This is a genomic window from Pedobacter sp. GW822-FHT03F06, assembly GCF_058801365.1.
In genome coordinates, this window is the sequence record NZ_JBXANE010000005.1 from 1 (window position 1) to 57,671 (window position 57,671).

Below are 57,671 nucleotides of genomic sequence, written 5' to 3' on the forward strand. Positions count from 1 at the left end.
AAAAGCTAAGAAAAACTCCAAAAAAAGAGTTTTTCTTAAAATAAATTTGCAATTGTGGTAAACCTAGAATACGACCGGAGCAACGCGTAGTGGAGAGATCTGCCTCGATAGATCTCTCGGCTACATTGCACTCCGCTCGAGATGACGGCTCTTGGGTAATGACAATCCAGGAGTTGTTAATTAAAATTAAATTCAGATCTTAACTGACCAAATGACAAGAATATCCTACTTCAAGCTGATCACGCTACTCCTCTTCAATATATCCTTTCTTTATCTCCGTGCCCAGGATCCCAAATATCCTTCTGAAATAACCGTTGCACAAGATGGCAGCGGAAATTACAAAACCATTCAGGAAGCCATCAATTCAGTGAGGGATTTAGGCGAAAAAGAAATTAAAATTCACGTTAAAAATGGCACATATAAGGAGAAACTGATTATTCCATCATGGAAAATCAGGATTTCGATTATCGGAGAAGATGTCGAAAAAACCATTATTACCTTTGGTGATTATTCAGGAAAGCCAAATCCTCTGGGTAATGATGCTTTTGGCAATCCCAAGTTCAGCACCTATACCTCATTTACCGTACTGGTTCAGGGAAATGATATCCAGCTTGAAAATTTAACTATTATCAATTCATCTGGAAGAGTTGGGCAGGCTGTAGCCTTACATGTAGAAGGTGATCGTTTTTTAGCAAAAAACTGCAGGTTTTTGGGTAATCAGGATACGCTTTATGCCGCAATCGAAAATAGCCGTCAATATTATCAGGACTGTTATATCGAAGGCACAACCGATTTTATTTTCGGTAAAGCGACAGTAGTATTTCAAAATTGTACCATCAAAAATCTAAGCGATTCTTATGTTACCGCTGCCTCAACTTCGGCGCAGCAAAAATTCGGATTTGTTTTTATAAATTGTAAGCTCATTGCAGATGAAACTGTAACAAAAGCTTATCTCGGCAGGCCTTGGCGACCTTATGCAAAAACGGTATTCATTAGCTGCAATCTGGGCAAACATATTTTACCCGAAGGTTGGAATCCCTGGAAAGGCGACCTGATGTTCCCAAATAAGGAATTGACCGTTTTTTATGCAGAATATAAAAGTAAGGGCGATGGCGCGTCGCCTAAAACGAGGTTGCCCTGGACAAAACAATTAACAGATAAAGAGGCAAAAAATTATACTTTAAAAAATATATTAGGTGGAACGGATCAATGGAATCCAGCTAAATAAAATAACTGATAAAAACATGAACAAAAATTTCTTTAAAATTTTGGCGGCAGGAACAATAGCCGTTTTATTTTCTTTTACATTCATTCAAAAGAAAACAAAACTCTATATCATTGGCGACTCTACCGCAGCAAATAAAGAAGAAAAGGCCTATCCGGAAACAGGCTGGGGCATGGCATTACAGTCTTATTTCAAGGCTGATGTTACCGTTGATAACCGGGCTTTGAACGGACGGAGTACAAAATCTTTCAGGGCAGAGAAGCGCTGGGACCCAATATTGGCTCAGTTAAACCCGGGCGATTATGTTTTCATCGAATTCGGACATAACGATGAGAAAGTTGATAAACCAGCTGTCGGTGTATCCTTAGCCGATTTTAAGATCAACCTGGTTAACTACGTAAAAGAAACCAGAAGCAAAAAAGCATTCCCTGTTTTACTTACACCAATTTCGCGCAGAAGTTTTAAAAATGGGGTTCTAATGGATTCACATGGTGATTATCCGCGTATAACCCGCCAAGTAGCTGATTCGTTAAATGTACCACTGATTGATATGCTGGTGAAAACCGAAAGTCTGTTAAACCGCCTGGGTGAAGAACCATCCATCAAATTATTCAATTATGTTGATTCGGGAAATGTGAACTACCCAAATGGCAAGAAAGACAATACACATTTAAGCCCGGAGGGAGCCAAACAGATTGCCGGTTTAGTGGTGAAAGGGATTAAAGAGTTAAAGTTGAGTTTGGTAAAGAGTTTGAAGTAAAATACGGCAGGAATCGTCCTCGTTTGCAACGAGGATGTATGAGAATAGCGATTAGATCGCCGAGATGTAATTACAATACCTCGCATTACAAATGCGGCACTCACTAATCCTCGTTACAAACGAGGACTATAACACATGATAAAAGCCGCAAATTCAGAGATTTTTAATCTATGAATCTGCGGCTTAGTTTTTGTAAAACTTCTAATTAGAAAATATACTTCGTACTTAAGAAGTTCGAATCATCACCTTTAACAATTTCGTTCAATAACTTTTTATTGTCATCTGTAAATTTGGTTGCTACCAACGAACGGATCGAGAACGAACGCAATGCATCCACTACAGAAAGCGTTCCTTCAGCACTGTCTTTACGACCAGTAAAAGGGAAAGCATCTGGTCCTCGCTGACATTGGCAGTTGATATTTACACGACTTACCTGGTTAACCAAGGGATCGATCAATGAAGAAATTACCGCAGCGTTATTGCTAAAAATACTCACCTGCTGGCCGTGTGGCGAACCAATTAGATATTCGATAGGTTCTTCCAGATCATCAAACGGAACAACAGGAACAATAGGACCAAACTGCTCTTCGCGGTATAGTTTCATATTGCTGTTTACCGGATACATAATGGCTGGATAAACGAAAGTTTCTAAGGTTTGTCCGCCATTCTTATTGATCACTTTAGCGCCGTGCGAAACTGCATCATCAATACATTCTTTTAAATATTCAGGCTTGTTCAGCTCAGGCAGCGGTGTAAGGTTTACGCCTTTCTCCCATGGCATACCAAATTTCAGTTTCTCTACCTCGGCAGATAACCGTTTTAAAAACTCCTGTGCCAAACTGCGGTGAACATAAACGATTTTAATCGCAGTACAACGCTGTCCGTTAAAAGAAAGCGAACCTAAAACAGTTTCAGAAACCGCTAAATCAAGATTGGCATCTTTAGTAATGATTGCAGCATTTTTAGCATCCAAACCTAAAATTGCCCTTAAGCGGTTTACTTTAGGATGCAGTTTTTTCAGTTCGTTGGCTACTTTACTCGATCCGATTAAAGTAAGTACATTAATTTTTCCCGATTTCATTAGTCCAGGCACAATGGTATTGCCGCGGCCATAAATGGTATTTACAACACCTTTAGGGAAGCTGGAACGGAAAGCCTCTAATAAAGGATAATGTAATAAGGTACCGTGTTTAGGTGGTTTGAATAAAAGCGTATTGCCCATAATCAAAGCGGGGATAAGCGTAGTAAAAGTCTCGTTTAAGGGATAATTGAACGGCCCCATACAAAGCACCACACCTAAGGGAGAACGGCGCACCTGGGCAACAATTCCCTGCTCAATTTCAAAACGCGACGATTGCCTGTCGATATCTTTCAGTGCATCGATAGTCGCGTAGATATACTCAACTGTCCGGTCGAATTCTTTAACCGAATCGGCATACGATTTCCCGATTTCCCACATAATCAATTTCGCAACAATTTCTTTTTGCTCAATCATTTTATGGGTGAAGTTTTCTACGCAGCTAATCCGATCGGCAACGCTCATGGTTGGCCATTGGCCGCGGCCGTTATCATATGCAGCTACGGCTGCATCTAAAGCTTCTGTCGACTCTTTTTCTGTACAAACAGGGAAACTACCGATACGTTTTCGTTTTAAGCCTTCAGGGGTTTTTACGCATACAGGAGAAAACACTTCATTAAATGGTCCATTCCATGGTTTCATCTCTCCATTTGAAAGAAACTCTTTTTGATTGATTTCTTCCTTGAGCCTAAATTCATCTGGAATCTGGCTCTCTTCAACGAAAATACTTTCGAGGTTTAGCGATGTACTCAATTTGGGGTTGTTGTTAGGGTTAAATTAATGTTAAGTCTATAGTTTAAGTATAGATTTACTGTTATAAAAAGGCCGGGTATCAGGATTGTTTATGCTCCTTAAGCCTCGGCCTTTAAATTATTTTAGTTCGATAACTTTATATTTTGGCACTAAGGTTTTCATTACTGTCCAGCCGATGAGGTAACATACCGCACAGATAGAGAAGATAATAAAATAACCTGCTTCTTCACCTTTAAAACCCATAAAAACAATCTCGTTTTTGCCTGTATAATCAAACAATAAACCAGAGCCTTTATTGATAATGAAAGAGCCTAAGCCGCCTGCCATACCACCAATACCCGTAATGGTGGCAATTGCCTTTTTGGGAAACATATCGCCTACGGTTGAAAATATATTTGCCGACCATGCCTGGTGAGCGGCACCTGCAATACCGATAATGATTACCGGAATCCAATAGGTAATGTGTCCCAAAGGTTGCGCTGCTAAGGCTAAAAGCGGGAAAAACGCAAAGATCAACATCGCTCTCATTCTACCCTCATACGGATTCATACCTTTTTTATCAACAAAATAGGTTGGCAACCACCCACCAATAATAGACAGTAAGGTTATCATGTAGAGTACAAATAAGGGAAGGGCACTTTGCGTAGAATCCATTCCATAAACCGATTTCAGATATGCTGGTGTCCAGAATAAAAAGAACCACCAAACCCCATCAGTCATAAATTTACCAAAAGCAAAAGCCCAAGTTTGTTTATATTTAAAACAGTCTATAAAAGAAACTTTTTCTTTAGTCTCTTCTACATAATCAGCCAATTTACGGTCGTTGATCACATCCTGCTGAATATAAGCCAATTCTTCAGGACTAACCCTTTTATGCAATTCTGGTTTATTGTACACAAATACCCATAATCCCATCCATACAAAACCCAGTGCACCGATAATGATGAACGACATTTCCCATCCATAGGCTTTTGCAATAAAAGGAATGGTAATCGGTGCAGCTAGTGCACCTACAGTAGCGCCTGCATTGAAAATACTGGTTGCAAATGCCCTGTCTTTTTTAGGGAAGTACTCGGCCGTGGCTTTAATCGCGGCGGGAAAATTTCCTGCCTCTCCAACAGCCAATACAAAACGGGCAAAAATAAACAGGGTAACACTTACCGAAACGATTAATCCGGTATCGTTAACACGGGCAATAACTTCTTTAGCCCCTTCGAATCCTACAAACCAGTTTCCATTGATAATCCCAGCTGTAGCGATACCACAGAAAGCATGTAAACAGGCGCCAACAGACCACACGCCTATTGCCCACAAAAAGCCTTTTTTGGTATCGAGTTTATCAACTAAACGACCCGCAAAAAGCATCGATATTGCATAGAAAATAGAGAACAGGGCCGTAATATTTCCATAATCATTATTATCCCAATGAAATTCTGGTTTAATAAAATCTGTCCAGGTTAACGAAAGTACCTGTCTATCTAAATAATTTATGGTCGTAGCTAGAAATAACAGCAAACATATGGTCCATCTGTATTTGCTTGTTTTGGGTTGGTTCATTTGGTTAGGGTGTGTTAAATTTTTATTTGCTCTGCTGAATTAACTCAAGCGCTAATTTTGTATTGTCGAATAACTCCTCGTAAAGACCTTTGGTCATCACCTCTTTACTGATTAATTTGCTGCCCATACCTACGGCACAAACGCCTGATTTAAACCAGGTTTTTAGGTTGTCGGCATTAATTTCTACACCACCGGTTGGCATAAATAACTGTCCGGCAAAAAGATCTTTAATTGATGAAATAAATTCAGGGCCTAAAATATTGGCGGGGAAAATTTTGATCAGCATGGCTTTGTGCTCTTGTGCAACGCTGATTTCGGTCGGCGTCATACAACCCGGGATCCAAAGCATGCCAATTTTGTTTGCAATTTCGGCAACTGCCGGATTTATAATCGGTGCCACAATAAAATCTGTTCCAGCTTCGATAAATGCATGTGCATCTGCAGGCGTTTTAATGGTTCCGATACCCAAATAAAGATCTGGCATCTCTGCATCACGGATTTCTTTCAACTTTTTAAAGTTCGGAAGGGCCGATTTGCCCCGGTTGGTATATTCGAAAACACGAACACCGGCTTTATACAAAGTACGTAATATTTCTACGCTACCCGATTCGCTATCCTGGTAAAAAAGGGGTAACATGCCCTGCTCTAAAATGGCATCTAAAATTTTGTGCTTGTTGCTAATCATTGCGTATTATTCTTTTTTCTATATCGGCTACGGTACTGGTTGTAGCATCGCTTGGAATGTATAATTTATCGTATGCTGCTGCGGTGGCAAAATTCAAGGTTTCTTTGGCCGACAACTGGTTGTAAAAGCCATAAATTAGGCCAGCCATAAAACAATCGCCACTACCCACCTTATCTAAAATTTCTTCAGAAACATATTCTTCAGAAACTGTTAATTCATCGGCAGTATAAATGGCAGTATAATACCTTATACCTTTACCATGATCGAACCTGAAAGTATTTGCAACCGCCTTGCAAGACGGAAACAAACTTAATATTTCTTTAGAAGTATCTGTTGCCTGTTGCAGTAACGTTTCCTTTGCATAACCCTCAGTTGGTATTAAATCTTCGTGAAGTGCAGTACCCAACATTTTATTGGCGGCCCACACATTGCCCATAATCAGCGTGCAATATTGAGCCAGTTGAGGCAAAACATCAATCGGATCTTTACCATACTTCCAAAGCTTGGCGCGATAATTTAAATCGAGCGAAATGGTAATATTTTTCGCACTTGCCACTTTTAAAGCTTCTAAGCAAACATCAGCAATAGATTGATTTATTGCCGGGCATATGGCACTAAAATGAAACCAGCCCACACCATCGAAAACTTCATCCCAGTTAATCTGTCCAACCTTTAAATCTGCATAGGCCGAATTTGCCCTATCGTAAATTACGCCTGCATTTTTTAGGTCTTTCCCTTTCGGAAGATAGTATAAACCCAAACGCTCGCCATGATAAACCATTGGTGTGGTATCGATGTTCCTTGCATCCAGATAATCTACAATTTCACGGGTTACCGAATTATCCGGCACAGCCGATAAGTAAGTTGAAGGAACATTCCAAAGTGCCAGTGCCGTTGCTACATTCAGCTCTGCACCGCCAACATAAAATGGCAGTTTATTTTCTTTTAACCACTGGCCATCCATATCTGGACAGATGCGCAAAAGTATTTCACCAAAGCTTAAAACTTTTTCTCCTTTTTTTGATGAAGCGAATATTTGGATGCTCATTTTTGTATCTAATCGGCGTATTTCATGCTGTTTTCTGCAACGGTATGAAAATGGAAGGAAAACGATTGAAATGATTTGATTCCAACGAAATACCTCTTTAAAGCCCTATTTTGGTTAAAATTTAAAGTAATTTTTTGCGTTAAAGTACGAAATATCCTGAACAATTTTACCAACCCACTCCAAGTCGTTAGGTAATTCGCCGTTCTCAATGTCTTCTCCAAAGAGGTTACAAACGATCCTTCTGAAATATTCGTGACGGGGAAAAGAAAGGAAGCTGCGCGAATCGGTAAGCATACCCACCAAACGGCTTAACAGCCCCATGTTTGATAATGCATTTAATTGTTTGATCATACCATCTTTTTGGTCTAAAAACCACCATGCCGAACCGAATTGCACTTTACCCGCAACCGAACCATCGTTAAAGTTTCCGATCATGGTTGCAATTAATTCATTATCGGCTGGGTTAAGGTTATAAATAATGGTTTTTGCCAGTTTATCTTGATTATCCAAACGGTTTAAGAATTTAGAAAGCATTCGGGCCTGGCTAAAATCGCCGATCGAATCCCAACCGGTATCTGGGCCTAATTGCCTTAACATCCGGGCATTGTTGTTACGCAATGCGCCTAAATGATATTGTTGTACCCAACCTTTTTCATGATCCCATTCTGCAAAATAAACCAGCATAGCCGATTTAAATTTCAGGTTTTCCTCGTAAGAAATATGTTGTTTACTGCGAATTTTATCAAAAATTGATGCAATTTCTGCTTCTGTATAGTCTTCTGCGTAAATCTGTTCTAAACCATGATCAGAAACTGAACATCCATTTGCCGCAAAGTAATCGTGACGGCTTTTTAAAGCATCGATGTAATCCTGGAAGCTGCTGATTGTTTTATCTACAACGCTTTCTAATTTGTTGATATACTCGTTTAAACCTTCAATATCGTCACTATTCATCGCTTTATCCGGGCGGAAAGCCGGTAACATTTTAAGGTTTGCACCCTCTCTCGCCAATTGTTGGTGATAGTTTAAGCTATCCAAAGGATCATCGGTAGTACAAACAGCTTCCACATTCATTTTAGCTAACAGACCGCGTACGGAGTACTCAGGTGTTTGCAGTTTTGCAGAACATTCATCGAAAATTTTCTGCGCCGTTTTACCCGAAAGCAGGTCGTTTATGCCGAAATAACGCTGAAGCTCTAAATGTGTCCAGTGGTATAAGGGATTGCGAAGGGTGTAAGGAACAGTTTCTGCCCATTTTTCAAATTTTTCATAATCTGATCCGATACCGGTAATGTATTTTTCATCAACACCGTTGGCACGCATGGCTCTCCATTTGTAATGATCGCCCGCAAGCCAAACCTGACTGATGTTGGCAAACTGCGTATTATTGGCAATCTGCTCTGGAATAAGGTGATTATGGTAGTCGATAATCGGCAATGATTTTGCAAAATTGTGATAAAGCTTTTCAGCAGTTTTGCTTTGCAAAAGAAAATTTTCGTCTAAAAAAGGTTTCATGCGATGTGATTTGAGACATTAGATAATGGATTTGAGATGATCTAAATGTCCTTCTATTAATTTTTTATTTATATAATAATATTTGTCCCGTCCCCGGTCTGTGTCCCCGCAAACCGGAACTCAATTTACGTTTTACTCGCTTGGTGGTCTTTGGGGACACAGACCACGGCGAAAGACTTGAGACTTATGACTCACGACTAAAGGCTCACCCCCCGTTTCCATGGAATAAAATCATCCTGATTAAGCAACACCGCTTTAGGAATTACTTCGCCACTGGCTGCTTTAATGCAATATTCCAAAATGTCTTCTCCCATTTGCTCGATGGTTTTTTCGCCTTCGATTACCGGCCCGCAATTGATATCGATAATATCGCCCATACGTTTGGTTAATGCATTATTGGTTGAAACCTTAATGGTTGGGCAAACCGGGTTTCCGGTAGGTGTACCCAAACCTGTAGTAAACAAGATTAAGGTTGCTCCAGACGCTGCTTTTCCTGTCGTGGCTTCCACATCGTTTCCAGGAGTACAAACCAAGTTCAATCCTGGTTTTGTAGCGGGCTCAGTATAATCCAAAACATCTTCAACCGGCGATGTTCCGCCTTTTTTGGCTGCACCAGTACTCTTAATCGCATCGGTAATTAAACCATCTTTTATATTTCCAGGCGATGGATTCATGAAAAACCCAGAGCCTACATTTTCTGCAGATTGATTGTAAGCAGTCATCAATTGGATAAATTTACGTGCTGCGGTTTCATCTTTGGTACGGTCGATTAACTGTTGTTCTGCGCCGCAAAGCTCAGGGAACTCGGCAAGAAGTACAGTACCGCCTAAAGCCACCAATAAATCAGACGTATAGCCGACTGCCGGATTAGCACTAATTCCACTAAAACCATCGCTACCACCACATTTAACACCTAAAACCAGTTTGCTTAACGGAGCAGGCTGACGTTCGATATTATTGATTTCAGTTAAACCGATAAAAGTTTTTCGAATCGCTTCTTTCACCAATTGCTCTTCGCTTTGCGATTGTTGCTGCTCAAAAATAAATAAAGGTTTATCGAAATTCGGACTGCGGTGTTTTAAATCGTCCATAAAATCTTTAACCTGTAGGTTCTGGCAGCCTAAACTCAATACGGTTACACCAGCAACGTTAGGGTGATCGGCATATGCGGCCAATAACTTACTTAATACAGCAGCATCCTGGCGGGTACCACCGCAACCACCCTGATGGTTTAAGAATTTAATACCGTCAACATTTTTAAAAACACGGTTGGCCGTTGGATTTGCCTGTCCGATAGAACTTGGATCGGCCTCAGCTAAAATTTCACCATTTTTATAAGCCTCAACCAGTTGGTGGGCATAAGATTTGTATTTATCGGTTACTGCATAGCCCAATTCATTGTGCAAAGCCTCACGGATCACATCCAGATTGCGGTTTTCGCAGAAAACGGTCGGAATAAACAACCAATAATTTGCAGTTCCCACACGGCCATCACTACGGATATAACCGTTAAAGGTTCTGCCTTCAAATTTAGAAACATCAGGTGCATGCCATTCGTAATGATACGGGCGGAACTCGTATGGATCAGAGGCATGTTTAGTATTTTCGGTATCCATTAAACCACCTTTTAGGATGAAATGCTGCGCTTTCCCCACCAGCACGCCATACATAATAATGTGATCACCTGCGTTCATATCCTGCATAAAAAACTTATGCTTAGCCTGGATATCATCCTGTAAAATATATTCCTGCCCATCGTAAATAACGGTTTCGCCTTTTGCCAGGTTTTGCAGGGCAACAAGCACATTATCGTTAGGATGGATTTTTAAAATTCTAGTAACCATTTTAAATTGTTCTTTCTGAATGCAAGTTACTTAAAGTTTCTTTTGCACCCTTGTTCTGTAATAAATCAACGTAAGATTTTACGGCCGCGTTAAAGCCGGGATAGTTATTCAGGTTTTTATCCCAAAGACGTCTGTCGCCAAGGGTATTATCTACAACCGTTTCAGGGTTTTTCCAGTATCCGTATAAAATTTCTGCGAATTCATCCTGTATCGGAAAGGTTTTTCCGTTTGCGCTGGCCGTGTAAGTATCACCATCTTTATTCACATTCATGAAAAGGATATAAGCTGCCACACCTAAAGCGGTAAGTTGAGGAACTTCGTTTTTTAAAGCGTAATACCTTCTAATTAATGGCATGTTACGCATCTGCATTTTTGAGGTGAAGTTTAGCGTGATGGCCTGCCACTGGTGCTCTAAGGATGGATTGCTAAAACGGTCGATTACGCTTTCTGCAAAGGCAATTGCTTCATCATAGGTAATATCTTCGTTTACCACAACAGGCGCAATTTCATCTTTCATCAGTTTTAACACATGGGCTGAGAAATCTTCATTCGCCATAGCTTCTTTTACAGTATTAAAGCCCGCTAAAATGGCCAATCCGCAGCTGATGGTGTGCGTACCATTAAGTAAACGAAGTTTTAGCTCTTTAAATTTATCGATCGATGGAACGATAAAAACCCCTTTATCGGCCTTTGCAAAAGATAAAATCTCCTTCACTTTTTCGCTTGACGATTCGATGGCCCAAAGTCTGAAGGGTTCTGCCATAATCATGAGTTCATCTTCGTAACCCAGTTCACTTTCAATCACTTTTTGTTCGGCCTCGGGAAGTTTTCCCGGAACAATCCTATCAACCAGAGTCTTGCAGAAATGATTAGCCGTTTTTAACCAGTTTTCGAAATCCCAGCCCAATTTGTTCTGGATAGCCAGATCCAATAAAATTTCTTTCAATTTATCAGCATTGTCACTGATTAATTCCGTTGGAACAATCACCATTCCGCTTTCGGCCGAACCATTAAACGCAGTATATCTTTCGTGCAAAAACGCCAGTAATTTCCCAGGGTAAGATTGCGGTGGGTTATCGGTTATTTTATCTTCGCTTTTAACAATTCCAACTTCCGTTGTATTCGATATTACAACCTGCATTTCTGGCTGGTGGGCAGCTTTTAAAATTTCGGCCCAATCTTGCGAAGCAGATAAAACACGGCTAATAGAAGAGTTAATTGAATTTTCTTCCACATTAACGCCATCTTCGATACCCTTTACACAAAGCGTATATAAATTATCCTGTTTCGAAAATGCATCAGCACCACCTTTTGATGTAGATTTAACCACTAAAACACGACCATTAAAAATCCCTTTCTGGTTAGCCTTATCAATAAAATAATCGGGTAGACCACGTAATAAAACACCTGTTCCAAACTGGATTACTTTTTCTGGTAAAGCCAAAATCTCAGCGCTTGGTTTGGTAACCTTGTCGCCGTTAATGTTTGCTAAATTCTCTTTGTTTAAAATCATTGCCTTTTCTAATTTCTGTCATTGCGCGCTGCTGGTAATGACGGGTTATAATTATCTATTTTCCGGTTGTGGCTAACCACTTCGGGTATTCCTTTTCAATTAATTTCTGTCCCCAATTGCCATACCAGGCATAACCATTTCGGCGCTCAGGACTTAACTCTTCCAATTTTGTTTTAATCGTATTGTCGCGATCGCCGAAAATAGGCGTGTTTTTATCCATATCGTAAAAACGCGCCCAGGTATTGGCTGTGTCATCAGCAACCAAGGCCGCGGTTTTAATATTGGTTTTAGGATCGCTCGGTCTATCGAAACGATAACCGGCAATTTTATAGGTATCGAACCATTTTACCGCTGCGGCAATTGCACTTTTTACTTCCGGTGATGGATTTTTCAGCCTCATCAGGAAACGGACAATACCTGCCGATTCACTTGTGCTTAACGAAGCCGGCTCAAATGCTCTTGCTTTTGCTGGCAACATCGAGTCTTTATCGTATTGCGCAGCCCAGATGGTTAAAGTTCCATTCTGTTTTACCTGTGTTTTGATAATACAATCGATACCTTTTGCGATGGCTTTCTCTGCTTTTTTGATATAAGCTGGATTTACGACCTCAAAATCGTTTTTCTGCGTAACAATATCCTGTAAGATATTAAGCACATTAATCATTGCATCATCATTGTAAGTAATTTCTGAACGGTACAAAGCTTTATCAGGATAATATTGTGGCCAGCCACCATTGGCATATTGAGCAGCTAAAATATAATCCAATCCTTTTTCAGCTGCAGCTAAATAAGCCTTATTCTGTGTCTTTTTATAGGCTTGAACCAGGTATACCACTTCTCTGCTGGTGGCTTTATTGTCGAATGTGGCGTGTAAATCTTTAGTTGCTTTTATCCTGGCTAAAAGCTCAGGCGTTAATGTTGCACCATAGTTAACCACACTTTTATCTTCCAACTGCTTCGGCCAGCCACCATTGCCCAGTTGATAGACAAGCATTTTTTCTGCGGTAGAATCAGTAGGCTGCTGCGCATAACACGATAGCATTAAGCTTACACAGATCAGGGTGAACAATATTTTTATTTTCATCATTTTGTTTGTTCTTTGTTTGCCACGGAAGCACGGATTACACGGAGAACTTTTTTATTCCATGGTCTGTGTCCCCACAGACCATTAATTTTCATTTCCTTGTCCATGCGCCATGGTTCGTGTCCCCACTAACCATTTAGGCTTTTTCCGTGGCTAATATTTAATTTATCTGTGGTTAAATCCTACTTTTTACCCGGAACCTGTTTAATCAACCAGTTTACCAGATCGTTCGTTGCCTTAAAGTTTTCAAAATCTGCGGGCAATTTTCTGCCATCGATATATTCGTTGTAAAACCAAGGATCTCCCACCGCGAAAACGGTTCCTTTGCCATATTTTGCTGTTGCAATAAGCACATCACCATTATCAGTTAAGGCCGAAACGGCAGGGCTTTTTGTCACAATAGTGGAAATCTCTTTGATATAAACTTTCTTAGCTGTTTTAAAAATTGAGTTTCCGGCAGGGATTTTTACCGCTCCCTGCTCAAAGTTCGAACCTTGAACCTTATTGCGGCTATCTTCATTAAAATGGATACCAAAAGTTTCTGGCAGCACATTGAATTTTGAAATTTCACAATTACCAGCATCATTTAATAAGAGTACCAATACACCGCCAGCTTTAACCCATTCGCTAACCTGTTTGGCGTGTGCAGCATTCATGAAATTTGGGTTTGCCGTTTCTTTCTCCGTATCAGGGTCTACAATAATGTAAATGTTACTGCCTTTTAAATTTGCTGCTGTTGGTGCCGTTTTAAGGGTCGTGGTTTTTACGCCAGCATCATTAAATACTTTACCGAATAACGAAAAGCCATTGTTATCATCTTCTTCCCATACGTAATGAAAGGGGATTTTATCTCCGGTTGGGCCAGTCATATACTCGTTATTGAAGAAATTATCAACCGTAACGGTTAAACCTTTACCTGTTTTAGGCAGTGCGGCAATTTCCATTTCTGAAGCGGCGCAGATAAACGAACCTACACCTTTCGGATCGTTGGTAATTACTTTTTCGCTGATGTAATAGTCGAAACTTCCATCGCGGTATTTAGGTTTCCCGCCCAATCCCGATACTGAAACGGTTTTGGTCAGGTTAATTCTTTCTGCACCTGCCTGCTCAACAAATTCTTTCTTTAAGCCTGCATAGCCTTTATTTGCTGCAGCCATAAATGATGGTGCCAACCAACCTTTACGCACCCCTTTGGCCAGGCCATAAACAAACATGCTCGAAGCTGAACTTTCCAGATAATTCCCTTTTCTGGTTGGCATATCCAGAATATCGAACCAAACACCCGATTTTGAATCCTGGTATTTTACTGCAGCGGTTGCCGTACGGTTTAAAATGGCAATCAATTCTTTCCGTTGTGGATGATTGGCCGGAAAATTATCCAACACATCTACCAAAGCCATAATGTACCAGCCCATTGCCCTTCCCCAGAAATTTGCTGAGCGGCCTGTTTTTTTATCGGCCCATTGCTCTGCTCTACTTTCATCGTATCCATGATAAAGTAATCCTGTTTTAGCATCGCGGGCATTTTTCTCCATCAGGATAAACTGCTTGGCAATATCGTCGAAAGCTGCATCTTTTTTCATCAGCTTGGCGTATTCTGCGTAAAACGGTTCGCCCATGTATAAGCCATCCAGCCACATTTGATTGGGATAAATTTTCTTGTGCCAAAAGCCACCTTCCTGTGTACGTGGCTGTTTTTGCAGCTGATCGTATAATTTAGTTGCTGCTAACAGGTATTTCTGTTGTCCGGTAACTTTATATAACAATAATAACGAACGGCCATTTTTAATGTTGTCGATATTAAAATCGTCAGGTTTATATGTATTGATATTTCCTTCCTTATCCAAATAGGCATCCATTGAACTTTGGATGTACTTGAAATATTTCCCATCACCGGTATTCCGCCAAACCGTTGCAGCACCTTCCAATACCACGCCCATGTCGTAGGTCCATTTAGGGCCTTTGGCCCCTTTTAATAGTGTAGTATCCTGAAACAGTTTTTCCATTGCTGTTAAGGTTAACTGTTCTGACAATTTCTTTTGCGCAAATCCACTTTGTGTTAAAATAGAAAAACCGATGAGCGCAGCTGCTGTATATAGAATTGATCTCTTCATGTTTGTTATTTTGAAATTTCCAGTGCTTTTTTATCTACCTCTAAACCTAAAAGCGTAGCCATTTTTGCTTTAGAAACATCTGTTCCGCTAATTTTTACACTTTTTGTTTTTTCGCCCGATACGTCAAACAAAACCTTGCTGTTATCAGGGTATTTTAAGTTATTGATATTGATGTTCGAACTGTTCTGGATCAATACAACCGGACTGGTATCTTCGGTAATTACATTTATGTTTTTAAGGAAAATTCCAGCGGCCTCAATAATTTCAATGCCTTTCTTTGCTTTTATGGTTACGTTTTCCAGGTGAATATCTTTGATATTCATTTCTGGCAATCCCCTGAAAAATATAGCTTTTTCAGCGCCATTGGCTACCACATCTTTAATATAAAAATTTCTGAACTGAGGGGTAGCTTCGGTTACCGGAACGGTAACCGTTTTAATGGCTTCGCGTTTTTCGCCTGCCAAAGGAACCGGATCAACCGCAGCGTAATACATATCAAACAAAATTGCTTCACCTGGAATATCGATCATGTTGATGTTGTTGATGTAAATATTTTCTACCACACCACCACGTCCGCGGGTAGTTTTAAAACGCAGGCCAATATCGGTGCCGATAAAAGAACAGTCGTACACCCAGATATTTTTCGCACCACCGCTCATCTCACTTCCGATTACAAAACCGCCATGGGCATGGTAAACCACATTATTCCGAACAATTACATTTTCTGTAGGTACGCCACGTTTGCGGCCTGCTTCATCTCTTCCCGATTTAATACAGATCCCATCATCACCCACATCGAAAGTGCTACCTTCAATTAATACGTTTTTGCACGATTCTACATCAACACCATCGCCATTCTGCGCAAACCAGGGATTTTTTACTTGTAGGTTTCTTAAGGTCAAATCCTCGCAAAGTAAGGGATGTAAATTCCATGCAGGTGAATTTTGAAAGGTAACACCCTCTAAAAGAATTTTTTTGCAACCTGTTAAAACCAGCAAATTCGGACGGAGAAAATCTTTGATATCTTCATAATCAGCTGCTGTTTTACCAGCTTCAATTACACCTGCATTTTTAGTATTCGAACCTTTAACGGTTTTCTCAGATGGGTACCACATTTTTCCATCAGCCCTCACTACGCCACCAGATGCCACCAAGGTTTTCCACTGTGTTTCGGTAAGTTTATCTTTTTTAACCATACGCCAGGCACCACCGTTACCGTCGATAATTCCCGTACCGGTAATGGCTATATTTTCGAGGTTAACACCCGAAATCGGACTCTGGTTTCTCCACGCGGGCTGGCCTTCCCAATTTCCCTGTACCAATTTGTATTGGTTAAAGTCGTCGGTAAACTGAAGGATTGCATCGCGTTTAAGGTGTAGGTTTACATTACTTTTTAACTCAATAGGACCAGTTAACCATAAGCCTGAGGGAATTAAAACCACACCACCACCTTTTTGGCTTACACTGGCTATGGTTTTATTGATACTTTGCGTGTTTAAGGTAATCCCATCACCCTTTGCTCCAAAGCTGGTAATACTAGTGGTATCTTTTTTAAATTTAACCTGCTGGATAACGGGTAAGGCTTGCTTTTGTTGCGCGATAGCAGCACTTGCAGAAGATAAAATTAAGCATGCCAGAGCTACCTTAATATGGCATAAACGACCAGAAATATGTTTCATTATTTGCGCTGTTAAATTATACTTGGTTATTGTAATAACAAGTGTACGTTGTTTGCACTTAAAACAGAAGAGAAATCTATGCAATCGTTACCGGAAAACGAGGCAAAAAGGCAGTCACAATAACGCGCTTAATAGCTGTATATCAGCAACTTAATACTCCTATTTCATCTCTGGATCCCATCCACGGAAAACGTTTTCCAAAATGTAGTCCTTATACTCCTCATCGGTTAATTGATGCGCCCAATTTACCCTGCTTTTTGGATCGGCGCCTTTTCCAGTACTTTTATATTCAGCGTAATAGGCCGTTTTCTCATTGCTCTCTTTGCCCCAGTTGTTCCAGCCCTCAGGGCGGATTAAATCTGGCAGCTCGCAGTTGAGGTAAGCAACTTTTGCATAAGGCCTCCACGGTCTGCCCAGGTAAAAACTATTGGCTGGTGCATCTCCTTTGATTTTGCATTTGTTTAATACATAACCAAATTTTGTAGTATCGGCAGTTGATGCCGCGGTGATATAACCCGCCTTTTTACAAAAAATAGTACAGCTTTCGAACCAGGCTGTAGAAGCTCCGAAAATAAAATCTACCGTTCCTTCGATGTAACAGTTTTTATAATATTGGCGATTGTTGCCACCATAGGTATAAAGTGTATCCTGAAAGCCTAAAAACCTGCAGTTGGTAAAAATTAATTTATCACCCCCAGCCCAAACCGCAACGGCTTGCCCCACCGGACCCGATGAATTTTCGAAAGTGATGTTTTCTGCAGAAAAACCTTCGCCGTAAATATAAAAGCTAGAAGAGCCCGAAGTACCTTTTTCTTCGCCAAAAGCATTCTTCTTCTGTGCATAATCGTCATAAGTTAAAATGGTTTCGTTAAGGTTCTCCCCAATAAATTTCACATTCTTTTTAGAGGCGGCCAAGATTAGCTTTTCTTTATAAATACCTTTTTTGATAAAGATTATGGTTGTTTTGTTCCTGAAATCGGGTACCGCATGTATCGCTTCCTGTACCGTTTTAAAGTTTCCGCTTCCATCGGCGGCTACCACAAAATCGGATTTAACGTCAAATGCATTTGCAACAAAGGAAATCGTTGCAAGAAAGAATAGAATGATTGCTTTCATATCAATTTGGTTAGGCTTAAATTAAAATCGGCCACGTAAAAGTATAAACTTTGTAACGCAGCCGTGTTTTTAAAATATATGATGAACAATTTTAAACATTAATATTCATCAGAAAGAAGTTTTTTAAAGATTAAACATTGCAAACGATGTCGGGAACGATTGCACAATAACAACTTGCCTAAAAATAAAAAAAAACTTAATCTTGTTATTACCCAAGGCGTCATGCTGAACTTGTTCAGCATCTTGTTTGTGAGCTATTACTGACCAAATATTAATAACATCATTGTATAATGAAACATCTATTTAGTTTAATCCTCGTTTTAAGCTTTAGCATAAATACCTTTGCCCAACCCACTCCAAAAAGTGGGTTCACATCTAAAGTTTGGGTTTCTGACTTAGGTAATGGAACCTATAAAAATCCCGTTATCAACGCCGATTATTCTGACCCTGACGCTATCCGGGTGGGAGATGATTTTTATATGATCGCCTCCAGTTTTGATGCTATCCCAGGCTCGCCGATCCTGCATTCGAGAGATTTGGTGAATTGGAAAATAATCGGCCATGCCTTAAAACGCCAGCCTCCGTTTGAGCATTTCGAAAAAACACAACATGGTAATGGCGTTTGGGCACCTTCTATCCGCTACCGCAATGGCGAATTCTATATCTATTATCCCGACCCTGACTTTGGGATTTATTTGACAAAGGCTAAAACCATAACAGGGACGTGGTCTGCGCCAAAATTGGTTGCCGCAGGTAAAGGACTGATTGATCCTTGTCCATTTTGGGATGAAGACGGCAAGGCTTACCTCGCTTACGCCTACGCAGGCAGCCGTGCGGGCATAAAAAGTGTTTTGGCCATTATGCCATTAAGCAGCGATGGATCAGAAGCTACAGAAACCGGCAGAATTGTGTACGATGGCCACGAACTCGATCCAACCATTGAAGGGCCAAAAGTTTATAAACGCAACGGCTATTACTATTTGTTCGCACCAGCCGGGGGCGTTTCTACAGGCTGGCAATTGATTCTGAGAAGTAAAAATATCTACGGACCATATGAAAGAAAGATAGCCATGGATCAAGGGAAATCTTCGGTAAATGGCCCTCATCAGGGCGCCTGGGTAAATACGCAAACAGGCGAAGATTGGTTTCTTCATTTTCAGGATAAAGATGCTTATGGCCGCGTGGTTCACCTGCAGCCGATGAAATGGGTCAATAACTGGCCTGTTATCGGGCTCGATGCAGATGGCGACGGTAAAGGCGAACCGGTTATCACCTATAAAAAACCAAATGTGGGCAAGGTTTATCCGATTGAAACGCCGATAGAGAGTGATGAGTTTGAAACTTCAAAACTAGGCTTGCAATGGCAATGGCAGGCCAATCCGCAGCCTACCTGGTTATTTACTGATGCAGGCAGGGGGTTATTAAAGTTATACACTTCGAAAATTCCTGACGATGCCAAAAACCTTTGGGAGGTTCCGAACTTGTTGATGCAGAAATTCCCTGCAGATGAATTTATGGCAACAACAAAACTCTTGTTTAAACCTAACCCAAAATTGGAAAACGAAAAAACGGGTTTAGCGGTGATGGGGAGAAGTTACGCGCAGATTAGCATTAAAAGCAAAAAAGACGGATTGTACCTTACGCACGGTGTTTGCCAAAGTGCCGACAAGGGAAAAACCGAAAATGAAAAGGAAATTGCCAAGCTAAAATCGGGTTCGGTATATTTCAGGGTTAAAGTTACTGCTGGTGCAAAATGCCAGTTTAGTTACAGTGAAGATGGTAACCGTTTTACGGATGTAGGAGATGAGTTCCAGGCCACCGCAGGCCAATGGATCGGCGCAAAAATGGGAATATTTGCCACCAGAGATACCCAAACCAATGATTCAGGAATTGCCGAATATGATTGGTTCCGTGTACAAGCATTAAAATAACAAGATGAAAAAACATAAATACCTTATCGCAGCCCTTGGCACCGTTTTACTGATGTCTTTCATTGTAAAACCCAAACCTGTTAAAATTTATTTAATCGGCGATTCTACCGTAGCAGACTATACTTTAGATGAAGGTTATCTACAGAAAAAGTATCCGATTACAGGTTGGGGGCAGGTTTTTCAACAATTCTTAACAAAAGACAGCTTAAAAAAATTAAACAGGCTGATTAAAAGCGATAGCGCTTTGGTTATTGATAAAGCAAAGGGGGGAAGAAGTACCAGAACTTTTTTTGAAGAGGGAAGGTGGAAAGAAGTTTTATCAACCTTGGAAAAGAACGACCTGGTATTGATCCAGTTTGGGCACAACGATGCCGCGAAAGATAAACCTGAACGTTATGTTGATATTCCGGGCTATAAAGATTTTTTAAGAATGTACGTGAAAGAAACAAGAGCAAAAGGTGCTGTACCGATCCTGATCACCCCGGTTACCCGCAATTACCCATGGAAAGATGGCAAATTGGGAAGCGCACATGGCGAATATCCACAGGCAGTGAAAGATGTAGCCAAAGAATTAAATGCGCCGGTAATCGATCTTACTTCAATCTCAGCAACATTTTTCACGACAAAAGGCAGTGAATTTGTAAGCAAACATTACTTTATGAATTTAGATTCAGCCAAATACGAGGCTTATCCAAAAGGGCAAAAAGATAATACCCACTTCCAGCCAGAAGGTGCCAAAGCAGTTGCGCAGTTGGTTTACAATGAATTAAAAAACATCAACCGCAATACTCACTAAGAAAAAGATATTACCCTACTAATTATAAATTACAATTCCTCCGAACTTTCGGGCAGGCGATCGTACTCTCCTTTCCAGGCATAAAAGCCAAATATCATCAATCCTAAACTGATCGGGAGGAAAATAAACAGGATAATTGCCCATTGCAATATGGTATTGGTACGTTCGATATCCGAATGGGTCAGGCCCACTTTATCTATCGCCTGAATAAACAAAAAAGTCATTGTTAATGGCCCTAAAACCATCCAAACCAATCCTAAAAATTTCTTTAACGTATTCATCTTCTTCGTATCTAGTCGTTAATATTTTCGTCTCTTTTATTCGATAAATAAATTGTGCCAATAACCAGGCTCAACGCAGCTATACCTATCGGATACCATAGACCTGATAGTGGTGTAGAGCCTGAAAAGCTTGCAATTAGTGTTGCAATAAAAGGCACAAGCCCTCCAAAAACACCATTGCCGATATGATAAGGCAAAGACATAGAGGTATACCTGATTTTAGTCGGAAACAGCTCAACAAGGAAAGCTGCAATAGGTCCGTAAACCATCGTTACCAGCAAAATCTGGAAGAAGATTAAGCCAACAAATTTCCAGAATACCGGCGTAGGCAAAACTTTATCTTTTATAACTTCTTTGCCTAAGAGAATTCCCTTGGTCGCAGAAACCGTATCGGTTTGCACCTTGTTAAAGGATGCACCGTTTCTAAGCATTATTTTAGTAGAAACTGTTCGCAAGCTATCGGTTGAATTCGCAATTAAAACAGAAGTTACGGGAGCTGGGCTAGCCGATAAAACATCAGTCTGTTCAATTTTTGTATAATCGGTATCATCTAAAAATGTTTGATAGATTGGACGATAAAAAATGATGCCCAAAAGCATACCGCTCAGCATAATCCATTTCCGGCCAACTTTATCACTCCAGGCACCAAAAACCACAAAAAATGGCGTGGCAAAAGCGATTCCCCAAAGTAAAATATACCTCGAGTCGTTAAAATCCAATTTACAGGTATTTTCTAAAAATGATTGCGCATAAAACTGCCCCGTATACCAGATTACCCCTTGCCCCATGGTCGCACCAAATAATGCCAGAAGTACCATCTTAAAATTCGCTTTGTTATTGAAACTCTCTTTTAGCGGATTTTTCGATACATTTCCCTCAGCCTTTAATTTAGAAAACATGGGCGATTCGTGCATTTTCATCCGGATATAAATCGAAACCACTACCAGTACAATCGATAACAGAAATGGGATTCTCCAGCCCCAATCGCCAAAAGTTTCAGCACCTAAAATATTCTTTGTAATTACGATAATCCCCAGCGAAAGGAACAAACCCAAAGTTGCGGTAGTTTGGATCCAGCTGGTAAAAAAGCCCCGTTTATCTTTAGGTGCGTGCTCTGCCACATAAGTTGCAGCTCCACCATACTCACCGCCAAGGGCTAATCCCTGAATCAGCCTTAGTATTAAAACCAAAATAGGTGCAGCATAACCAATGCTTTTATAAGAGGGAATTAAACCGATAAAAAATGTCGATCCACCCATCAGCACCAAAGTGAGCAAAAAAGTATATTTCCTGCCGATTAAATCGCCAAGCCTGCCAAAAACCAATGCGCCAAATGGACGAACAATAAAACCTGCTGCGAAAATAGCCAAAGTGTTGATCAGGGCGGATGCCCCTGCATCTTCTGGAAACAATTGATGACCAATGATAACTGCAAGGCTACCAAAAATGTAAAAATCATACCATTCAATCAGCGTGCCTAACGATGATGCACCGATTACTTTAAAGATATTGTTCTTGGGTAAAGTGTCGCTCATAAGAAATAAGAATATTTGGTTTCCCAAGATAAACATTTGCATGACAATCGGCAACCTGTACTGTCTGTCAATTAATTTGTTACATTATCAAACATTTTGGCTTTAGTTTTGTATTTTCATCCGTAACGAATTTATTTACCATTCAAATTATATGCTTTTAATACAAAACATCAGGTTAAGTAGAATTTTAAGAAATACATGGCATGTTGATCTGATCATGATTGCCTCTTGTACCGCGGCTTACTTTGTACGCGAGTATTTAATTGCACATCATTTCTCCATTCCATCCATTATTCCAACCGTTTTAGGTACAGCTATCGCCTTTTTTATCGGTTTTAACAATAACCAGGCTTACGATAGGTGGTGGGAAGCCCGAAAAATATGGGGCGCTTTGGTAAACGATTCCCGTTCTTTTGCAAGGGCATTGATCAATTATGTTGATGAAGACGATGAAAGTGTAAAACGGATGATTTACAGGCACATTGCCTTTTTGTATGCACTAAAGGCCAACTTAAGAAACACTGTAGACGAAATTTACACCAAATATTTATCTGAAGCAGATTTAAAAGAAATAAAAAAACATAACAATGCGCATAATGCGATTTTAAATATACAATCAAGAGATTTACAGAAATTATCTAAAGCTAATGCCATTGATGGTTTTCGCTTTATCGAAATTAACGAGATGTTAACCCGGTTCTCTGATTCGATGGGCATGAACGAGCGTATTAAAAATACCATATTCCCTACCACCTATACCTATTTAACTAAAGTGTTTATCTGGTTATTTGTGGTCACATTTACCCTGGTAATCAGTCAGGATGCAGGGCCAGCAGCCATTTTTTTGGGCTGGTTAATCGGTTTCGTATTTGTATCTACGCAGATTAATGGAATGAGCCTCGTTAATCCGTTCGAAAACAATTCAGCAGGTGTTCCGCTTAACCAGATTACGAGGACGATAGAGATCAATCTTTTGCAAATGCTCGAAGAAGACGAGATTCCAGAGCCCGTTAAGCCGATTAATGACGAATATGTCCTTTAAACTTTAACGGTTTTCTTACCTATAAGTATGAACAAAAGAGATAAAAGCTAGAAGATAAACAGGATCACAATCGCATTCAGAATGGCTTTTGGATAACCCAGTTGTACGACATCAATAAATGGATATGGGTATTTATTAATCAGATAACCCCTAACCACAATAAATACGACATAAAGCAATGGATAAGCTAGCCAGGTGATGGCCTGCCTGTATTGCAATGTTGATTTTTTAACGAAGAAAATCCAGAAAAATAAAAAGATCAAAGGGCTTAGCACATGCAAAAGCTCATCGGCCAATCTGGCCCAACCCACAGGCGATGCCAAACCACGCAGGGCCATATTGTAAATTAGCCCTACCACTACAATGTAGATCGTTATTGTGGTTAAAGTAGATGCCTGAGTAAATAAATTCCCTGATTCAGCTCGTTTAACAAAAGATAAGCGGGTAAAGCAAATGGCTACGATAATATTGGTTATTACCGTAAAATATGATAAAAATACCTTGAGTGTTGCAGGATAATCATTATTCAAAAGCTGTAAACTTACATGGAATTGAAGTGCCAGGGAAAACCATACAACAATAGCAGCACAAACAACAAAAGGCCTGAAATTTTCTTTTAAATCCATAAGCTAACACTGAGTGTGATAGAAAAGTAGGAAATTAATGTGGATGAATAAAATTTAATGCCCTTTATTACTAAGGCTTAATTTTTCAACCTTTGATTTCAGGGCTGTTAATTACTTTTTAATGCAAATTTTAAATTCTCCTCAAAAAGTACCGATTTAGTTTTAAACTGTGGGTCAGAAAAGGAAATATTAGCAGTAGCGTAAATGATCTTTCCATCCTTTCCAACCAATACATTCGACGGAAAACCGTGATTAATATTTAGTTTTCTGATCTCGTCTTTGCTCAACGATACAATTTCGTATTTATAGCCATTTCGTTTCTGAAAACGCCTGGCGCTGGCGGGACTATCATGGGTAATCCCGATAAACCGTACAGCCTTTTTGCCATATTTAGCTACCAGGTTATTTAATTCGGGCATTTCGGCTATGCAGGGCGGGCATTTTTCGAACCAAAAGTTAATTACCACTACCTGATTTTTTAAATCAGCATTGGAGAGTTGTTGTTTATTGATGGTTAAACCGTTAAAAGGAGGTAAATCTTTACCGGTTAAATCTTCAAAAAAAGTTTCCTGTGTAGCCCATTTAACAGGGCCATCTTGAGCCAATGAGGTGAAAGAAAAAACAGAGAACAATAGAATAAGGTAAATTTTCATCAGTGCTAAATATAAAAAAGAGGGCGTATCACAAAGGCATTTCACCTCAAATACTGTCATGTTGTCCAAAGGACTCCTATGGAGAGCCTATCGAAACACCTTAAAACGTATTTAAATAGGTCGTTCGACAGGCTCAGATAACAAACCTATCTTTATTAAGGGAAGTTAAATGCATTTGCTTATTTAAGCTTTTTATTGAGGTAATCAATTGCAGTATTCAGGGTTGCATCCTTATTGGCTATAAAATCCTTTACCGTTGGAATCACCTCAATATCAGGTTTTACACCCTTGCCTACAAATTCACGCCCATCGGGATAAGTATCCTTTTTGGTACATACTCTTGCACTTCCTCCGCCAGGAAGATCAAACAAGTAAGGTTGTCCTGTACTGCCAAAAGAATTTCTGCCGATTTTCGTCATGTGTTTTTGGTTATCAGCATAAATCAAAAAGTCTTCAGCTGCTGAAGCAGTATTATGGCCAATTAACAGTACCGTTGGGACTACAATACGCTTTGCCGAAAGCCTATTTTTCAGTGGATAGTAATCTAAATTGTAAAAATAATTATCCTGATAGGTTAAGAGTGCCTTTTTGTTCCATTCGCTGTTTACCGTATCCTTGGCAGAAGTATATTTCCCCCAGGCCTTAAAAGCCGAGGTTAATTGCCTGGTAGAATAACGGGATCCATAAAGCAGGCTATCATTGGTAAGGTATTTCAATATGTAACTTCCAATCCCGGTACTCCCCCCTCCATTATTCCTTAAATCAATTATTATTGCCTTGGCTTCATATAATTCCGGGAGCTTAGTGATAAAAAGAGAATCTATTTTCTCATCTCCAAAAGAGTTCAGCGCAACATAAGCGACTTTATTAGGATACCATTTAAAATCCAACAGCGACGATGCTGCAGGAAATGCAGGAAAAACTTCCTTTTCCTCGGTGCGTTTATGCGTCAATTTTAAAACTAAAATTTGTCCCCTTGGTTTTTTGATTTTGATTTCGAACTCACTTCCTTCAGGTCCCTGAAGCAGTTTACTTATACTCCAGTCTTGTAAAACATAATCGGTAGAGGAAGAAATATAAGGTGCAACATCTTCAGCTATGTATTTAGCGGTTGGTTTTCCATTCACCTCTATTACTTCACTTCCAACAGGAATTTCGTCCTTTTTGCTTAAATTAACATGTGTAATAATCGCTTTATTCTCCACGTTTTCGATAAAGAGGCGATAATCACCAAACATGGTATTCATTGGCTCAAAATCTTTACCATTTGGCATATAAATATTGGTATGCCCATCCTTAAGCATTGCACAAAACCGCTGCATTTCGTGATAGTACTCGTAATCCGTTTTGGTTTCGGGAATCGAAGTAATCAATGCTTTATAGGTGCTATCCCATTTAATACGATCTACTTTGTTTAAATAAACGAAGTTATAATTTACTTCCTGCCAAAATTTTGATAACCCGTAAATTTTGTCGGCTTTTGTTAATTTATTCGACTGGGCAAAAACAGCCATAGGAAAGAGCATCAATAAAAGAATTTTCTTCATATCATTTGTTTTATCTAAAAGATTTTGTTTCAATTTTTATACCACTTGACAAATCCTCCCTGACATTAAAATTATGGGCTTTTGAAAAAACAGGGTGTTCGTAAACGGACACTGCATATCCGATATCGAACAAAAAAAGTCCTACCAATTTGGCAGGACTTTATAGTTTGTTTGGTTTTGAAAATTTTATTTAAAGGTAACTGAACCATATTCGGTTTTAATAGATACGTTTGCAGCACCGCCACTACCAATTTTACCCGTATATTTTTTGGTTTCATCATCTTTACTTACCAGATTTGAAGTTACGTTTGAGCCATATTTAAAGCCGGCATACGAAGTAGAAACATTAAAATTGGCATTATAACGGTCTGCAAAGCCCAGCCCAATGCTTACATATTCGCCACCGAAGGTGAAGTTTTTACAAGCTGGGGTAATTTCGTTTACGCTAAGGCGGTTGTAATCCATATTGATGTTGGCATCACCATTTAATGTACCCAAGGTAACATTCGAATATTCAGCATTTACCGCAATTTTACCCGCTGATGCAATATTTAGATCGCCATAGGCCTGTTTAACAACCGTATTTCCTTTAACCGTGTTGATGTTTACTTTGGCATATTCTGCATTTAAAAGTAGATTGCCGCCAATAGTGCCGATAGTTAAACCTTTACCATATTGCACTTTAATATCAGCCGATCTCCTGATGGTGTTGATGTTTACCGCAACATACTCGGCATCAAGCTGTAAAGTACCCACAGCGCCAATGGTTACAGGGCCATTATATTCATGTTTTACCACTGCAGCATTCAGATCCTGGATATCGCATTTACCATATTGAACATTGATGTAGTTATTTACATTGCTTAAATTGCCAGCAACCAGATTGCCATATTCTACCTTTAAAGAAGTTGGACCGGAAAAATTACCTAATTCTACGTTGCCATATTCTTGTGAAACCGTTAATGGGTTTACCGCTGGCATATACACCACGTAATTTACTTTCACTTCCCTCCGCCAGGTGGTTACTCCATTTTTCACCCCACGGCCATAACGTCCGTTTCTATCGCCCATGTTCGTTCTGAAAGTAACTACATCACCGTTTTTATTCGCATCAATGCTTATCCCATCAATCAGTTTTTGCGCATCATTATCCGAACTGCTATAAGCTTTAATATCTACATCAACACGTACTTCTTTTTTATCCCAGGTTTTAATCGTGATCGATCCGTATTGGTTGTTTAAATTAATTTTGTCGTTATTGTCTACACCAAAACTCTTGCTAAAAGATTTAGAACGTTCGGCATCACTGCCTGTTTGATTGTATGTTACGTGATTTACGACCATCGCCAGTGTTGAAGATTTTGCTGCACTTTCGACAATTACCTTATCTGATGGACTATTTACCGCAACTTCTTGTGCATAGGTTTTTACGGCGATTAAAGCCATAAAGGCTAAAAATATTTTTATTGTTTTCATGTTGTTAATTGTTAAACATTAATGGCTTAAAACCTGCCGGCTGGCAATAAGCAATTTAATGTGGTGAGCGTATCTACCAGTAATAAGTATCTGGAATCAAGTATCGAGACAGACCTGGCTACTGTTTCAACTTGGTTTAAATCTGGTTAACCCTTTTATAGTCGTCAACCTGGTTAATAATTAATAATTGTTGTTTCAATAACTGCAGTTGTATTTCGCGGTTTTTAACCATGGCCTTTACCACAAAAGTTTGGTTGGGCGAGGTTGGCAGCTCTGCTTTTAATCTTTCGTAATCTTCATCAAGCTTTTTCAGATCGGCCGTAAATTTTTTGTACAATTCTGGATTCGCAGAAGCGAAAATGGCCAAACTATCTCTTTTTTCGGTAATTAAACCTGCGAAGTGGACTTCTTTTTTGGCATATGAAGCGCTAACGTCGGCTATTTCTAAATCTTTGTTTTGTAATTTTCCTACGTATAACCAGGCTAAACCGAAAACCACCACGATAGCTGCTGCTGCACTCATCCATAAATACAGCTTTACCGGCTTTTTTTTCTTTTTGTTGTCTAATTCCTGTTCAATCTTTGCCCAAAGTCCTGCAGATGGCTCCATTACATCGAAAGCTCTACGGTTTTCCTTTACAAAGGTTTCTAATCTATTATTCATCTCTCATCCCTTTCTGTTCTAAAATACTTTTTAACTTCTTTTTCGCCCTCATGTACTGTGTTCGGCTTGTATTTTCACTTATTTTTAAAATGTGTGCAATTTCCTCATGGTCGTAACCTTCTAAAAGGTATAAACTCAATACTACTCTATAGCCATCTGGCAATTCGGTAATGGCTGTTCTAATTTCATCAGCTTGCAACCGTACTTCACTGTCGTCAAAACTATCCTCATCAGGCACTTCCGATAGCTCATCGGTACTTACAAACTCCATCTTACGTTTACGTAAATAATTGATGGATTTATTAATCACAATCTGCTTTAACCAAAGTCCGAAAGTGGTTTCCTGCCTAAAATCTACAATTCTGGTAAAAGCATCTAAAAATGCTTCCTGCAAAACATCTTCTGCCTCTTCTTCGTAATTTAAAATGCGCAGCGCCACATTATACATGGCCTTTGCATACAGCTTGTACAATTCAAACTGTGCTGCGCGGCTGCCCTGCATGCATTTTTTTACTAGCTCTAGGTTTTTATCGATGTATACGGCTTCCAAAATTTCGAATATTCTGATTATAAGACATAAGGGATTTTAAAACGTTGCATCAAGGTAGAAAAAAGTTTAGAAATATGTTAATACAGTGTTAAGATTAGAAATCAAATGTGCTGTTATGCTCAGGAGCGAAGCATAAAATAACTTCTTCATCCCGTAAAAAGTGTTTTTACATTGACTAGGAAATGAGTGGTTCTATGCTCTTGGCAATTTCAGCCCTGCTTTTGGTACGAGTTCCGATGAACGATCGGAAACTCTTCCCGACAATCAGGTTTATTTAACAAAGTTTGGCGCCCTGAAGCAAACCACTGTACCTAAACCCGACAGCAGCGAACATCCCGATTTCTTCAATCGGGATAAAGCGAATGGCGGGACTACAGTACCTATGAAATATTGTCCTTTCATTTCCTAAAAACATTTTATTATTAATAGGAAATGAGTGGTTCTGTGTTTTTGGCTTTTTCAGCCCTGCTTTTTGGTACGAGTTCCGATGAAGAATCGGAAGCTCTTCCCGACAATCAGGTTTATTTGACAAAGTTTGGTGCCCTGAAGCAAACCGCTGTCGGGACTATAATACCTATTGTCATTTCCTAAAAACATTTTATTATTAATAGGAAATGAGTGGTTCCATCCTTTTGGCAATTTCAGCCCTGCTTTTTGGTACGAGTTCCGATGCTAATTTAGTGCCGATTTATCGGTAAAGGATCGGAAGCTCTTCCCGACAATCAGGTTTATTTAACAAAGTTTGGTGCCCTGAAGCAAGCCGCTGTTAACTAAACCCGACAGCAGCGAACATCCCGATTTCTTCAATCGGGATAAAGCGAATGGCGGGACTACAGTATCTATGAAATACTAACCTTTCGTTTCAAAAACCTAAAAATAATTTATACTCAATACAAAACAAGCATTTTCGTGTTTTGATATTTGTGGAAAATCAACTACCTGACCATCATAAATTTGAAATCCCTGAAACAAACAATTAACTTCATGCCATGGAAACCGATTTAATCATTTCAGCAATAAACGAATTACACAAAAAAGCAGATCAGGCTTTAGAAAGTAAGGATGTAACGGCCTATACGGCTATGTTTGATGACAGCATAACTTATACTCCTGCAGAAGGTATAGCGCTTAATAAACGCGATTATACAATCGATTTAAAAAAGTATTTTGGCCATATTAAGGAAATCCACACCAGCTATTATCGCATTAAATCTTCTTTTGAAAACGAAGTTTTTACCGAAAAAATAGCCCGGAAATCAGTCATTTTAAAACCTAATCTGCTTATTTTCTCTAAAAAACAAACCATCCAGACAGAAGAAATCTACCACTGGAAAAATATTAAAGGCGAATGGAAAGTAATCGCTATTGAAATTACCTTAGAGGAAAAGTATTAACGCTCATTTTGAATGATAAAAATATTAAAGTTATATAGTTTAGTACTTGTAGTCTTCTTAACAAGTTGCAATAATAAATCTTCTTCAACAAAGATCGAACTTTTGGATACGGTTTCATTTGAAGAGCTTTCTAAAATTTCATGTGAATATCTTAAAAACCAACAAGCCTACTGCCAAGACAAATATAAGATTGGCGAATATGAACGATGGGATTATGATCAATCAACCGGTAAGCTCATATTTAGCAATAAGGGTGTACAGAAAGTTATTATTGACTATGAGGAAGTTGGATCTGTATCATTAAGATCAAATACCTGGCTATGGGCATGGGGTAATTCCTCGATAGAAGAAAATGTAAAAAAAGAAATATCAAGAGTTAGAGCTTATGGTATTAAAAGAGGTTTTGAAAATCTTTTAACGGCAAAATGGTCTGCTGATATAGTGGATGGTTGGGATATGGCCGCAATTTCAGCATATATTTTAAAATCTAAAGGTGTTTATCGCGTTCCTAGCGATGATAATAAACTGTTTTCATTTATGCTTTTCAAAAAGATTACTGTCGTAGATTCTTTACCCAAAAAGAAATAGCAGTTTTAGATGTTTTCATTTGATAGAAAAAACATAAAATCTTCTACTCTAAAGTTTAAAACAAAATCGGTATTTTTGCCGCTCAATTTAGATTACAATATATGTTAAGAACAGTAACTTGTGGTGCATTAAACCTAAATAACTTAGGCGAAAGTGTTACGCTATGTGGTTGGGTACAAAAATCAAGAGATTTAGGCGGTATGACTTTTATCGATATCCGCGATCGTTATGGCATTACTCAGTTGGTTTTTAACATGGACGATAATCGCGAACTTTGCGAAGCAGCACGTTCATTAGGTCGCGAATTTGTAATTAAAGCAATTGGTACCGTTGTAGAAAGAAGCAACAAAAACCCAAAAATGCCAACCGGTGATGTGGAGATTAAAATTTCTGCTTTGGAGATTTTAAATGCAGCAAAATTACCGCCATTCATGATCGATGATGAAACTGATGGTGGTGATGAGTTGCGCATGAAATACCGTTATTTAGATTTACGCCGTAATCCGGTTCGTAATAACCTGGTTTTACGTCATAAAATGGCACAGTCGGTTCGCCGTTATTTAGATGCTTTGGATTTTATCGAAGTAGAAACCCCTGTTTTAATTAAATCTACGCCAGAAGGAGCGAGAGATTTCGTGGTGCCTAGCCGCATGAACGAAGGGGAGTTTTATGCTTTGCCTCAGTCGCCGCAAACCTTCAAACAATTGTTAATGGTTTCGGGTTTCGACCGTTATTTCCAGATTGTAAAATGTTTTAGAGATGAAGATTTAAGAGCCGACCGTCAGCCTGAATTTACCCAGATTGATTGCGAAATGTCTTTCATCGAACAAGAAGATATATTAAACACTTTCGAAGGTCTGATCCGTACTTTATTTAAAGAAGTACGCAACTACGACTTACCGGAAGTACCGCGTATGCAATATGCAGATGCGATGCGTTTATACGGCTCTGATAAACCTGATACCCGTTTTGCAATGCAGTTTGTAGAGCTTAACAATTTGGTAAAAGGTAAGGGCTTCCCGGTTTTCGACAATGCAGAATTGGTAGTGGGTATCAATGCTAAAGGCGCTGCAAGCTATACACGTAAGCAATTAGATGAATTAACCGATTTTATCAAACGCCCGCAAATTGGTGCTACAGGTTTGATTTATGCCCGTCATAATGAAGACGGAACCATTAAATCTTCAGTAGATAAATTCTTTAACGAAGAAGATCTTAAACAGTGGAGCGAAGCTTTCGGTACAGAAAAAGGCGATTTATTATTGATTTTAGCCGGTTCTACCGATAAAGTACGTAAACAGTTAAATGAGCTTCGTTTAGAAATGGGCAACCGCTTAGGTTTACGTGATAAAAACACATTCTCTGCCCTTTGGGTATTGGATTTCCCGCTTTTAGAGTGGGATGAGGAAACAGAACGTTACCATGCGATGCATCACCCCTTCACTTCGCCAAAACCCGAAGATATTGCCTTATTGGATACCGACCCTAAAAACGTCCGTGCCAATGCTTACGATATGGTAATCAACGGAACCGAAGTTGGTGGCGGATCGATCCGTATCCACGACAGCGCATTACAGGCCTTAATGTTTAAACATTTAGGTTTCAGTGCAGAAGAAGCTCAAAAACAATTTGGTTTCTTAATGGATGCCTTCGAGTTTGGGGCACCTCCACATGGCGGTATTGCCTTTGGTTTCGATCGTTTAACCTCAATTTTCGCAGGTTTAGATTCCATACGCGATGTGATTGCTTTTCCTAAAAATAACTCAGGCAGAGATGTAATGATCGATAGCCCGAGCACTATTGACGAGAAGCAATTGAAAGAATTGAAGATTAAAACGGATTTATAGATTCATTAGTTCACTGGTCATTGGTTCATTGGGCTGCGAGCAGAAATAGCACAGTCATAAAACAAGGTTTACAAAGGCTAAGTTTTTAATCAAAAAAGCCTCAGGATTCTAAATTCTGAGGCTTTTTAATGATATCATTTTACGCTACGCTAACGAATGAACCAATGGCTAATGAACCATTGAACTAATATGTTTCACTATCAGGCGGAATGCCGTAATCTATAAATTTTTTATCTTTTTTCTCTTTCTTTTTCCCCAACCAACTCTTCACAGAATTAAAAATTGCCGATAAATGTTCCGCATCAAGCGATTTACCAATTTTTCCTGAAACCAGGCCTACAGCCGCTTTGGTTAAAAAACCAGCACCTCTAAATAGGGTTTTATTCATAAACATGGGCAAAAGCAACGACATGGCAGTTCCGCTAATATTTAATTTTTCGTCGGCTTTAAACAGGTTACTTGGTGTAGCATACCGCTTTATCAGCGCTCCTAAGGTAAATTGTTTAAAATAGGCTTTCGTATCCGATTTAAGCATATTCTGCTTAAGGGTGTATTCAACCTTGAGTTCTAACTTTCTAGTCTGCAGGTCTTCTAGGTTACGGATGTCTTTATACCTTTTCATCTTCCTCCTTATCTGCAAGTTTATCAAAGTATCTTCTAATGGCTACATTAATAATTGCCTTTTCGATATACTTATCTTTAGTTAAATAAACACCTAGTGCCAATAGAATATAGAACAAGGAAACACAACCAAAGCCTCCGGCATAGCTACCCAAAAGATCAGACAGATAAAGTGCCAAGGTTACTGAGCCAAATAAAAAGGCTAATATAAAACAAACAATAACTGCGGTACTGGTTACTAAATCGGCAAAAACTTTAGAGACTTTTTCTACCAGGTAAAGTCTTGTATACTCAACCCTGGCCTCTAAAAAGCCCTTGGCATCATCGACAAGATCTTCAATGCTTTTATCTTTATTTTCCTGCATAATTCAGATTGATATTTAACCGGGCAGTTGCCCGGCTATGCAATATTTTATTTATTAAGCGTGCTCCACGTCGTCACTGTATTCTTCTTCTACGCTTCTTAATTTCGTTTTGATCGAGCTTACCACTTTATCCTTTAAGCTGGCAAGGTGGTTAATTTCATCAGCAGCTTTATCTTTGATAGAATCGCCCAGGTCTTTTAGAGATTGGCTTAATTTATCACGGGTTTCATCACCTTTATCTGGTGCGAACAAAATTCCTAGAGCCGCACCAGCAGCTAATCCTGCTAAAAGCGCAACTACAACTTTTGAGTTATCATTCATAATTAATGTATTTTAAGGGTTTAACAATTATGTACAATATAAAACTACTACATTATTTATTGTTAAGCTATATTTATAACTCCGTATGCTCATTATTTGTTTTAATTCTTTCCAATCTTTCTGATGCAAGCGTACTGGTTTCGTAAATCTTAACGAGCAATATAAAATAAGATAATAGTAGCGGACCAAAAACAAGGCCCAATATTCCAAATAAAGGGATACCAATAATTACGCCAATTACTGTAATTATGGGATGAATATTGCCAACTTTTTTTGCAATGATAAACCTGAGCACATTATCGATATTGATGATAACTACGAAACCAAAAATAAGCATGGCCCAGCCTGCAAAATTATTCCCGTTCGCAATCTGTAAAATCGCGGCTGGAACAAAAACAACCGGTGGCCCCAAAACGGGCACAAAAGAAATAAATGTTGTAATAACCCCCCAAAATACAGGATCTTTATAACCCAAAACATAAAAAGAAAGGCTCAAAAGCGAACCTTGAACGAGGCAAATCAGCCCTTGTCCTAATACATTTGCATAAGTTGTATTTCGCATTTCATCGCCAAAACGAAGTGCATTCTGTTCTCTGAAAGGTGCATATTTAATCAATGAAAACTCGAATTTTCTTCGCTCAATTAACATAAAGTAGAGTAAAAAGTACATGACCAATAAACTTAATATAATATTTACTGCACTCGATATTAAGGATGGGAAAAGTTGGGTAGCCCAATTCCCCAAGCGGTTTAGCCCTTCCTGAATAAGGTCTTGATTAATTTTAACTGGAATAAGGTGCTGTAATTTAACCAACAGGTTCCTGAAAAACACTTCATTGTTCCTCAATTCCGAAATTTTGCTGATAACCATGCTACTTAATGCATAAAAAGGCATTACAATGAGTATGATACTGATGGTGATAAGGAAAATAGCCGTTACCCTTTTATTCCAGCCCTTATGCTCTGCCAAATGGATATAGGCCGGCCGCATGATCGTGTAAAGCACCAAAGTACTTAAAATAGCACTAAAAATACTTTGCAAGGAATACGCAATTAATACCCCAAGCGCAATAATAATGACCAGGTTGATGTTATTGCGTTGCTTATAAGAGAATACTGACATATTTAGATAATAAGGGGTATTCTTTAAATGCTAAAATGGCCGATTTTGTTTTTCTAGATTTAAAATTTATATCCCTTCATCAACCTCAATAAATTTAATTTTATTATAAAGTGTTTTTCTGTCGATATTTAATATTTTTGCCGCCTTTGTTTTGTTGAAATTAACCGCTTTTAGCACTTCTAAAATAGCAATATATTCGGCTTCTTTAGCCGCATTTCGCAAATTAAGTGATTTATCATTATTTAATTTTAGCGGCAAAAGAAGCATGTTTTTTTCGGGCTGTGTCTTAGTATAATCAGTCATTCTAAGCTCCAATGGTAAAACATGGGTTTCTATCCGATCACCATCGGTTAATAAAGCAATCCGCCTGACAACATTCTTCAGCTCACGTACATTACCCGGCCAATTATATGCTAATAAACATTTCATCACTTCATCAGAAAAGCCTTTAATCTTTTTATTCAATTCTTTGTTTACCGTGGCCAGAAAATGCTCAGCAAAGATAAGGATATCATTGCCTCGGTGTTTCAATGATGGAACATGTATAGAAAATTCGTTAAAGCGGTGATATAAATCTTCCCTGAATACACCCTTTTGAACCCCTTCTATTAAATTTTCATTTGTAGCTACAATAAGCCGCACATCCAGATCAATCTCCTTTGTACTTCCAATCCGCTTTATTTTCCGTTCTTGAACTGCCCTGAGTAAAGTTGCCTGGATCTCATATGATAAATTACCGATCTCATCAAGAAATAATGTACCCCCATTGGCCTGCTCAAAATGGCCAATTTTAGTAAAAACAGCTCCAGTAAATGCCCCTTTCTCGTGTCCAAAAAATTCACTTGCGGCTAAATCTTTTGTTAAAGAACCACAATCCATAGCGATAAAAGGTTCTTTGCCCCGCGAACTATTTAGGTGAATGGTTTTAGCAACACATTCTTTCCCTGTACCACTTTCTCCAGTTAAAATGACCGTATACCCTGTTCGTGCGATAAGTTGGATTTGTTTCAGTAAAAGCGCTGAAGCATCGCTTTCACCATTTATATACTCCGGGCCATTTAGAAAATCGTAAATAACATTACTTCCCGTGCTTTCAAAATTTTTAGGTGATGTTACCTCCTCTTGCGTTTCAAGGGCTTTATTTATGGTTTTTAAAATTTCATCCGGGTAAAGCGGTTTAACAATATAATCGTAAGCCCCTAGTTTTATCAATTCCACGGCAAGCTTAATATCCGAATAGCCTGTAATGATAATCACAGCAGTTGCCGGATAGTTTTCCTTAATATGGATTAAAATCTCTTTCCCATCGGTATCATCCAAACGATAATCGCATAATACTAAATCGAATTTCTCTTTTTCAAGAATTTGCAAAACCGTTCTACCTGTTGTTACATTCGAAACTTCAAATCCATTTTTAGTTAAAAAATTGCATAGCAATAAACCGATGCTAACTTCATCGTCAACAATGAGTACCTTCTTTTTCATGAGTAGCGTTATTATTATAAAAACCCATACGTTTGTGGTAAGCACATTAGGGTTAATAATTATTTAACATAATTACTCAAAAAAAATTGCATTGAAAAATTTTTGCAACACTTTCGTTACACCAAATATCAAATTAATACTACACACATATGTTATTTTCCAGAAAAGTTTGCTTTTCTCTTTTCAACGAATGCAGTTACGCCTTCTTTAAAATCGGCAGTTTCGAAACATTTGCCAAATTCTTCAATTTCGGTAGCATATCCATTGCTATTATTTACAGCTGCAATTACAGATTTTATTGCAGCCGAAACAGCCAGCGGTGCACGTTGCTTAATAATATTCAGCATCTCTTCAGCTTTGCTAATTAGATCTGACTGTGGAACAACATAATTTACAAGACCTATTTTTTCTGCATCCAAAGCGGTAATCATATTTGCGGTCGTAATCATTTCTATTGCTTTACCTTTTCCAACCAATTGTGTAAGGCGCTGGGTACCGCCATAACCGGGAATTAAACCTAAAGTAACTTCAGGTAAACCTAATTTTGCATGATCTGATGCGATGCGTATGTGGCAGGCCATGGCCAGCTCCAGTCCTCCGCCCAAAGCAAATCCATTAATTGCTGCGATAAATGGTTTTGAAGAATTTTCAATGGCATTAAAAACCAGCTCATGACCACGTTTTGCTAAATCTTCTCCCTGTTTACCACTATAATCAGAAAACTCTTTAATGTCAGCTCCTGCAACAAAAGCCTTTTCACCTGCTCCGGTTAAAATAACACCTCTTACTTCATCGGTTTTACCTGCAAAAGCAATTACATCTGCCAGTTCAGCCAAAGTATCTTTGTTTAATGCATTAAGTGCTTTTTCACGGTTAATGGTAACGTATAAAATGTTCTCTTTTATTTCTGAGATTAAATTCTGGTATGCCATACTTTAAAAATTTCTGTTTTCTGTAACCCAATTCTGAATATATTCTACAATACTGGCCATTGTTGTACCTGGAGGAAATAGCTCTCCAACACCCATATCTGCCAGTTTTAACCGATCTGCTTCTGGAATAATCCCGCCGCCTGTTAATAACACATCATCTAACTGTTTTTCTTTCATAAAGTGAATAATCTTTGGAAAAACTGTCATGTGTGCGCCCGATAGGATAGAAATCCCGATGGCATCAACATCTTCCTGAAGCGCGGTGTTTACCACCATTTCTGGTGTTTGGCGCAGGCCGGTATAAATTACTTCCATGCCTGCATCCCGTAAAGAAGTTGCAATTACTTTGGCCCCTCTGTCGTGGCCATCTAACCCAACTTTAGCTACTAAAACGCGGATAGGCCGATTTAATACTTTGCTCATCATTCATATTAAGTTGACGTAAATGTATCGATTTTATTAGGTAATTGAAAAATAGGGAAAAAGCAGATAATGGTTTACGGCTCATTGTTCATAGTCGTGGTTTTCGACAGCGGATTAGCTTATAATACGAACATATTTGTTCTTTCACAGCACTATAATGAAGTTCTGGACGATCAACGATCAACTATGGGCTAATAAACCTATAATCATTGTATAAATCCGCTCAATCTTTTTACATTTGCATTCCTAATTTACAGGTTTTTATGAGTGAAGAGAAGTCATTGAACTTTATTGAAGAAATTGTTGAGAACGACTTAAATAGTGGTAAGTATGAAACTTTGGTTACGCGTTTCCCGCCAGAACCTAATGGTTATTTACACATCGGCCACGCGAAAGCAATATGCTTAAATTTCGGACTAACACAAAAATACGGCGGCTATACCAATCTGCGTTTTGATGATACCAATCCGGTAACAGAAAAAACAGAATATGTAAACAGTCAGCAAGAAGATATCAGATGGTTAGGTTTTAACTGGAAAAATGAATTATATGCTTCAGATTATTTTGATGAGCTGTATGGTTTTGCCGTTAAACTGATCGAAAAAGGTCTGGCTTATGTTGACGAGAGTTCTGCAGATGAAATTGCAGCTTTAAAAGGCACGCCAACAGAACCAGGACAGGATAGCCCATACCGTAACCGCAGCATTGAAGAAAATTTAGACATTTTCACGAAAATGAAAAATGGCGAATTTGCCGATGGCGCTTATATTTTGAGAGCAAAAATCGACATGGCCAGTCCGAATATGTTAATGCGCGATCCGATTATCTATCGTATTAAACACGCCGAACATCATCGTACGGGCAACAAATGGTGCATTTATCCGATGTACGATTTTGCTCACGGACAAAGCGATAGCATCGAAAACATCACGCACTCTATCTGTACGTTGGAATATGTTTCGCACCGTGAACTGTATGATTGGTTTATCGAAAAATTAGAGATTTTTCCTTCAAAACAATATGAATTTGCACGTTTAAACCTTACCAGCACGGTGATGAGTAAACGTAAGTTACTTCAACTGGTTAACGAAAACTTAGTAAATGGATGGGACGATCCGCGCATGCCTACCATTAGTGGTTTGCGCAGGAGAGGTTTTACACCGAAAAGTGTACGCGAATTTTGCGAACGTATTGGTATTGCAAAACGCGAAAATTTAATCGAACTGAGTTTATTGGAATTTTGTATCCGCGAAGATTTAAATAAAACAGCTAACCGGGTAATGGCAGTTTTAGATCCGATTAAACTGGTGATTACAAATTACGAAAAAGGAACAGAAGATTTGATCGGCGAAAACAATCCGGAGGCTGAAGATGGTGGTGGCACCCGAGTGATCCCTTTCAGCAACGAACTTTGGATAGAACGTGAAGATTTTATGGAAGTACCTGCAAAAAAATGGTTCCGTTTGGCTCCAGGTGCGATGGTACGCTTAAAATTTGCCTACATTGTTAAATGTGAAGATTTTGTGAAAGATGAAAACGGAAACGTTACCGAAATTCATTGTACTTACATCCCAGAATCGAAAAGTGGAAATGATACCAGCGGCATAAATGTTAAAGGAACCATCCACTGGGTAAGTGCTCCACATGCCAAAACTGCTGAAATCCGTTTGTACGATCGGTTGTTTACTTCTGAAACACCAGATGCTGAGGAAGGCGATTTTAAAGATTACTTAAATCCTGAAAGTTTGACGGTTTTACCTAACGCTTACATCGAACCGGCATTGGCAGACGCAGATTTAGAAAGCCGCTATCAGTTTATCCGTAAGGGTTATTTCTGTTTAGATAGAGATTCTACTGCAGATAAATTGGTTTTTAACCGTACCGTTACATTAAAAGATACGTTTAAGAAGCCGAATTAGATTTAGCCATTTTGGCCACAGATATGCACAGATGAACACAGATTAGCGTTGTTTGTCTGTGCTTTTTATTGGTTATTAGTGAGTTGAGGCTATATGATATTCCTTCACTAACCCAAAGCTCTCAAAGGATAGACGATAAGTGCGCAAGATGTTTTTCGACAAGACTTCGGACCTCCGTCCTCTGACTTTCGGACTCTTTAACCATCATCCCTCTTACACTTTACATCTTTAGTACTTCGTATACACATTATACAGTACCAATATATCCACAGGTGTTAAAGTCGGTGTAATATCACTCTGGATAAAATGGATTTTAAAAGCCGTGATGGCTGCAGGGAGATTACTGGTGTCGTAACCAATATATTTTAAGGCCATTTCGGTATTAAAATCTACCGGCGGGTTTTTCAGCACATCATCATACCAATAGCCAAAGCCTTTATCTGCGAGTTTTTTCCAGGGGAAATTTTTAGGATCATTTTTCCGCTTAGGTGCTATATCAGCATGACCGATAAAATTCGCTGTCGGGATGCCATAGGTTTTCTTTAAAGTGGCCAACAGCTTTAGCAGGCTATTGATCTGTGCATCAGGCCATGGGTCAGTTAAGCCATTATTATCCAATTCAATTCCTATCGATGAAGAGTTTAAGTCGGTATCTTTCCCCCATTTACTTACACCAGCATGGTTTGCGCGTAAATAGTCGTTTACCATATGCACTACTTTACCATCGCGGCTGATCACGTAATGGGCACTCGTACCTGCCTTAGTTGAAAAAAATGTTTTTATGGTCTGTGCCAAACTATCTTGCGCAGTATGGTGGATCACCACAAAGTTTGGTTTACGTATCCCAAAATTTACAGAACCAATCCATTCCTGGTTTGTTGCTCCTAATGAATCGTAAAGTTGACCAGCTGGTGGCGTGGTATTGATTATTTTCGAAAAATCCTTTGCCTTTTCCTTATAGATTTTTTCTGTAGCAGCATATTTGCTGCTTCCGCAGGCAGATAAAATAAGTACAAGAGAAAAAGCGGAAATAGATAATGATTTTGATGACCTGGGAAATAACATGGTATGAATTGTTAGCAAGTTGAAGTTACAAAGTTATCTTAAACTTCACCCAATGCATCAAACTTTATACAAAGCTTTCAAAATTTACTAATTTAGCAGCCATATACTTTAATATGAAGAATTTATACAAATCAACCCTGTTTTTATCGGCAGTAGCTATTTCTGTAGGTGCCTTATCCTCTTGTACCGGCAATAATAAATCTAAAGATGAAAAGGCTGTGGTAGTACAAAAAGATAGTCTGACCAATTATGTTGCACAACGCCTGCCTATTTACGAAAGGGTAAAATTAACCACCAATATTAATGAGTTAAGTGTTAACGACCGTAAAATTTTGCCTTTATTAATTCAGGCAGCAGAAATTATGGATCAATTATATTGGAAACAAGCCTACCCACAAAGAGACAGCTTGCTCGCAACTATTAAAGATGAAAAAACACGCGATTTTGTTAACATCAACTATGGCCCCTGGGATAGATTAAATAATGATAAACCTTTTGTTGAAGGTGTTGGTGCCAAACCAGAGGGCGCATCTTTTTATCCCTACGGCATTACCAAAGAAGCCATAGAGAAATCGGACCTTGCTGATAAGTTTGGTGCATATTCAGTTATTCAGAAAGACAGTACGGGCAAATTATCAACCGTACCTTATCATGTATTATTTGCTTCAGAATTACAAAAAGCAAGTTCGTTATTAAAACAGGCTGCTTTAATTGCCGAAGATGCCGGTTTAAAAAAATATTTAAACTTAAGGGCCGATGCTTTGGTAACGGATAATTTTACCGCAAGTGATTATGCCTGGTTAGATATGAAAACCAATGGTTTGGATATTATTATCGGCCCGATTGAAAATTATGAGGATAAACTGTTTAATGCCCGTACCAGTTACGAAGCTTATGTATTAATCAAAGATAAAGAGTGGAGCAAACGTTTGGCGAAGTATGTAAAAATGCTTCCTGAATTGCAGAAAAACTTACCTGTTGCAGCGAAATACAAAACCGAAACACCTGGAACCGACTCTGAGTTAAATGCATATGATGTGGTTTATTATGCAGGAGACTGCAATGCCGGATCGAAAACCATTGCCGTTAATCTTCCGAACGATGAAAAAATTCAACAGGAAAAAGGAACACGCCGTTCGCAGCTGAAAAATGCCATGCAGGCGAAATTTGATAAGATCCTGGTGCCAATTTCAAAAGAATTAATTGAAGCCGATCAGCAGCAATACATTAAGTTTGATGCATTTTTTGCAAACGTAATGTTTCATGAGGTAGCGCATGGTTTAGGGATTAAAAAAACCATTACCGGAAAAGGATTTGTACGTGCGGCATTAAAAGAACAGTATAGCTGGTTAGAAGAAGGCAAAGCCGATATTTTAGGCTTGTATATGGTAACAGGCTTACTTAAAAAGGGTGAGCTGAAAGGCGACATAAAAGATTATTACACCACATTTATGGCCGGTATTTTACGTTCTGTTCGTTTCGGTGTTTCTGAGGCGCATGGAAAAGCCAATATGCAATGCTTTAATTATTTCCAGGAAAAAGGTGCTTTTGAGCGTACCGCTAAAGGTACTTACAAAGTAAATTTCGAAAAATTTGCAACTGCCATGAACGATTTAAGCGCATTCATTCTTACCCTTCAGGGTAACGGCGATAAAGCTGCGGTAGAAAAAGCACAAAAAGAAAAAGCGGTTATCCATACAGAACTTCAAACAGATCTGGATCGGTTGACCAAAAAGAATATTCCTGTTGATGTTGTTTTCGAACAAGGTGTTGATGTACTTGGGGTAAAATAAAAGATTTCTTCCCAGGAACTTAAGGCCATAGATGCACAGGTATAAGCTTGTTTGTCTATGGCTTTTTTGCGTTGTTGGTTCACTCTTTCATTAGTTTATTTGTGGGACTGGGTTAATTGCCTAAGCTCCTTAAAAAATCTTCCCCTCCGCTATAAAAGAAAAATTGTCATTTATATTTATACGGTAAATAATCCTCAAGGTTAGGGCTGAAGAGGGAATTAAACGCCTAAACTTCTGTATCGGACCTCCGACGTCGGACTTTTTCAAAATCCCTGTAACCTTTTTAAAAAACGGTCGTCTTACCTATAACTAAACAAGCGGAAACCTTTCGTTTCCGGGCTAAACTTTAAAATAAGCAAGCAATTAAATTGAAAGCGCATGCACATGCGGTATAGAAATCTTTTTGCCCATTTTTTTTAAGAATAAACACCTAAAAATGAAAACACTATACAGAATATCACTTTCCCTTACACTCCTTTTTAGCGTTACAGTGGCTTTTGCGCAAACAAACTCTAAACCGAACATCAGTGGGGTAATTTTAGATGAAACCAAAAAACCTGCAGATTATGTTACTGTTGTGCTCTTTAAAGCATCCGATTCGAGCGTGGTTAAAACAGCATTTACAGATCCGAACGGCGCATTTAATTTTAATGTTTCGGGCAAGGGGAGCTACTATTATAAAGCCAGTAACATGGGCTATAAAACGCTTAAAAGTAAAACCATCGTTTTAACAGAAGATAATCAAAAGGTAGATTTCGGAACCGCACAGCTTACCGCAAGCACTCAAAATTTAAAAGAAGTGAATGTAGCTGTAACTAAACCATTAATCGAAAGAAAAATGGATAAAATCGTGATGAATGTTTCCAATAGTTCGGTTATGACGGGTTCTACCGCATTAGAAGTTTTGCAAAAAGCACCAGGCGTAACTGTAGATCAGAATGATAAGATTTCGATGATGGGTAAACAGGGTGTGCTGATTCAACTGGATGGCAAGCAGACTTACATGAGCAGTGCTGATGTGGCGAATCTACTGCGCAATATGCAGAGTTCGGAAATAGAAAGCATCGAACTGATTACCAATCCTTCTTCAAAGTATGATGCTTCGGGTAATTCAGGAATTATTAACATCAAAACCAAAAAGAATAAAAACGGTGGAACGAATGGTAGCGTAAATGGCTCGCTGGGTTATGGTAAAAACCTGAGGGCAAATACCGGTATAAACCTCAATCACCGTACTCAGAAACTGAATCTTTTTGGCAACTACAATTATGGTAAATTTGAAAGAGACAACCTGATAGCGATCGATCGTATTTCGAACGGAACTCCAGATACTTACTTTATGCAGGTTGGCGAGAGCAATAGAAAGCAATATAACAATAACTTTAAGGCAGGTTTAGATTATTTTATTGATAAGAAAAATACCATTGGGTTACTCGTAAACGGTTATTTTAACCATGGAAATGAAACTGCGGTAAACAATACTTTAATTGGTCCATCTTTCAGTCAGGTAGATTCGAGCTTGATAACCAATTCATTGCAGGCAAACAAATACAATAATGTTTCTTATAACTTAAATTATAAATCTGTTCTGGATACCGCGGGTTCAGAAATCTCGGCAGATGTAGATTATTCCAAATACAAAGGAAATGATGGTTCTAATTATGAAAACGATTACCGGTTCCAAAATGGAGACAGAATCCGCCCCATCAGGTATACCCGGAACAACACCCCTTCGATCATTGATATCAAAGCATTTAAAATCGATTATAACATTTCGTTAAACAAAACTGTTAAACTCGAAGCCGGGGTTAAAAGCAGCTGGGTTAAAACCGACAATGACCTGCAGGCAGAAGAATTCGTAAGTAATGCCTGGCAGAATGATGTTAAACGAAGTAATCAGTTTATATATGATGAAAATGTAAATGCGGCTTATACCAATATAAACAAACAGTTTAAAAATACCAGCGTACAGGTTGGCCTAAGGGTTGAGCAAACCAATTCGAAAGGAAATCTGATTACCACAAACACCGTTGTAGAACGAAATTACTGGGATTTCTTTCCAACATTATTTGTTCAACAAACGCTTTCAAAAAACAATCAGTTAGGTTTTTCTTATAGCAGGAGGATAGACCGACCAAGTTACGATGCTTTAAATCCTTTTATTTATTATTTAGACGAATTTACCTATAGCAAAGGAAATCCCTTTTTAAATCCACAGTATACACACAATTTTGAGCTTAGTTATACACTATTGCAAAAATATATGCTCTCAATTGGCTATAGCAGGGTTAATGATGTAATTGCAGAGGTAATTTTGCCCGATGCAGCAAATCAATCGTTATATCAAACGAATGCAAATATTGCCACCAACATTAGCTACAACGCCAATTTAAATGTGCCTGTTCAGATTACGAAATGGTGGCAGACCAACAATAACTTAAATGTTTTTTACCTCAGTTTCAAATCACCAGATTTGGCCGGGAGCGCTTTAAAAACCGGAAAAACATCTTTCCAATTTAAATCGCAACAAACCTTTACCATTATGGATGGTTTTACGGCCGAAATAAATGGCAGTTACGAATCTCCGCTTGATTATGGAACGCTAAGTTTAAAAGCCCGCTATTATGTAGATGCGGGTTTGAGTAAATCGCTGTTTAACAAAAAGGCAAGTTTAAAATTGGCCTTATCAGATGTATTTAACATGTCTGAAAACAATTTATCAAGTGCCTATCCGGGTTTAACTTACTCTGTACATCAAAAAAATGAAACTCAAATTGGTAGAATCAGTTTTACCTATCGTTTTGGTAAAAATGAAATTAAACCTGCCCGCCGCCGTGCAACGGGAACCGAAGCGGAACAAGGCCGGATGAAAAATTAACACTCAGCCCTTCAATTGTGAAAACCCGATCAACATTATGCTGGTCGGGTTTTCTGTTTTGTGTATATTTAAACTGGAAACCTGAGCATAATGTCTGTCGAGAAAATCTCCAAACAAACCGCAAATTTAACAGCTGCTGCTTTTATTGAAAAATTAAGCCCCTACCAATCTAACGCAGAATTGGAAAAGATTACCCGTTATTTTAAAACTGAGGAGGGTGATTACGGAGCAGAAGATCAGTTTATTGGCGTTCGGATGGGGCAGGTTTTCGAAGTGGCCAAGGCTTTTTTGGCCATGCCTGTTCAGGAAATAGAAAAGCTGTTAGAAAGCCCGGTTCATGAACACCGGGCAGGCGCGGTAAGCATAATGGATTTTCGGGCAAGGGATAAAAAAACAAGTGAAAATGTAAAGAAAGCCCTTTTTGAACTTTACCTTGACCGCCACGACCGGATTAACAATTGGGACCTGGTAGACCGTGCCGCCTGTTTTGTAGTGGGTAGTTATTTATTTGATAAACCAAGAGCTATTTTATACCAATTAGCCGTTTCTGAAAATGTGTGGCAGCGCCGGACAGCGATAGTGAGCACATCTTATTTTATCCGTAAAGGCGATTTGACCGATACTTTTGGTATAGCAGAAATCCTTTTAAATGATGGCGAAGACCTGATCCACAAAGCAGTTGGTGGTTGGATCAGACAGGCAGGCACAAAAAATAAAGTTCAGCTAATGGCTTTCTTAGAAAAACATGCTGCAACAATGCCCCGTACCATGCTGCGCTATGCCATAGAACATTTTGACAAAAGCGACCGCGAATATTACCTGAACCTGAAAAGAATAAATTAGAATTTATATTCCATTACATAATCATCCATAAAGTAACCTTCACCTATATCAAGTTTTACCGATTCTTTAATGGTAAAACCTCCTTTTAAGTAAAAATCTTTGGCTTTATTATGTTTGTTCACGTTTAATTGTAAAGCACTTCCCCCTGCATCTTTTACCTGGTTAAAAACCTCGTTAATTAAGATTTTCCCAACACCTTTGCCATGTGCAGAGGGCAGCACATAAAGCTTGTGCAGTTTGTAAATACGCTCTTCGTGTCCAATAATAGAATATCCTGCAAAACCGAACTGCTTCTCGCCTTCCTCTGCAATCAGGAAAATATGCCCTTCCATAAATTGCTTTAGGAGTTCTCCTTTGTTGTACATTTTATTCAACATGTAATCAATCTGTGCCTGCCCGATAATATCGAGGTAGGTTGAGGGCCAGGTTGCCGCGGCAATATCCCTGATAATTTCTATATCTTCTTCTTTTGCTTTTCTGAGGGTAATCATATGGGTTCGCTAATAAAAATTGGTTGTCCTGAAAAGGTAAATTCTACAAAGCCATCTTTAACTACAGCAAAAATTTCTTCTTCATTCTGCACCAGGTTGGTTACTTCGATATATCGGTTGCCATGGATCAGGAATTCACTTCCTGCAGGTTTCCAAACAGAAAAACCTGATTTGATTGGATAATGTTTTGCCCTTTCGGTAAATACCACCAGATTAATTTTGTCGTCAAATCCGGCAAACTTCTCCAGATCAAATTTCTTCGCAATTACATTTACCGCGGGATATCGCTCTTCGTACAAATAATTAATAGCAACCATTAATGCATCAACAGGGCCCTGAATAACTTTTGTATCCTCTTGCGTTTCCTGTCCGTTCCCATTTACCAGCACATCTACCTTTAAGCCTAAAGAAAAAATCTTATCGTAACTTTCTCCGTTAACCAAAAGCGTAGGGCTCCATTCGAGCAGTTGGCCCAAAAGTTCTTCATTAAAATCCCCAAGCTCATCGATGTATAAAGCCGGCTCCTGTTTTTCTTTTACAATATGGTGTGAAGACATACCGCGAATATAGAAATTTCGCTTTAAGTACGATAGAGGAAGAATCAGTTAGGAGTAAAATGATTAACGATTGTATGGATATTCACTCACCCAATGGAAGCCCCTGTTAATGAGTTTAAAATCTTTAAGATCTTTTCGCTTAAAACTTACGGATATGGAATCTTTCTCTGTTAGGCCTGAAAGAATCAGCCTATCTTTTCCAATAACATTATAGTTGAAAACATATTTAGTGGAGTCTTTATCGGTTGATTTTAGCAACAATTCTTTTTTCTTCTGATCAAAAACAGTAGTGAAATTAGCAGAACTATCGTTCATCTTCTTTATCCTTACATAGCCTGAATAATTAATAATCATCTGTTTCCATCGCGTACTATCAGTAGTTAAAGGCGCCAAGGTTTCACCTTTCACTTTCATACTTTCAACATTATAAATGCCATACATAAATGGCTTAGGTGCTGCACTACCATAAGTTTTTCTCTGCTCAATTAATGATGATATCAAGAATACCAGCGAAGCAGTAATGTACAGGTATTTTGCACCATAAGCTGTAAAGTAAAGCCATCTCTTCTTAAATTTTGGACGATACATTTTTTCGAGCTGCTGGCTTTCATATCTGATAAAGAAGCGATATAATTTTAAGAAATGTGGGGCCAAAATAAAAACACACATCACCACAAGTGCGGTTGAGAGTAGTTTTACAGGAACGTCGAAAAAATAATTCATCGACATTACATGCGCTGTTGCGGCCAAGGATAGAAAGGCACCCACAACAACCGTTCTACGGAACAAAAGCATAATGGCAGAAACTTCAATAATGCCCATAAAGATATTGTAACCTTTAGAAAAGCCGAGGAAGGTCCACGCAAGGCCCATTGGCGATGCATTTCCGAAAGGTTGAAGCAACCTCATCAATGAAGGATCAGGAAACTGGAGTTTGATTACTTTTATAGCGCCGTATAATATCAGGGTAAAAGCTAAATAAAATCTTACCAGTACTACAAGCCAGTAATAAGCTGAATTATAGCTTTTGCGTTTGCGGTCTAAAACTGACCAAATCATGCTACCAATTACCGATACTAAAAATATAAAGAGTAGCAATACCCAATCATATGAGGTGTCGCCACTTCCATTGGTGTAAATTGTAAAATCGTAATTGTAGTGGATAATGTGTTTAGAGAACCAGGGAATAAGATCGTGCAATACCAGATTTGGCAACTGCAGTATACTTGATAGGAACGTAAAGGCTCCATTGTTATTCAAGATAATGAAAAGCGACAAGAGGAGGAAAAAGAACCTGAAAGAGATTTTTTTATAAATGTTCCAGGGTGCATTGGTTTGAAGAGCGTTTTCAGACATATTTAGTTGGGTTTTATCCAAAACTAAAAATTATCCCACAGGCTTCACATTATAAAATGTTAATTAACAGCGCTTTCTTTAACTAATGTGTAAAAATCTTGATAGGCTTCGATAAAATCATCGGCAAAATTAATGGCTCCGGATACAGCTATACCATAAATACCTGTTTGCATTAAAGCTTCTACATTGTAGGTTTTTATCCCGCCCACAGCCAATACCGGAATATTGACGGACATAGCCTTCAATTCTTTTATCACCTGTTGATAGCCCTCGGTACCTAGAAGCGTATAATTATTGGGTTTGGTTTCAGTTTCTGCAAATGGACCATAGCCAACATAATCGGCTCCTTCCTGAGCAAGTCTGATTAAATTTTCTACTGTATTTGCCGATCCTCCAAGGGTAATATCATGGCCAACCAGTTTGCGCAGGGCGATAAAATTGGCATCCATATCTTCTATATGGAAGCCCTGAATATCGGCCTTTCCATTTAAATGAACATGATCGGTAACGATTAAGGTGGTACCCCAATCATCACAGATTTCGGCTATTGCATTAATATCCTGTAAGAGTTCTTCATCACTTTTGCTCAGGCAACGGTATTGGATCCATTTTGCACCGGCCTCGCAGGCTTGTTGTGCCTGTTCGATATGGCTTAAATGTGGGATATCGTGCGTAATGTAATGAAGTTTCTCTATGTATTTCATACTGGTTGAACAGGATTTTAAGGCGCTCAGATTTTAAGATCAGGAGGGCAATATAAACAAAATCGTCATTGCAAGTATATTCCGCAATGACGATCCTATTTTTTAGCTTTAACTTTTTGCATTCGGTTCTATACGTTATAGTAAACAGACCATCTGAATATGAACGTGTTTAATGCGACAACAATTAATGGGTTTGGGTTGACAACTTTATAGGCTATTTGCCCAGAAAGTTGTCAACCCTGAGTACAAATTAAAATTTCACATTCAGGCTTAGCAAAAAGTTAGTTCCTGCCTGTGGGTAAAAGAAGTTTTCGGCTACCCTGCTTCCGCCTGCCTGGTAGCCATAGGTATAACCGTTGCTTTCGTATTTCTTATCGAAAATATTGTTTACCAATAAACCAAGGTTTATGTTTTTAACACCTGCAAATTTAAAGTCGTAACCCAAACGTGCATTGCTTACCCAATAACCATTAATGGTTCTATCGTTGTTCTGGGTATTATCCAGGTATTGTTTGCTTACATATTTGCTCTGTAAGGCTACAGCAAAACCCTTAACAGGTTTATAAACCAGTTCACCAAAAAGAACAGCATTTGGGGAATAGGAGATGTCGGTTAATTTGTAGTTGTCTACTACCTGCCCACCATTATCGTAATCATCATAATATTCGGTAAAGTTCTTGATTTTGTTTCTGCTCAATGCTGCATTGGCGTTTAATACAAATTGAGAAGAGATGGTGTATGAACCGTCTACTTCAATCCCTAAACGGTAACTTCTGTCTACATTCTGACGGAAATTTCCGCCAACATCATTTATTTTTCCGGTAACCACCAATTGGTTTTTATAAAACATACCATAGGCATTTGCACCGATATTAAATTTATCATTTTTAAAACGGTAACCTAATTCTACATCATTCAAACGCTCAGGTTTTGGGGAAACACCCACAGCAGCATCTGTATAATCATCTCTGTTAGGCTCTTTGTTAGCTATACTAAACGAGGCGTAAACATTGCTTTGTGGATTGATAAAATAGGTGGCCCCAAATTTTGGGTTAAAGAAATTTAAGGTTTCGTTAACGGCCAAAGTGTTCAGTTTGTTTTCCGTTCCGGCAACATCGAAATACACCCGGCGGTACTGCAGGTCGGCAAATAAGCTTAATGATTCTACCGGACTATAGTTTACTTTACCATAAGTGTTAAAATCGGTTTTAAAACCATCGTTATCATAATAGTGCCTGTCTATATTTCCATTTGAAGCATATTGGGCCCAGATCACCTGCCCGAAGTGAGCACCTTTATATTCATTATATGCACCGCCCAAAGTAAAGCTTAAATTCTTTTGAGGCACGTAGTTAAAGGCATAGGTAACACCATAAAAATCGTTATCTAACCAACGTCGACGGATTAAATCCGTTTCGGTAACTGGTGCTCCTCCCGGAATAACAACCGGATTTAAGCCATAATTTTTAAGTTTATCCTGTGCCCTGTATTCTTCATAATAACCTTCACCTTTAGTATAGTGTAAAGCGCCGTTAAAAGAAAACTGATCAGAAAACTGTCTGGCATAAATTAACTGATAATGGTTTTGTGTATAGTTATCCGTTTGGTTATTATACAAGAAACTGTTGTAAGTTCTTCCCGAATTTAGAAGGTTTGCCGCATCTTCTGCACCTAATCCGTTTCTGGCAATATAGGCATTCATTCCGGCTACGTCATTTTCTAAACGTGATTGCGGAATACCGTTCCACGATTGATAGGTTTTCTCATTTCCTGAAAAAATATTAACGCGCAGCAGGTCTTTATTGCCGTGATAGGCACCAGATAGAAAATACGATTTAAGCAGTGATGAACCACGGTCTACATAACCATCAGAGCTGATCCTCGATAAACGGCCATCAAAGCTAAAGCGGTTATTAATCAAACCGGTTCCAACTTTAACTGTGTTTTTCCAGGTATTGAAACTGCCGTAAGTGCTGTTTACTTCGGCATAAGGCTCCGTTCCGCTGGCGGTTGTCTGGATATTTAAACTCGCACCGAATGCACCTGCGCCATTGGTTGAAGTACCTACACCGCGCTGGATCTGTATGTTATCTACAGAAGAAGCAAAATCGGGCATGTTTACATAAAAAGTACCCTGGCTTTCACTATCGTTGATCGGAATACCATTAACCGTTACGTTGATCCTGCTATTGTCGCTCCCGCGGATACGGATCCCGGTGTAACCTACACCAGCACCAGCATCAGAATTAACCACAACGCCCGGTGTGTTCTGAAGGATGAAAGGTAAATCCTGCCCAAAGTTATTCTGCTGAATTTCTTCCTTACCTATATTTTTATAGGTAGTAGCCGATTTTTCTGTCGCCCGTGTTGCACGAACAATCACCTCATCAGCCAGGAAATTTTGAGCCGAGAGGCTAAAATCCAGCGTGGTAGGCTGTTTAAGTTCTACAGCTTTTTCGATTGTTTTATAGCCTACATAACTTACCACAATAGTGTATTTGCCGTTAACGAGGTTAGTGATGCTGTAATTTCCTGAGGCATCGCTTACAACTGCCGTTTTTTGATTTCTCAATTTAACCGTAGCACCTGGAAGTGGCTGCTGGTTTTGATCTGTTACCTTACCTGTAACAGAAATTTGTGCCGATACAAAGAAGGGCAACATTGCAACAAGCGCTGCAAAAAGTAAATTTTTCAATTTTATTGTTTTTAGTTAAACCCATCGGAAAAGGGGCATTGCCGATTTTCAGTTAAACTTCCATAACTCCAATCCCTACGCCGGCATTACCCGGATCAGGTGCATTCGAGGTGGATGGCTGGAGGGTTTTAAGGTTGATGGCATTACCCCTCTACCTTTTTACCTTCTACTTTTCACCTCAAAATGGGTATGATCTCAGCCTGTTTTTGTGTTTATTTAAACAAGGCACCCCTAATGATGGTGCAAATGTAGGAAATAATTGGGAATTAGCGTGGTTTTTGAAGCTTTATAGGGTAACTGGATAAAATTGACAGCTTTATGGCGTAGCTTAATGAATTTGCTGGTGCTTAGGATTAGAAAATGAACGGTTCAGTGTACATGGCTTTTTCAGCCCCGCTTTCCCTCCTGCCAATTTTGAAGAAAAATCGGCATCCGTTCCAATCGGGTTTAGGTGGCCAGGAATGTAGAAATATTAGCGGATTGTTACCAAACGTTCCTACGGAACGAAAACGCCAATTAAATATTGGCTACCCACGAATCGTCCCGATGGGACGGCAAAGGCATAATATTCACAGATCGTCCCATCGGGACGACTCCTAGGTAGAAAAAAAATGTTTTATTTTTTCGTTCCATAGGAACGTTTAGTGTTTTAGGCACCACGGTAGCAAACCGCTGTTAACTAAACCCGACAGCAGCGGGCATCCCGATTGAAGAAATCGGGATAAAGCGGATGGCAGGACCACAGCACCTATGAAACACTGCCTTTCCATTTCCAAATAAAAAAATAATAATATTAATGGGAAATGAGCGGTTCTGAGCTTTTGGCAATTTCAGCCCCGCTTTCCCTCCTGCCAATTTTGACGGAAAATCGGCACCCGTTCCAATCGGGTTTAGGTGGCCAGGTAGGTAAAAATATTAATGGATTAAGGGACTGTATTACAATTATAGATTGTCATCCTGAGCCTGTCGAAGGACCTGTTAAATGCCGCTCAAGGCGTTTCGACAAGCTCAACGTGACAAATTCGAATGGAATTACAAATATGATACAACCTGTTTAGCACCAGGGTAACAATCTTTGTTCAATAAACCCGACAGTAGCGGTTCCGATCCTTCATCGGAATTAGCGAATGGCGGGACTGCTGGCAGCCAAAAGCTACTGCCAATCATTTCCAAAAAAAATTAAAAGAATCCTAATCTTCTATCTTCCCAAAAATCCATCAATGGCCATAATTGCATTTTCTAACCTTTCATCACCCAATCCACCAATTACCTTATAATTCGCATTTAGTGCTTTCAGTTCCTTATGCCAAACCTGCATAAAATATTCGCGCTTATCGGGGAAATCGCGCAGCGGATCGTCTTGCCAGGGCAAATCGATGTCCATTAACAGATACAGGTCGTACGGTCTCTCAGGCAGTGCATCCAGCACTAGCTGTGGTGTTTCGCCTAATACTTCATCGCTCCAGATCTTTACCGTAATAAAAGTCGTATCGCAAATAATAAAATCGCTTTCGGTCGTTACTAAAATGGCATCTTCTAAAGCTACCTGACCGTAATACATGTTCACTTCATCTTGCAGGGTATAATCGGCAACCAGGTTTTCGCAGTAATAGCGGGCATACTCTGGCACCCACGAAACTTTATAATATTTTGCCAGCAATTGAGATATAGTAGATTTTCCCGTACTTTCCGGGCCAACAATAGCGATCTTTTTAATGTTTTTATTCACAATATGTTTTCTGAATACAGTCAAATGTAGTGGAAAAAGCCTTAAAAGAAAAAATCCGGTTGAGGAGGGCTCCTCTAACCGGATAATAAACCAAACAAACTATTTATGAAGAAATCCTCATGGCGGGTAACTAATCCGCGGAGGAAGCTTTAGATCATTGTCTAAAGTATATACAAAACGCATATATATTCTGCTTATTACAACATTATTGCCAATATTTCTAATATCACAACTTCGTGACTTAATTCTGACCTGTAGCCGCACTTTTACTAAATTCTTTTAACACTAATTAACATTTATAATAAAACCATACATTTGATTTCTACAGCCGTGTATAATTTATAGTACAATCCTAAAATTAGTGTTCATTATTTAAAACTATTTGTACTAAATGGTGTTATTTATTTAAGACATCAACAACTAAAACGTTATACCATGAAAAAGTTATGTGTTGTATTATCTCTGCTCATTGTATTTGCTTTAGGCTCAATTGCCTTTACAAATATTAAATTGGACGGAATAATCGGAAAAATTACGCCGGGTGATGCGGCTTCTGCTGTTTCGCTTGTAGCGGCGACAGACACGCTAAAAGCGCAGCTTAGCCAAGGTGTTTTTACTTTTACTAACCTTAAAGAAGGCGTTTATACTGTCGTTGTAAAAGCCAATGCACCATACAAAGATGCTGTAATAGAAAAGGTGGCCGTAAAAGATAGCGCCACCACAGATTTAGGCGAAATTAAATTACAACAATAGTTCATTTCTCAAAAGAAAAATCTAAAAAGAGCACTTAAATGGTGCTCTTTTTTATTTTAAAAAAAACGCCTTAAAATCACATCTAAAGATGTATCTTTGCATCCCGACAGAACAGTTGGGATTTTTCTTCTTACAAGCACAAAATCTCGTTGCTTTCAGGGTTTCAAAAGAACCAACACTTTAGAATTTTAATTATTGTTTAAGCTTTATCATGCCTAAAGACACTTCCATACGCTCAGTACTGATTATCGGATCTGGACCAATTATTATTGGCCAAGCCTGTGAATTTGATTACTCGGGTTCGCAAGCAGCGCTTTCTTTAAAAGAAGAAGGGATTACCGTTTCCATTATCAACTCCAATCCGGCTACAATTATGACGGATAAGGTTATCGGCGACCATGTTTACTTGCGCCCGTTAACTGTTGATTCAATAGAGGTTATTTTACAAGAGCATATCGACTCTGCAGATTTACCTAGAATTGATGCGGTACTTCCTACCATGGGCGGCCAAACTGCATTAAACCTTTGTAAGGAAGCTGAAGAACGTGGTGTTTGGGAAAAATACGGGGTAAAAGTAGTTGGTGTAGATGTTGCTGCAATTGAAAAGACCGAAAACCGCGAAGCTTTCCGCCAGTTAATGGTTGATATCGGTGTAGGTGTTGCAGAATCGAGAATTGCCAACTCATTTTTAGAAGGTAAAGAAGCAGCACAAGAAATCGGTTACCCACTGGTAATCCGTCCATCATATACCTTAGGTGGTTCTGGTGGTGGTTTCGTGCACAAAAAAGAAGAGTTCGATGCCGCTTTAAAACGTGGTTTAGAGGCTTCGCCAACACACGAAGTATTGGTAGAGAAAGCTGTTTTAGGCTGGAAAGAATATGAGTTAGAGTTGTTAAGAGACAGCAATGATAACGTAATTATTATCTGTTCGATCGAAAACTTCGATCCGATGGGTATCCACACAGGAGATTCGATTACTGTTGCGCCGGCAATGACCTTATCTGATCGTTGTTACCAGGAAATGCGTAACCAGGCGATCAAAATGATGCGTGCAATCGGTAATTTCGCCGGCGGCTGTAACGTTCAGTTTTCGGTTAACCCCGTAAATGATGAAATTATCGCCATCGAAATTAATCCACGCGTATCACGTTCATCAGCCTTGGCAAGTAAAGCAACTGGTTATCCAATTGCAAAAATTGCAGCAAAACTAGCAATCGGTTACAACCTGGATGAAATTGAAAATCAGATTACAAAAACCACTTCAGCATATTTCGAACCTACTTTAGATTACGTAATTGTTAAAATACCACGCTGGAACTTCGATAAATTTAAAGGCGCTAACAAAGAGCTTGGCCTGCAGATGAAATCGGTTGGTGAGGTAATGGCAATTGGCCGTACTTTTATCGAAGCCTTGCAAAAAGCTTGTCAGAGTTTAGAGATCAACCGCGCTGGTTTAGGTGCTGATGGCAGACAGGTGCGCAATATCGAAGAGATTATGGACGGTTTGGAGCACGCTTCATGGAACCGTTTGTTCTTAATAAAAGATGCTATGGCAATGGGCGTACCTCTGGAGTCCATCCGTAAGGTAACCAAAATCGATAAATGGTTCTTAAACCAGATCCAAGAGCTGGTATTGCTCGAAACTGAACTAAAAAGATATTCACTAAACAATATCCCTCAAGATTTCTTCGTAACACTTAAACAAAAAGGCTTCTCTGACATCCAGATCGCCTGGTTGTTAGGCAATGTTACCGAAGATGAAGTTTACGATCGCCGTAAAGCTTTAGGTATAAACAGGGTATATAAGATGGTTGATACCTGCGCTGCAGAGTTCCCGGCCAAAACACCATACTATTATTCTACTTTCGAAGAGGAAAACGAATCTGTTTCATCTGACAGGAAAAAGGTAATTGTTTTGGGTTCAGGCCCTAACCGTATCGGTCAGGGTATCGAATTCGATTACTCTTGTGTACACGGCTTATTGGCAGCTAAAGAAACAGGTTTCGAGGCCATCATGATTAACTGTAATCCTGAAACGGTTTCTACAGATTTTAACATGGCCGATAAACTATATTTCGAGCCGGTTTTCTGGGAACATGTTCGCGAAATCATTGAACTGGAAAAACCGGAGGGCGTGATCGTTCAATTGGGTGGGCAAACCGCTTTGAAAATGGCGGAGAAATTAACCGAAAAAGGCATCAAAATTATCGGAACATCTTTCGAGAATATGGATATCGCTGAAGACCGTGGCCGTTTCTCAGACCTGCTGAAAGAATTAGACATTCCTTATCCAAAATATGGTGTTGCAGAGAATGCTGAAGAAGCAATCGTTGTAGCAAACGAAGTAGGTTATCCGGTATTGGTCCGTCCGAGTTATGTACTTGGTGGACAGGGCATGAGCATCGTAATCAACGATGAAGACCTGGAAAAAGCAGTAGTAAAATTACTAGGGGATTTACCGGGCAACCGTGTATTGATCGATCACTTTTTAGACAGGGCAGAAGAAGCAGAATCTGATTCGATTTCTGATGGTGAGGATGTACACATTGTGGGTATGATGGAGCACATCGAGCCTGCAGGTATCCACTCAGGAGATTCATTTGCCGTATTACCTACATTCAGCTTATCAGAAACGGTAACTAAAGCAATGGAAGAATACTCGGTCAAAATTGCAAAAGCATTAGATGTACGTGGTTTATTAAACATTCAGTTCGCCA

The 57,671-nt window shown here is 39.1% G+C and carries 47 protein-coding genes (1 of these 47 running past the window's edge); 14 read left to right on the forward strand and 33 right to left on the reverse strand.

Translation table 11 applies throughout. The features are described from left to right. The first annotated feature begins 211 nt into the window (after positions 1-211). Both AC1RJ8_RS09780 and AC1RJ8_RS09785 read left to right on the forward strand, forming a co-directional pair. Entirely contained in the window at positions 212-1,228 is a 1,017-nt protein-coding gene (locus AC1RJ8_RS09780) for a pectinesterase family protein (RefSeq protein WP_492953640.1), read from the forward strand. Between the two features lie 16 nt (positions 1,229-1,244). Next, positions 1,245-1,985: a rhamnogalacturonan acetylesterase gene (locus AC1RJ8_RS09785; RefSeq protein WP_492953641.1), complete on the forward strand. Its 741-nt coding sequence runs from the start codon at positions 1,245-1,247 to the stop codon at positions 1,983-1,985. Positions 1,986-2,190: 205 nt separating this feature from the next. Here AC1RJ8_RS09785 and AC1RJ8_RS09790 read toward each other — a convergent pair whose 3' ends face one another. The 11 genes from AC1RJ8_RS09790 to AC1RJ8_RS09840 all read right to left on the reverse strand — a co-directional run bounded on the left by AC1RJ8_RS09790 (position 2,191) and on the right by AC1RJ8_RS09840 (position 17,971). Further along, on the reverse strand, positions 2,191-3,816 hold the full coding sequence (locus tag AC1RJ8_RS09790; protein ID WP_057930772.1) for an NADP-dependent glyceraldehyde-3-phosphate dehydrogenase: 1,626 nt from the start codon (positions 3,814-3,816) through the stop codon (positions 2,191-2,193). A 117-nt stretch (positions 3,817-3,933) separates the two neighbouring features. Continuing rightward, a complete protein-coding gene (locus tag AC1RJ8_RS09795; RefSeq protein ID WP_492953642.1) occupies positions 3,934-5,373 on the reverse strand; it encodes an MFS transporter in 1,440 nt (479 codons plus the stop codon). A 22-nt stretch (positions 5,374-5,395) separates the two neighbouring features. After that, positions 5,396-6,058: a bifunctional 4-hydroxy-2-oxoglutarate aldolase/2-dehydro-3-deoxy-phosphogluconate aldolase gene (locus tag AC1RJ8_RS09800; RefSeq protein WP_492953643.1), complete on the reverse strand. Its 663-nt coding sequence runs from the start codon at positions 6,056-6,058 to the stop codon at positions 5,396-5,398. Continuing rightward, on the reverse strand, positions 6,051-7,106 hold the full coding sequence (locus tag AC1RJ8_RS09805) for a PfkB family carbohydrate kinase (protein WP_492953644.1): 1,056 nt from the start codon (positions 7,104-7,106) through the stop codon (positions 6,051-6,053). Before AC1RJ8_RS09805 ends, AC1RJ8_RS09800 begins: the two co-directional genes overlap by 8 nt. Before the next feature lie 114 nt (positions 7,107-7,220). Further along, positions 7,221-8,621 (reverse strand): glucuronate isomerase, encoded by a 1,401-nt coding sequence (uxaC, locus tag AC1RJ8_RS09810; protein ID WP_492953645.1) that lies wholly within the window; start codon positions 8,619-8,621, stop codon positions 7,221-7,223. Positions 8,622-8,818: 197 nt separating this feature from the next. After that, complete coding sequence (locus tag AC1RJ8_RS09815; RefSeq protein ID WP_492953646.1) at positions 8,819-10,465, reverse strand: UxaA family hydrolase; 1,647 nt, start codon at positions 10,463-10,465, stop codon at positions 8,819-8,821. Between the two features lies 1 nt (position 10,466). Next, positions 10,467-11,978: a tagaturonate reductase gene (locus AC1RJ8_RS09820; RefSeq protein ID WP_492953647.1), complete on the reverse strand. Its 1,512-nt coding sequence runs from the start codon at positions 11,976-11,978 to the stop codon at positions 10,467-10,469. A gap of 55 nt (positions 11,979-12,033) precedes the next feature. Next, positions 12,034-13,065 (reverse strand): pectate lyase, encoded by a 1,032-nt coding sequence (gene pelA, locus AC1RJ8_RS09825; RefSeq protein WP_492953648.1) that lies wholly within the window; start codon positions 13,063-13,065, stop codon positions 12,034-12,036. A gap of 179 nt (positions 13,066-13,244) precedes the next feature. Next, positions 13,245-15,176, reverse strand: coding sequence for a glycoside hydrolase family 88 protein (locus tag AC1RJ8_RS09830; RefSeq protein ID WP_492953649.1), 1,932 nt, complete (start codon positions 15,174-15,176; stop codon positions 13,245-13,247). 5 nt (positions 15,177-15,181) lie between these two features. Then, entirely contained in the window at positions 15,182-16,855 is a 1,674-nt protein-coding gene (locus AC1RJ8_RS09835) for a glycoside hydrolase family 28 protein (protein ID WP_492953650.1), read from the reverse strand. Between the two features lie 159 nt (positions 16,856-17,014). Further along, a complete protein-coding gene (locus AC1RJ8_RS09840; protein WP_492953651.1) occupies positions 17,015-17,971 on the reverse strand; it encodes a pectinesterase family protein in 957 nt (318 codons plus the stop codon). Between the two features lie 290 nt (positions 17,972-18,261). Here AC1RJ8_RS09840 and AC1RJ8_RS09845 point away from each other — a divergent pair, with 290 nt between their 5' ends. Together AC1RJ8_RS09845 and AC1RJ8_RS09850 are read left to right on the forward strand one after the other, a co-directional pair. After that, positions 18,262-19,902 carry a glycoside hydrolase family 43 protein gene (locus AC1RJ8_RS09845; RefSeq protein ID WP_492953652.1) on the forward strand — a complete coding sequence of 547 codons (1,641 nt, stop codon included), beginning with the start codon at positions 18,262-18,264 and terminating at the stop codon, positions 19,900-19,902. Positions 19,903-19,906: 4 nt separating this feature from the next. Next, positions 19,907-20,698 (forward strand): rhamnogalacturonan acetylesterase, encoded by a 792-nt coding sequence (locus tag AC1RJ8_RS09850; protein WP_492953653.1) that lies wholly within the window; start codon positions 19,907-19,909, stop codon positions 20,696-20,698. A 29-nt stretch (positions 20,699-20,727) separates the two neighbouring features. On the opposite strand, the gene AC1RJ8_RS09855 is transcribed toward AC1RJ8_RS09850, so the two are convergent. Both AC1RJ8_RS09855 and AC1RJ8_RS09860 read right to left on the reverse strand, forming a co-directional pair. Further along, on the reverse strand, positions 20,728-20,979 hold the full coding sequence (locus tag AC1RJ8_RS09855) for a DUF6814 family protein (protein ID WP_215165650.1): 252 nt from the start codon (positions 20,977-20,979) through the stop codon (positions 20,728-20,730). Between the two features lie 11 nt (positions 20,980-20,990). Continuing rightward, positions 20,991-22,514, reverse strand: coding sequence for an MFS transporter (locus tag AC1RJ8_RS09860; protein WP_492953654.1), 1,524 nt, complete (start codon positions 22,512-22,514; stop codon positions 20,991-20,993). 151 nt (positions 22,515-22,665) lie between these two features. Between AC1RJ8_RS09860 and AC1RJ8_RS09865 the strand changes: the two genes are divergently transcribed. After that, positions 22,666-23,556, forward strand: coding sequence for a bestrophin family protein (locus AC1RJ8_RS09865; protein ID WP_492953655.1), 891 nt, complete (start codon positions 22,666-22,668; stop codon positions 23,554-23,556). A 47-nt stretch (positions 23,557-23,603) separates the two neighbouring features. Here the strand turns inward: AC1RJ8_RS09865 and AC1RJ8_RS09870 are convergent, their stop codons facing one another. The 6 genes from AC1RJ8_RS09870 to AC1RJ8_RS09895 form a co-directional block, all read right to left on the reverse strand. Beyond that, positions 23,604-24,182 carry a Pr6Pr family membrane protein gene (locus tag AC1RJ8_RS09870; protein WP_492953656.1) on the reverse strand — a complete coding sequence of 193 codons (579 nt, stop codon included), beginning with the start codon at positions 24,180-24,182 and terminating at the stop codon, positions 23,604-23,606. Positions 24,183-24,289: 107 nt separating this feature from the next. Beyond that, positions 24,290-24,835 carry a TlpA family protein disulfide reductase gene (locus AC1RJ8_RS09875; RefSeq protein ID WP_492953657.1) on the reverse strand — a complete coding sequence of 182 codons (546 nt, stop codon included), beginning with the start codon at positions 24,833-24,835 and terminating at the stop codon, positions 24,290-24,292. Positions 24,836-25,014: 179 nt separating this feature from the next. After that, positions 25,015-26,382 carry a S41 family peptidase gene (locus AC1RJ8_RS09880; RefSeq protein ID WP_492953658.1) on the reverse strand — a complete coding sequence of 456 codons (1,368 nt, stop codon included), beginning with the start codon at positions 26,380-26,382 and terminating at the stop codon, positions 25,015-25,017. 186 nt (positions 26,383-26,568) lie between these two features. Then, a complete protein-coding gene (locus AC1RJ8_RS09885) occupies positions 26,569-27,858 on the reverse strand; it encodes a hypothetical protein (protein WP_492953659.1) in 1,290 nt (429 codons plus the stop codon). Positions 27,859-27,994: 136 nt separating this feature from the next. Further along, a complete protein-coding gene (locus AC1RJ8_RS09890; protein WP_492953660.1) occupies positions 27,995-28,522 on the reverse strand; it encodes a hypothetical protein in 528 nt (175 codons plus the stop codon). Continuing rightward, complete coding sequence (locus tag AC1RJ8_RS09895; RefSeq protein ID WP_051691810.1) at positions 28,515-29,024, reverse strand: RNA polymerase sigma factor; 510 nt, start codon at positions 29,022-29,024, stop codon at positions 28,515-28,517. Before AC1RJ8_RS09895 ends, AC1RJ8_RS09890 begins: the two co-directional genes overlap by 8 nt. A gap of 1,037 nt (positions 29,025-30,061) precedes the next feature. On the opposite strand from AC1RJ8_RS09895, the gene AC1RJ8_RS09900 reads away from it, so the two are divergent. From AC1RJ8_RS09900 to aspS, 3 genes are all read left to right on the forward strand, one after another. Next, entirely contained in the window at positions 30,062-30,466 is a 405-nt protein-coding gene (locus AC1RJ8_RS09900) for a hypothetical protein (RefSeq protein WP_492953661.1), read from the forward strand. Positions 30,467-30,478: 12 nt separating this feature from the next. Beyond that, entirely contained in the window at positions 30,479-31,054 is a 576-nt protein-coding gene (locus AC1RJ8_RS09905; RefSeq protein ID WP_492953662.1) for a DUF6882 domain-containing protein, read from the forward strand. Between the two features lie 101 nt (positions 31,055-31,155). Further along, on the forward strand, positions 31,156-32,901 hold the full coding sequence (aspS, locus tag AC1RJ8_RS09910; RefSeq protein WP_492953663.1) for an aspartate--tRNA ligase: 1,746 nt from the start codon (positions 31,156-31,158) through the stop codon (positions 32,899-32,901). Positions 32,902-33,085: 184 nt separating this feature from the next. On the opposite strand, the gene AC1RJ8_RS09915 is transcribed toward aspS, so the two are convergent. The 7 genes from AC1RJ8_RS09915 to AC1RJ8_RS09945 form a co-directional block, all read right to left on the reverse strand. Then, positions 33,086-33,523, reverse strand: a complete 438-nt coding sequence (locus AC1RJ8_RS09915; protein WP_492953664.1) for a hypothetical protein — start codon at positions 33,521-33,523, stop codon at positions 33,086-33,088. Continuing rightward, positions 33,510-33,887 (reverse strand): phage holin family protein, encoded by a 378-nt coding sequence (locus AC1RJ8_RS09920; RefSeq protein WP_492953665.1) that lies wholly within the window; start codon positions 33,885-33,887, stop codon positions 33,510-33,512. Before AC1RJ8_RS09920 ends, AC1RJ8_RS09915 begins: the two co-directional genes overlap by 14 nt. A gap of 54 nt (positions 33,888-33,941) precedes the next feature. Beyond that, on the reverse strand, positions 33,942-34,208 hold the full coding sequence (locus AC1RJ8_RS09925; RefSeq protein ID WP_057930800.1) for a YtxH domain-containing protein: 267 nt from the start codon (positions 34,206-34,208) through the stop codon (positions 33,942-33,944). A gap of 73 nt (positions 34,209-34,281) precedes the next feature. Beyond that, a complete protein-coding gene (locus AC1RJ8_RS09930; protein ID WP_426326704.1) occupies positions 34,282-35,331 on the reverse strand; it encodes an AI-2E family transporter in 1,050 nt (349 codons plus the stop codon). Between the two features lie 66 nt (positions 35,332-35,397). Beyond that, the gene (locus AC1RJ8_RS09935; protein ID WP_492953666.1) at positions 35,398-36,816 is read right to left on the reverse strand and encodes a sigma-54-dependent transcriptional regulator; all 1,419 of its coding nucleotides are present in this window, start codon (positions 36,814-36,816) and stop codon (positions 35,398-35,400) included. Positions 36,817-36,968: 152 nt separating this feature from the next. Next, complete coding sequence (locus AC1RJ8_RS09940) at positions 36,969-37,748, reverse strand: enoyl-CoA hydratase/isomerase family protein (RefSeq protein WP_492953667.1); 780 nt, start codon at positions 37,746-37,748, stop codon at positions 36,969-36,971. Between the two features lie 3 nt (positions 37,749-37,751). Then, entirely contained in the window at positions 37,752-38,171 is a 420-nt protein-coding gene (locus AC1RJ8_RS09945) for a cobalamin B12-binding domain-containing protein (RefSeq protein ID WP_057930804.1), read from the reverse strand. Between the two features lie 263 nt (positions 38,172-38,434). Here AC1RJ8_RS09945 and AC1RJ8_RS09950 point away from each other — a divergent pair, with 263 nt between their 5' ends. Beyond that, the gene (locus tag AC1RJ8_RS09950; RefSeq protein WP_492953668.1) at positions 38,435-40,090 is read left to right on the forward strand and encodes a glutamine--tRNA ligase/YqeY domain fusion protein; all 1,656 of its coding nucleotides are present in this window, start codon (positions 38,435-38,437) and stop codon (positions 40,088-40,090) included. Positions 40,091-40,318: 228 nt separating this feature from the next. Here the strand turns inward: AC1RJ8_RS09950 and AC1RJ8_RS09955 are convergent, their stop codons facing one another. After that, a complete protein-coding gene (locus AC1RJ8_RS09955; RefSeq protein ID WP_492953669.1) occupies positions 40,319-41,155 on the reverse strand; it encodes an N-acetylmuramoyl-L-alanine amidase in 837 nt (278 codons plus the stop codon). 113 nt (positions 41,156-41,268) lie between these two features. On the opposite strand from AC1RJ8_RS09955, the gene AC1RJ8_RS09960 reads away from it, so the two are divergent. From AC1RJ8_RS09960 to AC1RJ8_RS09970, 3 genes are all read left to right on the forward strand, one after another. Next, entirely contained in the window at positions 41,269-42,948 is a 1,680-nt protein-coding gene (locus AC1RJ8_RS09960; protein WP_492953670.1) for a DUF8614 domain-containing protein, read from the forward strand. Positions 42,949-43,384: 436 nt separating this feature from the next. Then, a complete protein-coding gene (locus AC1RJ8_RS09965; protein WP_492953671.1) occupies positions 43,385-45,826 on the forward strand; it encodes an outer membrane beta-barrel protein in 2,442 nt (813 codons plus the stop codon). Positions 45,827-45,916: 90 nt separating this feature from the next. Continuing rightward, entirely contained in the window at positions 45,917-46,669 is a 753-nt protein-coding gene (locus tag AC1RJ8_RS09970) for a DNA alkylation repair protein (RefSeq protein WP_492953672.1), read from the forward strand. Here the strand turns inward: AC1RJ8_RS09970 and AC1RJ8_RS09975 are convergent. The 6 genes from AC1RJ8_RS09975 to AC1RJ8_RS10000 all read right to left on the reverse strand — a co-directional run bounded on the left by AC1RJ8_RS09975 (position 46,666) and on the right by AC1RJ8_RS10000 (position 54,201). Further along, complete coding sequence (locus AC1RJ8_RS09975) at positions 46,666-47,160, reverse strand: GNAT family N-acetyltransferase (protein ID WP_492953673.1); 495 nt, start codon at positions 47,158-47,160, stop codon at positions 46,666-46,668. The two genes, AC1RJ8_RS09970 and AC1RJ8_RS09975, sit on opposite strands and share 4 nt — an antisense overlap. Next, positions 47,157-47,717 (reverse strand): thiamine pyrophosphokinase, encoded by a 561-nt coding sequence (locus AC1RJ8_RS09980; RefSeq protein WP_492953674.1) that lies wholly within the window; start codon positions 47,715-47,717, stop codon positions 47,157-47,159. Before AC1RJ8_RS09980 ends, AC1RJ8_RS09975 begins: the two co-directional genes overlap by 4 nt. Before the next feature lie 63 nt (positions 47,718-47,780). Further along, positions 47,781-49,073: a hypothetical protein gene (locus tag AC1RJ8_RS09985; protein WP_492953675.1), complete on the reverse strand. Its 1,293-nt coding sequence runs from the start codon at positions 49,071-49,073 to the stop codon at positions 47,781-47,783. Between the two features lie 59 nt (positions 49,074-49,132). After that, a complete protein-coding gene (locus AC1RJ8_RS09990) occupies positions 49,133-49,777 on the reverse strand; it encodes a thiamine phosphate synthase (protein ID WP_492953676.1) in 645 nt (214 codons plus the stop codon). A 250-nt stretch (positions 49,778-50,027) separates the two neighbouring features. Then, entirely contained in the window at positions 50,028-52,472 is a 2,445-nt protein-coding gene (locus AC1RJ8_RS09995) for a TonB-dependent receptor (protein WP_492953677.1), read from the reverse strand. Between the two features lie 1,198 nt (positions 52,473-53,670). Continuing rightward, a complete protein-coding gene (locus AC1RJ8_RS10000; RefSeq protein WP_492953678.1) occupies positions 53,671-54,201 on the reverse strand; it encodes an AAA family ATPase in 531 nt (176 codons plus the stop codon). A 435-nt stretch (positions 54,202-54,636) separates the two neighbouring features. On the opposite strand from AC1RJ8_RS10000, the gene AC1RJ8_RS10005 reads away from it, so the two are divergent. Next, complete coding sequence (locus AC1RJ8_RS10005; protein WP_492953679.1) at positions 54,637-54,954, forward strand: carboxypeptidase regulatory-like domain-containing protein; 318 nt, start codon at positions 54,637-54,639, stop codon at positions 54,952-54,954. Between the two features lie 211 nt (positions 54,955-55,165). Then, positions 55,166-57,671, forward strand: the 5' portion of a protein-coding gene (carB, locus tag AC1RJ8_RS10010) for a carbamoyl-phosphate synthase large subunit (protein ID WP_492953680.1). It continues 332 nt past the right edge of the window; the window shows 2,506 of its 2,838 coding nt (coding positions 1-2,506); its start codon is at positions 55,166-55,168; the stop codon falls past the right edge of the window.

Bases quoted from the DNA above. Each gene is read 5' to 3' on its own strand.
- AC1RJ8_RS09800 (WP_492953643.1), bottom strand. From the start codon at position 6,058: ATGATTAGCAACAAGCACAAAATTTTAGATGCCATTTTAGAGCAGGGC.
- AC1RJ8_RS09925 (WP_057930800.1), bottom strand. From the start codon at position 34,208: ATGAATGATAACTCAAAAGTTGTAGTTGCGCTTTTAGCAGGATTAGCT.
- AC1RJ8_RS09830 (WP_492953649.1), bottom strand. From the start codon at position 15,176: ATGAAGAGATCAATTCTATATACAGCAGCTGCGCTCATCGGTTTTTCT.
- AC1RJ8_RS09990 (WP_492953676.1), bottom strand. From the start codon at position 49,777: ATGAAATACATAGAGAAACTTCATTACATTACGCACGATATCCCACAT.
- AC1RJ8_RS09920 (WP_492953665.1), bottom strand. From the start codon at position 33,887: ATGCAGGAAAATAAAGATAAAAGCATTGAAGATCTTGTCGATGATGCC.
- AC1RJ8_RS09955 (WP_492953669.1), bottom strand. From the start codon at position 41,155: ATGTTATTTCCCAGGTCATCAAAATCATTATCTATTTCCGCTTTTTCT.
- AC1RJ8_RS09905 (WP_492953662.1), top strand. From the start codon at position 30,479: ATGATAAAAATATTAAAGTTATATAGTTTAGTACTTGTAGTCTTCTTA.
- pelA (WP_492953648.1), bottom strand. From the start codon at position 13,065: ATGATGAAAATAAAAATATTGTTCACCCTGATCTGTGTAAGCTTAATG.
- AC1RJ8_RS09970 (WP_492953672.1), top strand. From the start codon at position 45,917: ATGTCTGTCGAGAAAATCTCCAAACAAACCGCAAATTTAACAGCTGCT.
- AC1RJ8_RS09960 (WP_492953670.1), top strand. From the start codon at position 41,269: ATGAAGAATTTATACAAATCAACCCTGTTTTTATCGGCAGTAGCTATT.
- AC1RJ8_RS09915 (WP_492953664.1), bottom strand. From the start codon at position 33,523: ATGAAAAGGTATAAAGACATCCGTAACCTAGAAGACCTGCAGACTAGA.
- AC1RJ8_RS09940 (WP_492953667.1), bottom strand. From the start codon at position 37,748: ATGGCATACCAGAATTTAATCTCAGAAATAAAAGAGAACATTTTATAC.
- AC1RJ8_RS09980 (WP_492953674.1), bottom strand. From the start codon at position 47,717: ATGTCTTCACACCATATTGTAAAAGAAAAACAGGAGCCGGCTTTATAC.
- aspS (WP_492953663.1), top strand. From the start codon at position 31,156: ATGTTAAGAACAGTAACTTGTGGTGCATTAAACCTAAATAACTTAGGC.
- AC1RJ8_RS09895 (WP_051691810.1), bottom strand. From the start codon at position 29,024: ATGCAGGGCAGCCGCGCAGCACAGTTTGAATTGTACAAGCTGTATGCA.
- AC1RJ8_RS09835 (WP_492953650.1), bottom strand. From the start codon at position 16,855: ATGAAACATATTTCTGGTCGTTTATGCCATATTAAGGTAGCTCTGGCA.
- AC1RJ8_RS09945 (WP_057930804.1), bottom strand. From the start codon at position 38,171: ATGAGCAAAGTATTAAATCGGCCTATCCGCGTTTTAGTAGCTAAAGTT.
- AC1RJ8_RS09885 (WP_492953659.1), bottom strand. From the start codon at position 27,858: ATGAAAACAATAAAAATATTTTTAGCCTTTATGGCTTTAATCGCCGTA.
- AC1RJ8_RS09880 (WP_492953658.1), bottom strand. From the start codon at position 26,382: ATGAAGAAAATTCTTTTATTGATGCTCTTTCCTATGGCTGTTTTTGCC.
- AC1RJ8_RS09975 (WP_492953673.1), bottom strand. From the start codon at position 47,160: ATGATTACCCTCAGAAAAGCAAAAGAAGAAGATATAGAAATTATCAGG.
- AC1RJ8_RS09820 (WP_492953647.1), bottom strand. From the start codon at position 11,978: ATGATTTTAAACAAAGAGAATTTAGCAAACATTAACGGCGACAAGGTT.
- AC1RJ8_RS09855 (WP_215165650.1), bottom strand. From the start codon at position 20,979: ATGAATACGTTAAAGAAATTTTTAGGATTGGTTTGGATGGTTTTAGGG.
- AC1RJ8_RS09870 (WP_492953656.1), bottom strand. From the start codon at position 24,182: ATGGATTTAAAAGAAAATTTCAGGCCTTTTGTTGTTTGTGCTGCTATT.
- AC1RJ8_RS10005 (WP_492953679.1), top strand. From the start codon at position 54,637: ATGAAAAAGTTATGTGTTGTATTATCTCTGCTCATTGTATTTGCTTTA.
- AC1RJ8_RS09875 (WP_492953657.1), bottom strand. From the start codon at position 24,835: ATGAAAATTTACCTTATTCTATTGTTCTCTGTTTTTTCTTTCACCTCA.
- AC1RJ8_RS09845 (WP_492953652.1), top strand. From the start codon at position 18,262: ATGAAACATCTATTTAGTTTAATCCTCGTTTTAAGCTTTAGCATAAAT.
- uxaC (WP_492953645.1), bottom strand. From the start codon at position 8,621: ATGAAACCTTTTTTAGACGAAAATTTTCTTTTGCAAAGCAAAACTGCT.
- AC1RJ8_RS09860 (WP_492953654.1), bottom strand. From the start codon at position 22,514: ATGAGCGACACTTTACCCAAGAACAATATCTTTAAAGTAATCGGTGCA.
- AC1RJ8_RS09805 (WP_492953644.1), bottom strand. From the start codon at position 7,106: ATGAGCATCCAAATATTCGCTTCATCAAAAAAAGGAGAAAAAGTTTTA.
- AC1RJ8_RS09965 (WP_492953671.1), top strand. From the start codon at position 43,385: ATGAAAACACTATACAGAATATCACTTTCCCTTACACTCCTTTTTAGC.
- AC1RJ8_RS09890 (WP_492953660.1), bottom strand. From the start codon at position 28,522: ATGAATAATAGATTAGAAACCTTTGTAAAGGAAAACCGTAGAGCTTTC.
- AC1RJ8_RS09930 (WP_426326704.1), bottom strand. From the start codon at position 35,331: ATGTCAGTATTCTCTTATAAGCAACGCAATAACATCAACCTGGTCATT.
- AC1RJ8_RS09985 (WP_492953675.1), bottom strand. From the start codon at position 49,073: ATGTCTGAAAACGCTCTTCAAACCAATGCACCCTGGAACATTTATAAA.
- AC1RJ8_RS09950 (WP_492953668.1), top strand. From the start codon at position 38,435: ATGAGTGAAGAGAAGTCATTGAACTTTATTGAAGAAATTGTTGAGAAC.
- AC1RJ8_RS09865 (WP_492953655.1), top strand. From the start codon at position 22,666: ATGCTTTTAATACAAAACATCAGGTTAAGTAGAATTTTAAGAAATACA.
- AC1RJ8_RS09780 (WP_492953640.1), top strand. From the start codon at position 212: ATGACAAGAATATCCTACTTCAAGCTGATCACGCTACTCCTCTTCAAT.
- AC1RJ8_RS09840 (WP_492953651.1), bottom strand. From the start codon at position 17,971: ATGAAAGCAATCATTCTATTCTTTCTTGCAACGATTTCCTTTGTTGCA.
- AC1RJ8_RS09795 (WP_492953642.1), bottom strand. From the start codon at position 5,373: ATGAACCAACCCAAAACAAGCAAATACAGATGGACCATATGTTTGCTG.
- AC1RJ8_RS09785 (WP_492953641.1), top strand. From the start codon at position 1,245: ATGAACAAAAATTTCTTTAAAATTTTGGCGGCAGGAACAATAGCCGTT.
- AC1RJ8_RS09815 (WP_492953646.1), bottom strand. From the start codon at position 10,465: ATGGTTACTAGAATTTTAAAAATCCATCCTAACGATAATGTGCTTGTT.
- AC1RJ8_RS09935 (WP_492953666.1), bottom strand. From the start codon at position 36,816: ATGAAAAAGAAGGTACTCATTGTTGACGATGAAGTTAGCATCGGTTTA.
- AC1RJ8_RS09900 (WP_492953661.1), top strand. From the start codon at position 30,062: ATGGAAACCGATTTAATCATTTCAGCAATAAACGAATTACACAAAAAA.
- AC1RJ8_RS09850 (WP_492953653.1), top strand. From the start codon at position 19,907: ATGAAAAAACATAAATACCTTATCGCAGCCCTTGGCACCGTTTTACTG.